Genomic DNA, 57,671 nt, shown 5'->3' on the forward strand with positions numbered 1-57,671 from the left:
AAATCTGCCGGCACTGCCTTCGATGGTTCGAATCCGTCTCCCTCCACCATATTCTCCTTAATTGGAAAATCGAAAAGCCAACTCATCGAGTTGGCTTTTTTCGTTTCTGGCTTATCACTTTCTTTGACCCGTCAGTACTTAACTGTCTGAAATCCATAACTGATTCAATTCACACCAACCAAAACCATTTACTTGCACGCCTTGTATCCGATCTGATACTTCTAATCCAAACGCTTCATGCTTAAGCTCAGTAACAATACCAACCTCAGACAACCACTGACGACATTCATCTAATATGGCTAGCGAACGACTGAAATCAGGCTCCTGACGAATCAACGAAAGGTACGTTCGAATCGTCTCCAAGATCTGCGAATCTAAATTGAGAGTAGAAAACGGAAAGCGAGATAAGAAACTAAGCCAAGCGCTCAACGGATCACCTTCGTCAATAATACTGCACAACACCACTCCTTCGATCTTGGTGTAGTTTCCGTATTCAATTAACACCAACCTATCATCAGGTGAAGCAAGGCTTGCAAAGAGTCTTTGGCATTCCGATGTATCTTCGACCGTCATTATTGGGGTTATTTCGTTAGTCTGACTTGAGGCTTGGATCTTCAAAAATGTAGAATAGTTTTCACTCGGTACGGCACTGGTTTTTTCAGGCATTTCAAGGCACAGCTTGTTTTCAGCGCATACCTTGCTCGTCGCCCATTCTGGGTATACCCACAGCTCGATACTATTCAAAATAGACACATGATGTAAATAGAGCTTATTACGACTGAGGCGGAGCATGTTCTCTGAGAAAACATCGAGAGAAAAAGCACCTGAACCATTGAGCTTCCCAGATGTCGACATTTGAAATATTGACGCTTCAGCGCGAGACAAAAGCCTTGGTAAATGCCAGTCCGTTTCACTCAAACGCACTTCCACTGTATTCTCCGAATAGAGATCCACGGCGGCTATATGTTGATAGCCAAGACGCCAATGCTCACTCTGAGTCAAAGATTGAAGGCAGCGAACAATATCCTTGCTCAATAAAAGGCTGCCATCGTGAAAATGCACGTCATTGCGAATTTGAAAGCGCCACACTGTCGCATCTTCATTTGATTGCCAGTGATAAGCCAGATCACCTCGAACTTGGCGATTCTTAGCCTGGTCATTCCCAGCTTGGTTATTCTCAACATAAGTAAGGCGCTGGCACACTTGGCTCACTAAGAAGCGCTCAGTTCGTCGGAGCACCTTATGAGGATGAAGTTGCTCTAGCTTTCGATGAAATGGGATATAGGCGCGACGCGCGGCTTGATTAGCATGGCTTAAAAACGATTGCAGCTCTAGCCCTGCATCCCTTCCGCCAAAACTCAATATTGGAAGCATTTGCTCCACACTACCCGCGTCTGACAACTCATGAACCAACGTATAACACGCATCGATAGGTTCAACGAGGCATGTTAATAACGCTTTTTTGTTGCGACCTGAACTCGCCTGCCACTCAACCCAACCTTCCCTTACCATCGTTTTGATAATGGTTTGAACATGACGCTCACTAACGAACAACAGCGCCGCCAATTGACTGATCTGGCATCGCGAGGTTCCAGGGCCAAACGCCTGAAATATCTGTTCATAAAGTTCGAGTTGTCGCTTTTGGTTTGCCATTTATTTTTCTGAAGTCTTTATTTTAGTTAGGTGTCCAAAGCCTGCGTTCATCAATGCTCGTTCCATGGTTTCGATAACCTGTAAAGATACATCAGAGAGTAGAACATCAGAGTCAGTCTTGTTATCACGTATCAACTGAGACATATGATCAATCTCGAACTCGAAGCCATTGCCCACAACTTTATGCTGAATGGTGTGTTTGGTGCCCTGATATTCAATGTCTATTGTCTCTGGGTTCCACCACTTGTCTCTGATCGTGATCGTTAGTTCAGGCCCACGCAATGTAGCAGATCGAGGTAAATTAGAAACGATAGACGCCGATATTTTCCCTTCAATACCTTGAAAGAACGTAAACAGAGAGTCAGTATCCACATTCGATTGCTTGTACAGACTCGACATCTCAACCTTAGGCTCTGAAGGCGTTACGCCTAAGCTTCGACATAAATCATAGTAAAACCAAAGCCCATAAACCCCAACATCAAGTGTCGCACCACCCGAGAGTTCTGGGTTGAATATAAACAAGTTGGGGTCATAGTCATGTTCGTTGCCAAACCCAGCTTCAATCGAGGTAACTTGTATATTGTTTTCAGATAGATAAGATTTAAGCTCACGGTACGCTGGAAACGCCACTGTTTTCATCGCTTCCAACAACAGCACCCCATGTTTGTCGGCTAGGGCTTTCATTGCCAACCAATCTGCGAGATTAGTAAACGCGGGTTTCTCTACCAAGACATGTTTATTGTGACTCAGAAACAACTCCGCCAACGGTTTGTGATACGGATGAACAGTGGCAATGTAAACCGCGTCGACATCCGGATTGTTGGCCATCTCTTCATAGGATCCATAGCTCAACTCGCAACCAAAGTTCTGACCAAACGCGTTTGCTCGTTCAGAGTCCCTAGAAGCGACGGCGTAAAGCTCACCATGTGCAGAATGCTGAGTGAGTGCAGTTGCGAACCTTTTTGCTATATTGCCTAAACCAGCAATACCCCATTTCACCAATGTTGTGTTTTCGCTCATCGTATTACCTAATCAATTGTTTGGTATCAGTTTACTCAGAACTCATTCAATGAAATAGAGAACAAATAACCCAAGCTGTTCATGATTTATCTCGCTAACAGGCAAGAAGAGTCAAATTGCCGTTTTCTTTACCATAAAAAAACGCCTACTGATTACTCAGTAGGCGTTTGATTTAAAGACTAAATTGAATGGTACTTAGTATAGATTAACCTTGAATACCAACAATTAACCAAGGCGCATTGTCAGTAGTTAGATCACGCTCTAAGTGCCAGATATCGGTGATATCTTCTTCAATACCATCCGCAGTATCACGGTAACGACCGCTAAACTGTAGGCTTAATTGAGCCTTGCTACCGTCATGGTCAGCACGAACGATTTCAGCATCAACGTACATTACGTCTGTGTGCTGATCGCCGTCTAGCTTATTACGCTCAGCTTTCAGGTCTTCAAATAGGCTTGGAGATACGTATTCTTCAATCGTGTTTAGCTCGTTGTGGTTCCATGCACCTTGCAGTGTACGGTAATGCTCACGAGAACCATTGATGAAAGCCGCTTGATCAAAACCCGGTGGGTAGTTGTGTGGAACATCGCTTTGCGCACCAAAACCAAAGCCGCCAGCAGCGCCTTGAGATTGAGGTTGTGCTTGCTCAAAGTTATGAACATTTGGCTTTTGCTGCGGTTGTTCAAACTTGTTCTGACCCATGCCGCCGAATGCTGGCTGTTGGCCACGTGCATTCTGCTGATTCATGGAGCCCTGCTTAGCCCCCAACATTCCGCGTAGGAATTTGAACGCTAGGAAAGCAATAAGACCCATAATCAGAATATCCATGAACTGGATACCTTCAAATGCGCCACCAAAGAATGCAGCTAAAAGACCACCAGCAAGTAAACCACCTAGCAGACCGCCCATAAGGCCTTTCTTGCTAGAGTTAGCTGCTGTGTTCTTACCCGTTTGATCTTGACGGATCGAATTCGTATTTTGTTGTTTTGGTGCTGGAGCCGTTTTAAAGCTTTTGCCAAATGACTTACCACCACCAAACTTTTTCGCTTCCGCGATTGGCGTCACCGCGACTGTTACCAACAGGATCGCGACTAGTGAGAAAAATCGTTTCATTATTATCCTTTATAGGTTTCTTTATCTTTCGACACCTTAATCATACTCGTTAACAAAGAACAATGAAATATTCACGGTGTTTACACATGTATCATAATATTGCGGCTATTAATTGTTTACTTATTTGGCGAAAGGATTGACGGCACTCTGGGGCAGCATTAAAATATTGAACGATGTTCATTTACTAGATACTACTCATGGCACGAAGAAACGACCACACTCGAGAACAACTGGTTCAGCTCACACTAAAGATAGTGACTGACTTCCTAGAAGAGCACTCTTATCACGAGTTAAGTTTACGTAAAATCGCCAATATGATTGGGTATGTACCGAGTACTCTAGTGAATGTGTTTGGCAACTATAACCTGTTGCTTTTACACGTTGTCGCTCAAACACTAGACGAACTAGCCTCTGAATCCGCATCAGCCGTAGAGAAATCAAGCAACCCACAGCAAGCGTTATTCAACCTCGCTTATTGCTACCACGACTACGCACAGAAAAACCCTCATCGCTGGCAACTTATCTTCGAACACAACATGAACGGCGAAAACCTTCCTGAGTGGCAATCCAATCGAATCGATAAAATGACCGGTATGCTAGAGCAACTACTTATGGCCATTGCTCCTGAGCACACAGAAAGTGAAGTTGTGAAGGCAAGCCGTGTGTTATGGTCTGGTGTTCACGGAATAACCCTGTTAAGTGTTGATGATAAGTTTTTCGCTTCTGAACCCATTGATGGTAAAGAATTGATTAATAACCTAATCTCAAACTACCTCACCAACTGGTAATCATCGAAGGACAGATAATGAACAATGACAGCCAATCCTCGCTGTTAACCCAAAAAAGGTTCCTACCCTATTTTATTACCCAATTTTTGGGAGCCTTTAATGACAACATCTTCAAAAATGTCCTGCTGCTCTTTGTTGCCTTCGCAAGCGTAGATACCTTGCCTATTTCCAGCAATTTGTTCATTAACTTGGCCGCTGGTCTTTTTATTCTGCCCTTCTTTCTCTTTTCTGCTTTAGCCGGCGTCTTGGCGGATAAGTACGAAAAATCGTGGTTCATTCGCAAAGTTAAGCTTATTGAAGTCGTGATCATGTCACTGGGTGCCATTGGTTTTATCTACGAAAGCTACGCGATTCTGCTTCTATTACTGTTTTTAATGGGAACCCAAAGTGCCTTCTTTGGCCCTGTAAAATACGCCCTACTTCCTCAGCAGTTAGAATCGAAAGAGCTGGTTTCTGGTAACGCTTTGGTCGAGACAGGCACTTTCTTAGCTATTTTAATCGGCACCTTAGGCGCCGGAATTATTGCCTCAGAAGAGAATTCAAAGCTGATCGCTGCAGTCTGTATTGTGACGTTTGCGGTACTCGGCTATTTAGCCAGTTACTTTATTCCTGAAGCACCAAGCAATGCGCCTGACCTAAAAGTGAAGTGGCAACCTATTACTTTGACACGCCAAACGCTCGCGATTGCTAAAAAAGATCGACCTACATTCCAAGCACTGATGGCAATAAGCTGGTTTTGGTTCTTAGGGGCGACTTATCTCACTCAGTTTCCCAACTTCACCAAGGTTTACCTAAACGGGACCGAAAGCGCTGTCGCGTTTTTACTAGCACTGTTTTCGGTTGGTATTGCCATTGGTTCATTGGCTTGCGACAAATTATCCAACCACAGAATTGAGATCGGCATTGTCCCAATGGGCAGCTTAGGCATCTCTATTTTTGGATTTTTAATGGCCGTGTCGATCCCAGAGGCACTCCCTGACTTCGATTCATTCAAAAGCTTCGTGTCTTACTCCGAATTATGGCCTCTATTCGCCTATCTACTGCTGCTTGGCATGTCGGGTGGCATATTCATCGTACCTTTATACTCTTTGATGCAGTTTAGAGCTAAACCCAATGAGCGAGCGCAAGTTATCGCAGGTTTGAACATCTATAACTCACTGTTCATGGTGGGAAGCGCTGTTCTTGGTATCGTCTTCCTGAGTGTTCTACAGCTTTCAATCCCACAATTGTTTGCCTTACTCGCGGTGTTCAATACTTTAGTCATGTTTGCCCTGTTTTATCAGGTGCCGATCTATGCTTTCCGTTTCTTCACTTGGGTTGTGACTCACACCATGTACCGTGTGAAGCATAAGAACCTTCACAACCTGCCAGAAAAAGGTGGCGCGCTAATCGTCTGTAACCATGTGAGTTATATGGATGCATTATTGCTGAGCGCCGTTTGTCCTCGTTTGATCCGCTTTGTGATGGAAGAGGATTACGCCAAGCTCCCGCCATTACGACGTTTCTTGAAACGAGCTGGGGTTATTCCAATCTCCGCAACGAATCGCAGTTCGATTCGAAATGCTTTCAAAGAAGTAGAACGTGCGCTGCATGAAGGCCACATCGTCTGTATTTTCCCAGAAGGAAAGTTGACCTCTGATGGCGAAGTTGCTGAATTCATGCGTGGAATGGAACTGATCATCCGACGTTCACCGGTACCCGTCATCCCAATGGCCCTCAAAGGGTTATGGGGAAGCTACTTTAGCCGTTTCAAAGGCAGTGCATGTAAAGGTTTACCCAATCGATTCTGGACAAAAATCGAGATCGAAGCCGGGAGACCAATTTTGCCTAAAGATACTTCTTGTGAAACATTGCGCCAGTCAGTTGCCGAGCTTCGTGGGCCATTGCGCTAAGCAGAGCCAAACAACTCTGTAGCTAAACATTTGAGCATAAGAACAACCGTTCAGTTTTACTTAACGTTTGTTCAATTCATTTAGACTTACTTACCATTGCGTTAAGCGTATAGTCTTCCACTACGCTGCCAATACTAGACGCGACGAATTAAATATAATGAATCTAAAAAAGTCTGTTCCATTTTATCTTGCTGCTCTGTTTTGCTTAACCCCATGGGTGAGTTCACCGACGGCACTCGTGATCGGCTTCCTTCTTGCGAGCTTAGGTTTAGTCCCTGAGCATCTAGAAGTGGGCAAACTCACCAAAAAGCTACTGGCCTACTCGATTGTCGGCTTAGGCTTTGGCATTCAGTTTGAGAAAGCATTGGCAGTAACAGGCGATGGTATTGGCCTCATTGTGACGACGATTATTGGTACCTTGGTCATTGGTTGGTTCTTGGCAAAACGCATGGGATTAGATCGCACCACGGGTTACCTTATCTCTTCTGGCACCGCAATTTGCGGTGGTAGCGCCATTGCCGCCGTAGCACCGGCCATCAAAGCCGATGATGAACAGATTGGCTTGGCGTTAGCCACTGTATTTGTGTTGAACTCCGTTGCCCTTTTCTTGTTCCCAATGATTGGCCATGCACTAGAGTTAAGCCAACAAACTTTCGGAACATGGGCTGCAATCGCGATTCATGATACATCTTCTGTAGTCGGCGCAGCATCAGCATATGGCGAAGAAGCACTGACCACAGCAACCACATTGAAGCTCGCTCGCGCACTTTGGATTATCCCAATCGCGTTAGTCAGTGCGATGATCTTCAAGAACGATCAAAAGAAGATTACGATTCCTTACTTCATTTTCTTCTATTGCGCTGCTATTGCTGTTAGTGACTTATTGCCACAATTTGAGATGGTCTATCAAGGTATCTTTGATGTGTCTAAGCGTGCATTGGTGGTGTGTCTATTCTTGATTGGTTGCGGTATTTCAGTTGAGAAGCTTAAAGCTGCTGGGCCGAAGCCATTGATGTTTGGTATTACAATGTGGACGATGATTTCGACAGGCTCATTAGCGTGGTTAACGCTTGCCTGATGCACCTAATACGTAAAGAAGCGCTGTAGATTGGTTAACTTGTTAAGCAGACAAACAAGTTAGCGAATGACAAAACAAAAAGGCAAAGCTCAAATTGGCTTTGCCTTTATCGTTTGCGGTAAAGATATTCTTTATTGCAACAATCACAAATCAAACAGGGGCTTATCACTCTTCTTGCTCTCTCTTTTCATTAAAACAAGTACCACAACCAACACAAATGCGGTGAGTTCGGCCAACGAGCGAGTCAACCCTGACGAAGTCACTGCTTGGCCTATCTGCAGTAAAACCGCGATGATGAGGGCAATTTTCATAATAAGACCTTATTCTATAATCCGTTATTCATAGGGCTTATTATGATGGATGGTTATAAAGATAATAAATTCTGTTTTGAACTATCTAATTGCTAAATTAACTAACCTAGCCCAATTGCCCCTCTAGCCACTTAATAAAGGTTCTTACCTTAGGCCGCTTTTCAGTGCCTAACGGACAGATCAAGTCGTACCCTTTATCAGTATCCATACTTGGATAAGGCGTTATGAGCTCACCAGTCTCAATGTACGGCTTAACAAAATGATAGCGCCCCATTGCCACACCGATATTATGCAAAGCACTCTGCACGCCCATATCGCGATGACTCACACAATAAAACTGCTCAAACAGATTTACATCGAGTTGATTGTGCTTGATCCAACGCTGCCACACATCAGAGCCTAGCGCATGAATGAAATTAATCCGGTGTAACGACTCTAAACCATCATCAAAGATATCGTGTTCAGCGGCATAGCTCGGCGTACATACCGGAATATACTTTTCACCGAACAGACGCTGTCGATGCATATCTTTTAGATCTTCAGCACCATAGTAAATGGCGACATCGAGATGATTTTGATGAAAGTCTTGCTCTTCTTGAGAGAAAATATTGAGGTTGAACTTTGGGTATCGCTGTTTGAAATCAGCCAGCCTTGGTAGCAACCAACTGTTTGCAAAGGCAGGACTGGTACCGATATTGATCTGTCCATACAAGTCTGTGTTGGTAATGTCTTCGATCTCGCCAAAAATAGAGCTCAACGACTTCGATAACGTGCGTTGAAAGCGTTGCCCTTCTTCGGTCAGCTCCAGTTTGCGAGTGCCTCGTACAAACAAATTAAACCCGAGTTCACCTTCCAACACTTTGATTCGATGGCTAACGGCTCCCTGAGTCAAATGCAACTTTTTCGCGGCTAACGTAAAGCTCATTTTCTCGGCAGCAACATTAAAAGTATGAAGGTTTCTCAGTAAAGATTGATGATTAGCCATACGAATTCATGCATTAAAAATTTTAATTCATAGTACTACCCGTTTCGTTTGTTTGCATTAAGAAATAAGTTTCTAATAGCCGCAGTTACTTAAAACCCTGCCTCGATCAATATTTAACTCCATGCGTTGACGAGCAGAAACATTAAAAAAATTAATTACAAACTTAGGGGCACGTATGAATATACTCGGGTATATGCAAAAAGTAGGTAAGGCATTGATGGTTCCCGTAGCCACACTGCCAGCTGCAGCAATCCTTATGGGGATCGGCTACTGGTTGGATCCTGTTGGTTGGGGATCTGAAAGTATTCTGGCCGCATTCTTGATCAAATCAGGTGGTGCGATCATCGACAACATGGCAGTTCTGTTCGCGGTGGGTGTCGCCTTTGGTTTAAGCCGTGATAAAAATGGTTCTGCCGCACTGTCTGGTTTTGTGATGTTCCTAGTCGTCACCACGCTACTTGCTCCGGGCTCAGTTGCTCAATTGATGGATGTTGAGTTAAGTGAAGTACCAGCGGCATTCGGAAAAATCAGCAACCAATTCGTGGGTATCATTGTCGGTATCATCTCTGCTGAGATCTACAACCGCTACTCAACGGTTGAGCTTCCTCAAGCTTTAGCATTCTTCAGCGGTAAGCGTTTGGTTCCTATCCTTACCTCAATCGCAGGTATGGCGCTCTCTTTTGCTCTGCTATACATCTGGCCAGCTGTGTACGATGCTCTGATCGTATTGGGTATTAAGCTAGAAAGCATGGGCGCTGTGGGTGCTGGTCTGTTTGGCTTCTTCAACCGTTTGTTCCTATCAATAGGCATGCACCACGCACTCTACCCAGTGTTCTGGTTCGATGTTGTGGGTATCAACGACATTCCAAACTTCCTAGGCGGCGCACAATCTATCGCTAACGGTACGGGTATTCCGGGTAAAACAGGTATGTACCAAGCGGGCTTCTTCCCTATTATGATGTTTGGTCTACCAGCAGCAGCATTGGCGATGTACCACTGCGCTGATGCGAAAAATAAAAACCAAGTCTTCGCAATCATGCTTGCGGCTGCAATGGCTTCATTCTTCACTGGCATTACTGAGCCTCTAGAGTTCAGTTTCATGTTCCTAGCACCTGTATTGTTCCTATTGCACGCAGTGTTAACAGGTTTGTCGCTTTACATTGCAGCAAGCATGGAATGGATGGCAGGTTTCGGCTTCTCTGCAGGCTTTGTTGACTTAGTGCTATCAAGCCAAAACCCGTTAGCGACTAACTGGTACATGTTATTAGTTCAAGGTGTGGTGTTCTTCGCGCTTTACTACGGTATTTTCCGTTTCGCTATCATCAAGTTCAATCTACGTACTCCGGGTCGTGGTGAAGAGATGGAAGCAGAAGGCGAGACAGAATCTCCAGAAGCGTTAGTTAGCCTAACCAACAACTACATCGAGGCTATTGGTGGTGCAGACAACATTCTAGAAGTGGACAACTGTATTACTCGCTTACGCTTAACAGTAAAAGACTCGTCAGCAGCAGACAGTGACAAACTGAAAAAACTGGGTGCTGCAGGCGTCGTTCCTATCGGAAAAGGTGGCCTACAGGTCATTATCGGTTTAGGTAAGGTAGATAAGGTTGCTGAACAAATGAAGAAGGCACTCGCTTAAGCTAAACAGCCAGATGCAAAGATAAAAGCCTTAATGAGCAGATAGAATATTAAGAATTTGTGATGGTTTCACCACCATCACAACCCCCTGAAGCGCAATTACGACTAGTCACCGTGTATTGCGCTTCATTTTATTGTTCTCAGTTCTATTTAGAACGTATCTGCTGTAACCACTGTGCCAACCCTGCGCGTGAAACCTTAATACCTAGCTGTTCTTGATGAGGCATTCGATAGTACTCGACAGGAAATTTGAACCGTTCCAGACGGCCATTTAATTGCTCGGTAAACCATTCTTTGGTTGGTAAATCCGTACAATCCACAATAGCGACAGGTCGAAACCCGAACTCATCATCTTCAATTGGAACGATAAACGCCTGATTGATTAAAGATAACTGATTCAGTACTCGTTCAATTTCTTCACAGTGGATATTCTCACCGCCAGAAATAAACTGATTATCAGCACGACCAATGATCGACACTTGTTCGCCATCCCATTCGCCGAGGTCTTTACTGTCGAACCAACCGTTCTCATCCACCAATGGTGTTAACTCGCCCTGATAGTAATAACCAGAAGCAAGCGTATTGCCGCCAATAAAGATACGTTGATCTTCAATTTTCAACTGGCGTTGGTCGAGAACAAAACCTGCAGTATTACTAGAATCGACTGGCTTCGAGGTCACTGTTGAAGCTGCTTCTGTCATACCGTATCCAAGCCATGTTTCGATGCCCATTTGTTGAGCTTCAAGCCCTAGCGCTTCTGGGATATGGCTACCGCCTAAAAGCACATGAGTTAAAGTAAGTGCTTGCTTACTCTGCAATAACCTATGTAGTTGAGTCGCCACTAAAGAGGCATGACTGCAACCTTCGATGTCTGACTCAAGCTTACCTGACCCTATTTTGATGCAGCCACCAGCCACCAACCAACGATGGACAATCGCCAATCCCGACACATGGTACATCGGTAAGCTAAGCAACCAAGTGTCAGCTTGTTCAAAGTTGAAAACGTCTAGTAAACCCTGAGCAGAACATAAGTGTTGCTGCAACGTGTGAGCCACCGCTTTCGGGTTTCCGGTAGAGCCAGAAGTGAATACAATGGTCGCTAAAGATTGAGGATTAAAGCTAGGATTTTGCGGTGTTGTTGGTTTGTCATTACCATCGACCTTAACTTCGCTCAAGCAAGGTAACGTCACCAATACAGTCTTGAGGTCAACAGCATCAGAATGATCTAACCCACAGCTATCTAATAGCCAAAGGTAACGTCTGTCTAGCTGACCATAGAGGGATTCAAGCTTCTGCGTTAAACGAGCTTTCGGCTGAGGCATGGTAAACGCGCAAACCACACCCAAATTGAGTGCGGCAAGATAAACCGGAATCACTTCAGCTTGGTTCTTACCGACAATCGTCAGTACATCACCTTCAGATAGGCCTTGATGAGATAGCTGTTGTTGGTACTCACTCACCAGCACAAACACTTGCTGCCAAGTGTAAGCGCGGTTAGGAGTCACTAACGCTGTTTGATGTGGGTTCTGCTGCGCCCACTGTACCCAGAGCGGGTGATGACTAGATTGTGGGCGCATCATAAGATAACCAAGTTATAGATTGAGAACGGTCTAAGCCAATCGAACGCCAGCCTAAGAAGACCAAATTAATTGTTGCTGTTCAAGCGTTGAAACTGGAAGCTGACAACCCGGCCAAGAGACTTCTAGCTGTTGCTGATACAAGCCAATAGTATCAAGCCCTGGAACTTCATTAGGCAAGTACTGTTGTGCCAATCGAGCAATCTGAGTTAAGCCAAGGCTAGACTCTATGCTTGAGCTTAGTACAGGTTTAATACCAAGTTGTTGCGCGCGTTCAATGATAGCAACACAACGCTCTACTGAACCAATCAAGGTTGGTTTAATCACTACCGCTTTAACACCCGTAAGATCGCTGAGATTAAACTCAGAACTTCGCACCGCTTCTTGTAGTGTCTCATCCCACGCAATCGCCACACCGTGGTCAATAGCAAAAGCTAAGCTGTCTTCTGGCTTCTGACAAGGCTCTTCAATAAAGCTAATACGTTGACGCAGTGAAGGCGAAATGTACTTGATGAACTGCTTGGCTTTTTCTGGCTTCCACGCACGGTTAGCATCAAGCCTTAGGCTCAAATCAGGGATCGACTCAAGGAATAAGCTGACCAGCATGCCATCACGAATCGCTTCGTAGAGGCCGACTTTTACTTTGGCGACCTTCTCGCCTTTCATCTCATTCAGCACAGGGATCAATTCATCTGGATCTCCTGTACACAACGGTGCCGCTTGGTAGTTACCTTCAGCGTTGAGCTCGCCTCGTAATTCCATCATCGCCATCGAAAAACCGAAGGCAACAGAAGGATATAACTCATCAAAAGGCGTTTGAGGGTTATTGTGGCTCCAAAGCTCTAATTCGTGTTGCAGCTGAATGCCAGCTTGTTCGGTATCTTCTTGACTAAAACCTGGCAGAGGCGCAACTTCGCCAAAACCAGTTTTACCATCACACTCAAGTTGGATGATATAGCCAACGCGTTCGTTCAACTTATTGTCACGAAGAATCACACCACTATCCATAGGCAATTGATAACGGTAGAGTTTAGCGTGACGCTGAGAATTCACTGAGTTCATAAAGTTTCCTAAAAAACGGGGAACATCAAAACAAAACGAGCCGCTATTAGCGACTCATTTTAAAGAAGATAAAGACTATGGGTTACGCGGGAATTTGTCGAAATCAGGTCGACGCTTCTCGTTAAATGCGTTTCGGCCTTCTTGGCCTTCTTCTGTCATGTAGAACATCATAGTTGCGTTACCCGCCAACTCTTGAAGACCAGCTTGGCCGTCACAGTCAGCGTTTAGTGCGGCTTTCAAGCAACGCAGCGCCATTGGGCTGTGTTGAAGAACCTCACGACACCAACGAACCGTTTCTTTTTCTAGATCAGCAACTGGTACAACTGTGTTTACTAGACCCATGTCCAATGCTTCTTGAGCATCGTAGAAACGACACAAGAACCAGATTTCACGCGCTTTCTTTTGACCAACGATACGAGCCATGTAAGAAGCACCCCAACCGCCATCGAATGAACCTACTTTAGGGCCGGTCTGACCGAACTGAGCGTTTTCAGCTGCAATAGTAAGGTCTGCCATCATGTGAAGAACATGACCGCCACCGACTGCCCAACCCGATACCGCTGCGATAACCGGTTTTGGACAAGTTCGAATTTGACGTTGGAAATCAAGCACGTTCAGGTGATGTGTACCTGAATCATCCTGATAGCCGCCGTAGTCACCACGGATACTTTGGTCACCACCAGAACAGAACGCCTTCTCACCAAGACCCGTCAAAATGATTACGCCAACCTTCTCGTCATAACGAGCATCAGCCAGTGCATTGATCATCTCTTTTACGGTTTGTGGACGGAACGCATTGTGGACTTGAGGACGAGCAATCGTGATTTTCGCAATACCGTCGTCAGACTTGTGGTACTGAATATCTTCAAATTGACTGCTTTCATCGCGCCAGTTAACTGCTGCGTAAAGTTCTTCTTCTGTGATGCCTACTGTTTTAGCCATGGTGATTCCCATTGTTCTATTAGAGACCACGACTAACGAATAGTCGTGACGGTGTTGCTCTGCTTTTGATAGTGCTTGATACGAGAGAACCGCTCAGTCAGTTTAACGACGACTGGCGATACATTGGATGATCAGATTGGAAAACAACTCTGGTTGCTCAAAATGAACATTATGACCAGCGTAATCAACCTGACTATATTCAAAGCCACTATTCTCAGCTAGCTCCATGAATTTACGATCTTTTTCACCACACACATAATGCAATTGATGCTCATGAGATTTCAATGTGGCACGTAAATCCGGTTGCTTAGCTAACGAAGTAGATAACAACATATTTGCTACGGATACTCCAAGGTTACCACTACGCTTTATGACCAAAGTTTGTCTTTGCTCATGATTTAGTGAAGAAAAGACGCTTTGTTGATACCAATCGTCTAAAACATCTTCAATCGACTGCTGCGCAAAGCGGACAGCCCATTGCGTATCATGTACTAACCTTTGTGCTCGTTCTTCATCACGCTCCAAACCAAAGTTGCCACCTTCAATAATGACTTTCTCAAGATTGAGCGTTTCGAAGCAAGGGCTTGTCACCCCATACATGGCAAGCCTGCCCCCCATAGAGTAGCCAATCACCACGATAGGGTAATCCGCAGGAAGATCGTTGAGAGCAAGTTGAGAAGTGATGCACTGAACGATTTTCTTGCAGCAATGATCAAAGCCTACCGGATCGATAAAGCGACTTTGTCCGTGCCCGGGCAAATCTATGCAAAGACGAGGAAAATCCTCTAGATATGGATGACATGCGCTCCAATCATCCCCGCTTCCGAGTAAACCATGTAGAAAAACAAGCAAAGGTTTGTCAGAAGATTCTTGTACAGCTGGGTAATAATTGGAGTAAAGCATGTAAAGTCCTTAGGCTAATGCCTCGGTGAGCATTGAGCTGAATTGTTTCAGCAAAGTAGACGCTTGTTCGGGAGGCGTCTTAACTTCAACGAGCAAGGTACCCTGACCTTGTTCGAAATGTTGTTCGATAATCGTTTGATAGCAATTCAAAGTTTCTGGCGCCGCATAACCAAGCTGGAATTGCGCAGCGGCATGTTCAAAACCGAAACCATGGGGCATTTGATATAGAGATTGTTTTTGTTGCTCAGGAACAGGCAACAAGTCAAAGATCGCACCGCCATCATTGTTGGTCACAACAATCACCATCGGCGTTACATTGTGAGTCAGCAGAGCCAGTGAGTTGAGGTCGTAAAGCAAAGAGGTATCGCCAATCAACATTATCAAGGGGTTTTGGTTGGCTTTCACCACACCCGCAGCCGTTGCTACCAAGCCATCAATGCCCGATGCGCCACGATTACTGTAAACTTGATTTGCAGATATTGATGACAGCATATCCACCAGCCTTACCATCAAGCTGTTTCCCACAAACAACTCTCTGCCTTTAAGTCTAGTCGACAAGTCAACTGCAACGCTCAACTCGGTCAGTTGGTCATTATTGGATATTTGCGCCAATGCCAATTGTTGAACCGTATTCGCGATTTCGACCAAAGGTGCTGCCCAACCTGCATGTTGACCTAACAAGGTGGGTAAATGCTGTTCTGACACCCATGACTCGATATCAGCAACGATATGGGTTTGAGGCAGATGATCTTGGTTTATACGATGTGCATCCGGTGAAACCACTACGTATTGCGTGCAATCAAACGATGCTGCTTGTGACTTTATCCAATGATTAAGGCGCTTAGAAACAATGCGCTCACCGAACTGAAGGATGAAATCACATTGGTTGAGTTGCGCTTTAGCTACGTCACTCTGCATCCACAGATCATAATGCTTCCAATCGCTTGTGACACCTGATTGAGGATCGCAAAAAACTGGCCAGCCTAATGCCGTTGCAAACTGCTGAGCTTTTGTCGCTTGTTCAATATAGAGCGAACCGAGAATAACCACACCCTTACGTCCAAGATACTCACCTAGAGCAATCGGTTGTGTATTCACTTGATTAGGTAAAAACGTTTGGCTGTAACAACCTGTTCCCGACTTCCATCCAGAGATACTGGATGTGTATTCCGCATACATTTCCGCGCTATTCGCAGAATATAGAGGCTCTGGGAACGGACAGTTGATATGAATCGCACCACCAACATTGCGTTGTTTCGCCAGTGCGTTATCAACCGATGTCAGAAGCCAATTCAATGAAATCTGTGTGGTTGGGCTGGGTAGATTTAAAGCACTTTCAACATGGGAAGAAAAGATGCCTTGCTGTTGAATCGCTTGATTAGCGCCACAGTCGACTAAATCGATAGGTCGATCAGAGGTCAGCAAAATCAGCTTCTCTCGTGTCAGTCCAGATTCAGCCGTCGCAGGAAGAAGGTTTGCAACAGCAGTACCAGAGGTGACAATCACAGCAACTGGCTTATCGCTGGCTTTTGCTAAACCTAACGCAAGAAAACCAAGCCCGCGCTCATCAAAGTGCATGTGCAGCGTCAGTTTTGGATTGGCTTCGGCTTCGAGTGTTAACGGCGTTGAGCGCGAGCCTGGCGCGACACAAACATGTTCAACACCACTCCGGGCTAGCTCTTCAAGTAACGTGTGACACCAAACTCTGTTTAATACGGCTTGGTCGTGATTCATGACGCCACACCCAGAGGTGGGTGATCTGAAATTAAGCTGAGCAGAGTCGACATTTTCTTATTCAACTCTTGCCACTCATGTTCAGCAACCGATCCCGGCACGATCCCGGCACCCGCAAACAGTTGTACTTGATCGTTTACAATCAAGGCACTTCGAATCGCGACACAGAATTCAGCGCGTTGATGGCTAATATAGCCAACAGAGCCTGCGTACCAACCTCTCGCAAACGGTTCATGTTCAAGTATGAAATCCATCGCTTCTTTACGAGGCAGTCCCGCAACGGCAGCTGTTGGCTGTAATGAAGCCAGTAGCTGGACACCATTAACACCAGTATTGAGTTGAGCATGAATATTACGCTTAAGATGCTGCACCTTACGCAAACGCACAAGTCGCGCCTCTTTTTCAACGTGTACCGTTTGAGAATGAGGAGTGAGACGCTCAATGATATCGTCAACCACATATTGGTTTTCATTGAGATTTTTACTGTCTTGAGAAAGCCAGTTGGCTAACTCCATATCTTCTGTCGCGTTTTCTCCGCGACCAATGGTTCCCGCTAGCGCTTCAGTATTAAGCTCAGTGCCATATCGACTGTACAAACGTTCTGGCGTTGAGCCAATAAAGCTGTGTTTGGAATCCAATACCAACATAAAGTGAAAGCTGTGATGGTTTTGCAGGTAGCTGGCCTTGAGCAACTGAGCCGCGCAGATTGGCGCATCCAATTGCAATGTGGTTCTACGAGCTAACACGACTTTCTTATATTCTTCATCGCTGATGCCCTGAAGCACTTTATCGACCAGATTGCCCCACTGCTCTCGTTCTGGAACGTGGTTAATTTGTTCAATGTGCGCCGACAAGGGTGCCAATATCGCCGCTTCTACAGAAAGCTTATTCAAAGCATTAATGGAAGCAACGCGATCAGGGGACAAATTAACCGCCAGCGACCAAGTGTCGTCAAAGCGAATTAATTCAACCTGAGGAAGAAAGAAAAATGATTCCATGCAACGACGGTTCTTTGCGGTATGTCCGTCAAATGAACGTCCACCCCAAATTCGTTGGTCTTCACCAAGAATGGCATACGCGGGAGCAGGATCGGAGAAAGTATGCAGTTGACCGAGCGCGACCACTTCTTCACGAGTGTCGCGTGACTGCCAATAGAACTTTGGAAAGAGCGGTTGAGCATGAAGCCATTCTATAAATGCAAACGATGGTTTTTGCGTTAGAACTTCAACACAACGAACTTCACTTGCTTGGGCATTTTGTACTCGCTCAATCAAAGCGGAGATAGTTTGCTGGAAATGTGACAAATCGACCTCGTTCACATCTAAATTATTATTATATTAGTTTGATACTTTATGGGCAGTACCCACTTAGATCAAGAATGTACTATATCTTTTGAACATTCCTGTGATTCTAAGCGATCCAACCTCTTTATTCATCTTAGCCAATAACAAAGAAAGCGATTAATTAAAATTTAGAAAAGAGTGACAACAAAAAGACCAAACGTGACACTGAAATGCGACATTCATCAGATTTTTATTCTATCAAACCCCGTTTTGCGGTACTTTAATAAAGTATTTAAATTAATTTCAGGAAATCGGCAATGCAAAATATCGGGATGTCGTCAAAACTCAACAGCGTATGCTACGAAATCAGGGGACCTGTACTCAAACATGCTAAGCGCATGGAAGAAGAAGGGCATAAAATACTGAAGCTTAATATCGGTAACCCCGCCCCATTTGGTTTTGACGCCCCTGATGAAATCCTTGTTGATGTAATCCGTAACCTACCGACATCTCAAGGTTACTGTGACTCAAAAGGCATCTATTCAGCCCGCAAAGCGGTTGTTCAGCACTACCAGAAAAAAGGCCTACGTAACCTTGATGTAGAAGACGTTTACATTGGTAACGGCGCATCAGAGCTTATCGTTATGTCTATGCAGGCGCTACTGGATAATGGTGATGAAATCTTAGTTCCCGCTCCGGACTACCCACTATGGACAGCGTCTGTTGCGCTTTCTGGTGGCACACCGGTTCACTACATGTGCGATGAAGATGCTGATTGGTATCCAGATCTAGACGACATGCGTGCGAAGATCTCACCAAAAACGCGCGGCATCGTTCTTATCAACCCGAACAACCCAACGGGTGCGGTATACAGTCGTGATTTCCTATTACAGGTTGTTGAGATTGCTCGTGAACACGGTTTGATCATCTTCGCTGATGAAATCTACGACAAAGTACTTTACGACGGTGCAGTACATACTTCAGTTGCAACGCTTGCTGAAGATGTATTAATGGTCACGTTCAATGGTCTGTCTAAGGCTTACCGTGTATGTGGTTTCCGTGGTGGCTGGATGTTCTTAACGGGTCCGAAACACATTGCGAAAGGCTATGTCGAAGGGCTAGAAATGCTCGCCTCGATGCGTTTGTGTGCCAACGTACCAATGCAGCACGCCATCCAAACGGCACTGGGTGGTTATCAGAGTATAAACGAACTGATTCTTCCTGGTGGTCGACTGCTTGAGCAACGTGACCGTGCATGGGAACTGATCAACAAGATCCCTGGCGTTTCTTGTGTGAAACCAAAAGGTGCGATGTACCTGTTCCCTAAGATCGACACCAACATGTACAACATCAAAGACGATCAGAAATTCGTACTCGACTTCCTTAAGCAAGAGAAAGTGTTATTGGTTCAAGGTACTGGCTTCAACTGGCCGAAACCGGATCACTTCCGCATCGTGACTCTGCCGCACATCGAAGATCTAGAAATCGCGATTGGTCGCCTAGAGCGCTTCTTACAGACTTACAGCCAAGATGAGCTCACAGTCGATTAATTAACGCAAAAAGTTATGACTACAATTTACTGTTTTAAAAGACTTTAACTTGTAATCAATCACTTCTATGCTTAAAAGGCTCCTGTTTGGGAGCCTTTTTTGTATCCGCTGTCTCGTATCCCTGTGCAAACACAAGATACGAGTGGAGAATTGTTTATACCAATCACAGTAAGTAAGTGATCAGAAATAGCGCAGGAAAAAAGCTTGAGAACAAGGCAGCTCTTTTCGACAAGCAGCTTCGATAAGTAGTTATTCTACAATCAAAAATTCTAACAAAGTTATCGAGTTTTTTAACAAGCTAGGATGACCAGTTATTTACTACGATTGGTACTATAAGGACTCTTATGAAACAAAGCCATTTCTTTGCCCATCTTGCCCGTATGAAGCTGATTCAACGCTGGCCCCTGATGCGTTCAATCTCAAGCGAGAATATTTCAGAACATAGCCTGCAGGTGGCTTTCGTCGCACATGCCTTGGCATTAATTAAAAATAAGAAGTTTGATGGTCAGCTCAACCCCGAACACATTGCGCTACTTGGTATGTATCACGATACTAGTGAAGTGCTAACAGGTGATTTGCCAACTCCGGTTAAATACTACAACCCAGACATCGCCCAAGAGTACAAGAAGATAGAAGCCGCAGCAGAACAAAGACTGCTTTCAATGCTACCGGAAGAATTCCAAGACGATTTCGCGCCCTTCTTAATATCCGGAACAGCAAACAAAGAAGAACAAAGCATCGTCAAGCAAGCCGACACTATCTGTGCTTACCTCAAATGCTTGGAAGAACTCAGCGCGGGAAACCATGAATACGAACAGGCCAAACGCAGGCTTGAAGAGACACTATCACAACGCAAAAGCCCGGAGATGGATTACTTTCTGACGACATTTGCACCCAGTTTCGAATTATCACTAGACGAAATCAGCTAGCTAGGTATAAGTTGAGTGTAATTATCTAAATAAAATCAATTTGATAGGTGCTATTTTGACTTCTCCAATCGAACCACCATTTGTACTCGAGCAAGAATGGCAAGATCGAAACAACGATGAGCATAAGATCAGAAGAGACGATCACCGTAGCCCATATCAACGCGATCGTGCTCGCGTGCTTCACTCAGCTGCATTCCGTCGTTTACAGGCCAAGACACAAGTGCATGGCACCACGGTGAATGATTTTCACCGTACCCGCTTAACCCACTCACTAGAAGCTGCTCAGCTTGGTACGGGGATTGTCGCTCAGCTAAAGAAAAAACAGCCTGAGTTTCGTGATTTGTTGCCTTCAGACAGTTTGATCGATTCATTGTGTCTTGCTCACGACATTGGCCACCCACCTTATGGGCACGGTGGTGAAGTCGCACTCAACTACATGATGCGCGACCACGGCGGCTTTGAGGGCAATGCTCAAACGTTTCGCATTGTCACACAGCTAGAACCCTACACTGAACATCACGGGATGAACCTGTCTCGACGAACTCTGTTAGGTCTGATTAAGTACCCTTCTCTGCTTAGTGAAGTTCAAGCTAAATTGCAGTCTGAACCCGTTAAGCATCAACGACAACTCCGAGCTAAAGATTGGATGCCAGCAAAAGGCATCTACGATCATGATGAAGAACTGTTTAACTGGGTACTGGAGCCGCTTTCAAGTAGCGACCAACAGCTTCTAAAACAGAAAAGAAAATCACACACCGAACCACTTGAGCACAACAGAACCAAATACAAATCTCTCGACTGTTCGATCATGGAACTGGCCGATGATATCGCTTATGGGGTACATGATTTGGAAGATGCGATTGTGCTTGGCTCGGTAACCAAAGCACAATGGGTTGAATCGGCTTATCCTCAATTGAAAGAGGTGGCTGATCCTTGGATCTGTGAGCATTTAGATTCGATTACTGAAATGCTTTTTTCGGGAGAGCAATATCGTAGAAAAGATGCGATAGGTGGGATAGTTAACGCACTACTCACCAGTATTTCTATCAAGCCCGTTGATACAGAATTTGAGAACGTGCTGCTGGCTTATAACGCTTTTCTTGAGCCGAGTATGGATGCGACGTTGGATAGGCTTAAGCGCTTTGTCAGTGAATTTGTAATCCAAGTCCCACAGGTTCAAGTGATTGAATATAAGGGTCAGCAGATCATCATGGACATGTTTGAAGCATTCAGTGCCGATCCCGAACGTTTGTTGCCACTGCCAATCAAGAAACAATGGCTGCAGCATGAAGATGAATCAAGAAAGATGCGCGTGATAGCGGATTACATTTCATCGATGACCGATGATCTTGCGCAGAAAATGCATCAGCAACTGTTCTCGGCGCATACCGAGTTTTAATTCCTGACTCACTTTACTAAAACGGCTTAATCTAAGTAGTTTTTCTCAAACACGCCGGGCGGCATTTGATTGATTTGAAACTGAATCATTTGGTCAAATGCCGTTAGCAAAGGGCTAAAGTCGACGTCATTTTCTAACAAGCTAAGCAAATGATAGCCAGCTTCAACGGTTGAAAGACTGTTTTCACTTGGCGCTTTGCGGATCCGGTAATTACCTTTAAGGTCTTTGGGTAAATGAACGGTTTGTAGCGCGTGCAAGTTACTCGATACCTGCCACATTTTGAACGCTTTCTTCCATGTGCCGTCTAATAAAATCACACGCAGTTTTTTACGTGGGCAGGTTGCAGACTCAACAGAAACAGAATGTTCGCTAGGGTACAAAATCACGTGTTGATACTGCTCATCAGCCAGCAACTCGTTAAGTTGTGTATTCTCTGAAAAGTCTTCACCCACAAGCGTCACACTGTTTTTTAGAGACAACGAGAGAATACGCGCTGTTCCCATTGGGCGATGCTCTTCTGATGGATGCTGAAGAATGATAAGCTCAACGTTCGATTCTAGTGGCGTAACCCACTGACATATACAAGCTTTTAAAGCCTTGCTGCATTGGCGGCAATAACGAGACATGGATTTAATGTGTACCCTGTTTTAATTTTCACTTCACTTTTATGCGTCTTATTCCAACTAGAGCCTGTGCAGGCTTGGGTAGTTTGGGATAAAAATGCGATCGCCGATGGGCAATGGTGGCGGATCCTAACAGGAAACTTTTCACATACCAACTACTCGCACCTACTGATGAATCTAGCCGGCTTATGGATCATCAGTTATCTGTTTCAACCCAATAAAAAACAACTGCTCAGCGCATTGCTTTTCATTAGTTTAGTCACTGGATTCGCTCTGTTGCTGTCGAGTATTCAAATCTATGTTGGCTTATCGGGAACTTTGCATGGACTGTTTGGTTTATTCGCGCTCAGAGAGGCGCTAAACGGCAGGAATTCTAGTTGGCTGTTGGTGTTCGGATTAATCGCTAAGATAGCGTGGGAGCAGTTTGTTGGCCCTTCTAGCACGACTGGCGAACTGATTAATGCTCGTGTCGCCATTGAAGCCCACCTAGCAGGAGCATTGACTGGAGGCTTCATGGCTGTCGTTTTATTTACAACGAATAGAAAAACGAATCAAAGCTGAATTCTTTCACGGTTCTTTTCGACCGTGGCTTCACCTATCCCTTTCACGTTAACCAAACTGTCAGCGGTGGCAAACTCACCGTTCTTCTCTCTGTAATCAACAATCTCTTTTGCTTTCTTATCGCCCACACCGACTAATAAGGCTGATAGCTCTTCTGCTGTCGCTGTGTTGATGTTTACCGTGATTTCAATTCCATCGTATAGCTCAGCTTTAGTTGGGCTATCAGCAAGCACTGCAGAGCTCAGGGTAATAAGAAATGAAAGAAGTAGTGTTGAATATATCGCGCGCATAAACCGTTCCTTTGTACAAAAAAGGTAACTTATGTATTTGCCGCTGCAGATAACACAAACGCCAGATAAAAATAAAGCGGGTCACCGAAGTGACCCGCTTTGTTATACATCTTGTTTTCATCAGCTTGTTCGTTGGCTCACAAATCTGAATTGGAGCTTAACAACCATATGTTGATTCTCAGTAGTAAACTCTAACTTGAGCTTGCTACTGAGCTAATCAAACGCTTACTGACCTTGACCCACTACGTAGTATTCAACGTCTGCATTTTTGCGCAGTACGTTTAATACGTTAGTTAGATCTTGTTGGTTACCAACTCGCTCTAACTGAGCACCGATTTGAGAACTGTAAGCTGGGTTGATTTCAGCCGTCACTTTAGAAAGCTCAACAACGACGATGTTACCGTCTTGGTCTTTAGATTGACCAAATACCGCTTGGCCTTCTTCTGGTTTCGCTAGTGCGAATACAGAAGCGGCAAGTGGAGAGTTACGGTCAATCGTTTCAAGTTCAGTGAACTCAAGGTTATTGTCTGAAAGTACCGCTTCGTTACCTTGCTTAAGTTCGTTAACAAGAGATACACCAAGCTCAACCGCTTGTTGCTCTGCTTGTACCGCAGACAGTGCAGCGACAACTTGATCTTTCACTTCAGCTAGAGGAAGAACTGTTTCGTCACGAGTCTCTTCTACACGAACAACAATCACGTGCTCAGGTGCAACTTCGATAACTTCAGAGTTCAGGCCGTCTTCTTTCACTTCAGGGCTCAAGATAGCTTGCATTACTGCAGGCGTCATCAGAACTTCTGGAGCGTCAGCTTGAGAGATGAAATCAGTCGTCGTGATTTTCGCGTTGATAGCTTCAGCAGAGTCGTCTAGAGAATCTGGGAATTCAAACGCTACTTTTTCAAGTTCAGTTTGTTGCTCGTAGAACTGATCAACTGCGTGTTGGTCTAGAAGCTCTGTCTTAATCTCTGCCGCTACTTCAGTGTAAGGCTGAGCTTGAGATGCTTTTAGTTCGTCTAGCTTGATAATGTGGTAGCCGAAATCAGATTTAACTAGGCCAGTCGTATCGCCAATATTCTCAAGAGCGAAAGCCGCGTCTTCGAATGCTGGGTCCATAACATCACGTTCAATCCAACCTAGGTCACCGCCAACATCTGCACTACCGAAGTCATCAGATTTCTCTTCTGCTAACGTAGCAAAATCAGCGCCTGCATTTAGCTCGTCTAGGATAGACTGAGCTTTCGCTTCGTCATCGCCTTGAACTAGGATGTGGCTAACTTTACGTTGCTCTTCAGTTGAGTACTTGTCTAAGTGCTCTTGGTAGTATTTCTGAGCTTCTTCATCGCTAACTTCAAGCTGAGACTTAAGTGCTTCAGCAGAAAGTTCAATGTAAGACACCTTAGCTTGCTCTGGACGAGTGTAAGCTGCTGGGTTCTCTTGGTAGTACTGTTCGATCTGTTCGTCAGTTAACTCGATGTCTTTCGCTAAGTCAGCAACAGAAAGAGTCACAGTACGAATGTCACGAGTTTGAGCAATAAGCTTGCTTTGCGTATCGATCTCACCTTGAAGAACGAATTCGCTGCCTTGTAGGGCAGTAACAAGCTGGTTGCGCATTAGATCACGACGCATGTATTCAGCGAAGCTTTCTGCGCTGAAACCTGCACGACGTAATGCCGATTGGTAAACTTCTTGGTCGAATTGACCAGCCGTTTGGAATTGAGGCATTTCTAGAATCATTGTACGGATTTGAGTATCACTGATTCGTAGACCTAAAGACTCAGCTTGCTGTTCAAGTAGAACGTCATTGATCATGCGATCAAGAACTGATTTACGGAAAGACTCTACGTATGCAGGGTCTGCAAGCATTTGGGCAAAGTAATCGCCTAGTTGAGACTGCATGCGATTACGTTCGTTTTGGTAAGCCTGTTCGAACTCACCACGAGCGATTTCTGTATTGCCAACTTTAGCTGCTGCGTTGTTACCGCCACCGGTGATGTAGCTGCCTACACCTGCGAATACGAATGACAGGATAATCAACCCAAGGATAATTTTTACCGCGATGCTATTCACGCCTTCGCGTAATCGATCCATCATAATTTAAGTGCTCTCCGGATATGAAGCATTGGCTTCAAAATAAAAATCTATTCACGCGATATTATCAGAAAAAGAAATGCGCATCAGTAGGATGCGCATAATTTAAATAAGTTCAATGTGCTTTGCACACATACTGTCTAAGAATGAAACATCATTTTTCAAACAGTAAACGCATTTTACTGCCTTCCCCTCTTAAAACTCGAGGTTTCAGCAGTGAAAATTAGTTACATGCGTCTTTAAGTGCTTTACCCGCTTTGAAGCCAGGTACTTTAGCTTCTGCGATTTGGATCTCTTCACCAGTTTTTGGGTTACGACCTGTACGAGCAGCACGAGTACGAACACTGAAAGTACCAAAGCCAACAAGTGCAACTTGGTCACCAGATTGTAGCGTTGTGCCAACTGCTTCGATGAATGCGTCTAGAGCGCGGCCAGCTGAAGCTTTAGAGATGTCTGCGTTTTCTGCGATTGATTCTACTAGTTGTGTTTTATTCACTGTTTTTCCCCTATGTGTCATCTGTGACTACTTCTCGATGACTGTACGTTCCATTTTGGTTTTAATTTAGCCGCAAGCCTTATTACAAAAGGGATTGCCGCTTTAGTGGAATAACTTAGCGTCCAAAAAAAACGCTGACAAGCCTTTTCGGGCCTATCAGCGTAATTCTTTACTAGTTTTTGCTACGCATCACTATTTTTTCACGTCAAACTCGACCCCTGACGGATCTCGTTCTAGCGCGACTTTAAGTACTTCATCAATCCACTGGACTGGGATCACTTGTAAGTCAGCAATAACATTGTCTGGAATCTCTTCCAAATCACGCTCATTGTCTTTTGGAATCAAGACAGTTTTGATGCCACCACGGTGTGCAGCAAGCAGTTTTTCTTTCAATCCACCGATAGGTAAAACTTCACCACGTAGGGTAATTTCACCTGTCATACCCACTTCCGCTTTCACAGGGTTACCCGTTAAGCTAGAAACAAGTGCAGTACACATTGCGATACCCGCACTTGGGCCATCTTTTGGTGTCGCACCTTCAGGTACGTGAACGTGAATATCACGCTTCTCATAGAAATCTGAATTAATGCCCAGATTTTCCGCACGAGAACGAACCACAGTCATTGCCGCTTGAATCGATTCTTTCATCACATCGCCAAGAGAACCGGTTTGCGTTAGCTTACCTTTGCCTGGCATTGATTCAGTTTCGATAGTCAGCAGATCGCCGCCAACTTGAGTCCACGCTAAACCGGTCACTTGACCGATACGGTTGCTCTCATCCGCTTTGCCGAAGTCATGACGTTGAACACCCAAGTACTCTTTCAGGTTATCAATGTTAACCGTTACAGACTTAAGGCTGCTGTCTAGCAGGATATTCTTAACTGCTTTACGGCAGATCTTAGAGATTTCACGTTCTAGGTTACGTACACCCGCTTCACGCGTGTAATAACGAATAATGCCGACAATTGCAGAATCTTCGATATTAATCTCGTGAGGCTTAAGACCGTTACGTTGAACTTGTTTGTCCAGTAAGTGGCTCTTAGCAATGTTCAGCTTTTCATCTTCTGTGTAACCCGACAGGCGAATCACTTCCATACGGTCCAGTAGCGGGCCAGGAATGTCCATTGAGTTAGACGTTGCAACAAACATCACATCTGATAGATCGTAATCGACTTCTAAGTAGTGATCGTTGAATGCAACGTTTTGCTCTGGATCTAGCACTTCAAGAAGCGCTGAAGATGGGTCACCACGCATATCAGAAGACATCTTATCGATCTCATCTAATAGGAACAGTGGGTTCTTAACACCAACTTTAGACATCTTCTGGATCAGTTTACCCGGAAGTGAACCGATGTAAGTACGACGGTGACCGCGGATTTCCGCTTCGTCACGTACGCCACCTAGAGCCATACGAGTGTACTTACGGCCCGTTGCAGCGGCAATCGAGCGACCTAGTGAGGTTTTACCTACACCAGGAGGACCAACAAGACAAAGGATTGGACCTTTTAGCTTGTTAATTCGGTTTTGTACTGCCAAGTATTCAAGGATTCGTTCTTTAACACGCTCTAAGCCGTAGTGGTCTTCATTCAAGACCTCTTCCGCTTTCGCTAAATTCTTCTTAACTTTTGAACGCTTAGCCCAAGGAACACCAACCATCCAATCAATGTAGCTACGTACTACTGTTGCTTCAGCAGACATTGGCGACATCATTTTCAGTTTTTGCAGTTCTTGCTCGGTTTTTTCACGAGCTTCTTGAGGCATTTTTGAATCTTCGATCTTCTTCTTCAAAGTCTCGAATTCATCAGGTGCGTCATCCATCTCGCCCAGTTCTTTCTGAATCGCTTTCATTTGCTCATTCAGGTAGTACTCGCGCTGAGATTTCTCCATCTGCTTCTTAACGCGGCCACGAATGCGTTTTTCAACTTGCAGGATGTCAATTTCTGACTCCATTTGGCCCATTAAGAATTCCAGACGTTCAGTCACATCTGCAATTTCTAGAACGTGCTGCTTATCTACCAACTTAAGTGGCATGTGCGCTGCAATCGTATCGGCTAGGCGTGCTGCCTCATCAATACCGTTCAGAGACGTTAGAACTTCTGGTGGGATTTTTTTGTTTAGCTTAATAAAGCCTTCGAATTGATTGATCGCGCTGCGAACAACCACTTCTTGTTCTTTTTCGTCAAGTTCTGAGGTTACAACGTATTCGGCATCCGCTAGGAAAAATTCACTTTCTTTAAATTGGTGAATTTTTGCACGCTGCTGACCTTCAACAAGTACTTTTACAGTACCGTCAGGGAGCTTAAGTAACTGAAGAATGGTAGCAACGGTACCTACATTAAATAGGTCTTCGATTGAAGGCTCATCAGTGTCCGCTTCTTTCTGCGCTACAAGTAGTACTTGTTTGTTAGCTTCCATTGCCGATTCAAGGCAAGTAATCGATTTTTCACGACCGACAAACAATGGAATAACCATGTGTGGGTAAACCACTACATCACGTAGAGGTAGCACGGGGATTTCGATACGCTCGGAACGTTCCAAGTTCATATATTTCTCTCTTCCGCTTTAACTTATAAAGCAGTATATGGGGCTTAAACGACTGGATTCAATGGAAGAATAAAAAAAAGGAGGTAATTGCTTACCTCCTTTTTCAATTTGAGTGACTTGTCTAAAAAAGACCTACTCTGCAACCGCGGCTTGGTTATCTGAGTTGCTGTAAATCAATAGTGGTTCTGACTCACCATTAATTACCGACTCATCAATCACAACCTTGCTTACATCTGTCGAAGATGGCAGTTCGTACATAGTTTCTAGTAGAACACCCTCCAAGATAGAACGCAGACCACGAGCACCCGTTTTACGTTCCATTGCTTTCTTAGCAATCGCACGTAGAGCATCTTCGCGGAATTCTAATTCAGTATCTTCGATTTCAAACAATGCTGCGTACTGCTTAGTAAGCGCATTCTTCGGTTCACAAAGAATTTGAACTAGAGCTTCTTCGTCAAGTTCTGTCAATGTCGTTGTCACGGGTAGACGACCAATGAATTCCGGAATTAGACCGTACTTCACCAGATCTTCAGGTTCAACTTGAGTGAACAATTCACCCACAGTTTTTGCTTCATCTTTTGAACGCACTTCTGCGCCAAAACCAATGCTCGAACCTTTTTCTACACGTTGTTCAATCACTTTATCTAGGCCAGAGAATGCTCCGCCACAAATAAATAGGATCTTAGACGTGTCCACTTGCAAGAACTCTTGCTGTGGATGCTTACGACCACCTTGAGGTGGAACTGAAGCAACTGTACCTTCAACAAGTTTTAGTAGAGCTTGCTGTACACCTTCACCAGACACGTCACGCGTGATTGATGGGTTTTCAGCTTTACGAGAAATCTTGTCGATTTCATCGATGTAAACAATGCCACGTTCCGCTTTCGCTACGTCATAATCACATTTCTGAAGCAACTTCTGGATGATGTTTTCAACATCTTCGCCCACGTAACCAGCTTCGGTTAGTGTTGTTGCATCTGCCATTGTGAATGGAACATCTAGGAAACGAGCCAGTGTTTCAGCCAGTAGCGTTTTACCACTACCAGTAGGACCGATAAGAAGAATGTTACTCTTACCTAGCTCTACGCCTTCAGCTGTCGTGTCACCATTACGTAAACGTTTGTAGTGGTTGTATACCGCAACTGCTAGCACTTTTTTCGCGTATTCTTGACCGATTACATAGTCGTCAAGATGCTCACGAATCTCACGCGGCGTTGGCAGCGATTCCGATTCTTTCTTAGGAAGAACATCTTTAATTTCTTCACGAATAATGTCGTTACAAAGATCGACACATTCATCACAAATGTAAACAGAAGGACCTGCGATTAACTTGCGAACTTCGTGTTGGCTTTTGCCACAGAAAGAGCAGTAAAGCAGTTTACCGCTACCACCCTCTTTGCTTTTATCTGTCATTCGCTAACCTCTTAGCCTTTACTCTCTATGCTTGAGTGTATATCAATTTGAATCACTTTGCGTTAAACAATTGCCGTGCAATTATTGACCGCGGTGATTAAGAACTGAATCCACTAAGCCGTATTCTACTGCTTGATCAGCAGACATGAAATTGTCACGATCTGTATCACGCTCAACAACTTCTAGAGGCTGACCTGTATGCTCTGCCAATAGTTTGTTTAGCTTTTGCTTGATCGTTAGGATCTCTTGCGCGTGAATTTGAATATCAGACGCTTGGCCTTGGAAGCCGCCAAGTGGCTGGTGAATCATTACACGTGAGTTTGGAAGCACGTGACGCTTACCTGGAGTACCACCCGCTAGTAAGAATGCACCCATAGAGCAAGCTTGACCCATACATACTGTGCTCACGTTTGGCTTGATGAACTGCATTGTGTCGTAGATAGACATGCCCGCTGTTACGCTACCGCCAGGTGAGTTGATGTAAAGATAGATATCTTTGTCTGGGTTTTCTGATTCCAAGAAAAGCAGTTGAGCCACGACAAGATTTGCCATGTGGTCTTCCACTTGACCTGTTAAGAAAATGATACGTTCTTTTAATAGACGAGAATAAATATCGTAAGAACGTTCACCACGGGAAGTCTGTTCAACCACCATAGGAACTAGTGCGTCCATAATCGATGGCATTGTGTTTTTTTCTTGGTAGCTCATATTCTTATGTCCCTAAAATAAATGGCCCGAATGATTAAATCATACGGACCATTGTTAGCAGAATTGTTGACCGTACGTCAACCTTCTACGTCAGATATTACTATATTAAGCAGGTTGCTGATTCATTAGCTCGTTGAAGCTAACTTCTTTATCAGAAACTTGAGCTTTAGCGATGATTGCATCAATAGCTTGCTCTTCTAGAGCAACATTGCGCATGTTGTTCATCATTTGCTCGTTTTGCTCGTAGTAAGCAATAACTTCAGTTGGATCTTCGTATGCTGTAGCCATCTCTTGGATGATAGCTTTAACTTTTTCGTCGTCAGCTTTTAGTTCTTCAGTCTTGATTACTTCACCAAGAAGAAGACCTACAACTACGCGACGTTTAGCTTGCTCTTCGAACAGCTCACGTGGAAGTTGGTCAGCAGCTTCAGTGTTGCCACCAAAACGTTGAGCAGCTTGTTGACGAAGAACACCGATCTCTTGATCGATAAGAGCAGAAGGTACGTCGATGTTGTTTTCGTTAACTAGACCGTCGATTGCTTGCTCTTTGATGCGGTTCTTAACAGCTTGCTTAAGCTCACGCTCCATGTTCTTACGAACTTCAGCTTTAAGACCTTCAACACCGTCAGCAGCGCCAAACTTAGAAACGAATTCTTCGTTTAGTTCTGGAAGTTCACGAGCTTCAACTTTGTTGATCTTGATTGCGAACTTAGCAGCTTTACCTTTTAGGTTTTCTGCGTGGTAATCTTCTGGGAAGTTTACTTCGATTTCAAATTCCATACCTGTTGTTTTACCAACGATACCGTCTTCAAAACCAGGGATCATGCGACCAGCACCCATCTCTAGTGGGAAGTTCTCAGCTTTGCCGCCTTCAAACTCTTCACCGTCGATAGAACCAACGAAGTCGATAGTTGCACGAGAACCAGCGTCAGCTGCAGTTTCAACTTCAGTCCAAGTTGCTTGTTGCTTACGTAGAGTTTCGATCATCTCTTCAACGTCAGCTTCTTTAACTTCTACTGCTGGTTTCTCAACAGTGATGTTTTCTAGACCTTTCAGCTCAACTTCTGGGTAAACTTCAAAAGTTGCGTTGAATACTAGGTCAGCGCCTGCGTTGTTTTCAACTGGTGCGAAAGTAGGTGCGCCAGCTGGGTTGATTTTCTCTTTAACGATCGCTTCGATGAAGTGACGTTGCATTACTTCGCCCATCACGTCTTGACGTACTGCTTGGCCGTACATTTTAGCAACCATCTTCATTGGCACTTTGCCTTTACGGAAACCATCGAAACGACGGTTTTTCGCGATGTTGCGTAGTTCAGCTGTAACTGCATCTTCGATGTTAGCAGCAGGAACAGTAATATTAAGACGGCGCTCTAGGCCTTCTAGCGTTTCAACAGTAACTTGCATTATATAAACCTCAAAACTGGCTCAGTAATCTGAGCATATGAGCCGTAACTTAGCTTTTATTCAAAGCCGACGTTGTTAGCTTCATTCTTGTGTAGTGCTCTATCCGAACACCTAATTTAAAATCGAGCATTGATGTCTGAATTGATTATTCAACCAAACACCAGACTAATCAGCGATATCTTCGTTCTTCACGCGTCGATTAAAACGCAATAAAGCTTGTTTTCAGAAACAAGAAAGGTATCTCCGATTAGCCTCAGGACAGAAATTTTAGACGCGACATTCTAGCGATCTGTTTAATCTCTGTCGAGCCGTTCGCCTCTGCTTGATGATGAATGCTCTAAATTCGTCCAACTAAATGATACAAAAACGATCAAATCATCACTTAGCACATCAGAAATGGGGACAATAGCGACTTTTTCAAGGGAATGGAGGGCTTTTTTTGCTAAAAACCTTAAAAAGAGATCTTGCTCTTGTTTTACCCCTCAGAGTCGATAACTTTTTCAACAATCTCCATTACAAGGCCTTAACCTATTCTGAGCTGCTAACTCTTAAATTTCCGTAAAAATAGCTATTGTTTACGGTCATAAACCCGAGAATGCAGGCTTGTTGATTTTGCCCAGATTTAGCGGAGATCCACCATGTTTCAAGCTTTAAGAGTGCCTGTTTTATTGTTGATCACTTATAGCTTGTTGATGATTATCGGTGGCCACTGGGTATGGAACACCAGCCATCAAAGTTTGTTAAATGATCATCAATCCAAACTCGACCGCTTTTCGGTCCATATTTCAAGCCAACTCGACAAATTCGCGCACATTCCAGAGCTATTATCAAAAGACAAAGAGTTGATTGATGCCCTGCATTCACCCAGTAACTCTGCGCAAATTGAACTCACGAATCGCTACCTACGCCATGTAAACACTGTCATTCAAGCATCAGACACGTATTTACTCGACAGCATCGGCACCACGATTGCGGCCAGTAATTGGAATCAACAGCGCTCTTTTGTTGGACGTAACTTTGCTTTTCGCCCCTATTTCCAACAAGCCATTCTTGGTCATGAAAACCAATACTTTGCGTTAGGTTCGACCTCAGGAAAACGCGGCTATTACTATTCCTACCCTGTATCCTATGCCGCTGAAATTATTGGCGTTATTGTCGTAAAGATGGATTTATCGTTGATTGAAGCCAGTTGGAAAGGCAAGCAGAGCTTTTTTGTTGCTGACGATAAAGACCAAATTGTTTTTATGTCGAGTAATCCTGAATGGCTGTTCAAAAGCCTCCAACCTTTGGGCAAAGAGCAGCGATCTCGTATTAGAGAAAGCCAACAATATCTAGATACCAATATCGAGAGCCTCCATTTCTCCGGCGATTTAGAAAGCGCCACCAGCAGCATTAAGTCGTCTCACCCATTGGTAAAGGAACAGTTCTTTACCTCTTCACGCTTCCTGTCCGACCCTAGATTAACCGTCAGAGTGTTCTCTCCAACTCACCTAGTCTGGTGGGATTTGATCGCCTACCTCGTGGTGTTGAGCTTAGTATTCGCCATTATTTATCTGGCGATACAACTCAACACACATCGTCAACAAAGGCGTGCGCAGATCGACAGATTGCAGTCTGAAGCGAACCAGAAACTTGAATTTCAAGTGCTCGAAAGAACCTCTGAGCTTCATATAGAGATCAAGCAACGTATCGAAACCGAGCGCGTACTCAGACAAACCCAAGATGAACTCATACAAGCCGCAAAATTGGCCGTTCTGGGGCAGATGTCAGCGAGCATCAGCCATGAGCTGAATAATCCATTGGCAGCGATTCGCAGTTATGCAGACAATGGCCGACTTTTTCTCGCCAAAGAAAAGACAGACCGTGTTGATGACAACTTATCGCGGATCTCAGCGCTCACCGATCGAATGGCTAAAATCAGTCACCAACTTCGCTCTTTTGCCAAGAAATCGACCGCAGAAGAGTTACACACGTTGCAAATTTTACCGGTTCTTCATTCCTCAAAAGAACTGATGAAGCCTCAACTCAAGAGCGAGAGGGTCAAAATTAATGAGTTACCCGATGCTTTTGATGTTCGTGTGGTCGCCAATGCTATCCAACTGGAACAAGTCGTTATTAACTTGCTGACCAATGCCATTCAAGCAATGGATCAACAAGACGACAAGCAATTGTCCATCTTGTTGGAGATACGACCACCAAGCACAGACACAACGAGTACACTGCTTATTCATATCGATGACAATGGCCCGGGATTTTCCTCACCTTCGAACGGTGATTTTTTCGAACCTTTCCATACCACGAAGAAAAATGGGCTTGGGTTAGGCCTGTCGATTTCTCAACAAATAATCAGCGGAATTAACGGAAAGTTGATTACAGGTACCAGCCCTCAAGGTGGCGCTCGATTTAGTATCGAGTTACCTATCGTTCCAACAAAAGAATCAGATTAGTCGCTGAGCAAACCAGTACACCTTCACCAATAATAAAAATAAAAGATTAAAGGAATAACTATGTGTCACGTCTATTTCATTGATGATGAATCCGATTTAAGAATGGCCATCGAGCAGAGCTTTGAGCTTGCTGATATCGATGCTGAATTCTTTCCCGATGCAGAATCCGCCTTGCTCGCTATCCAAGCGGATGGTCTTCCCCATGTCATCATCACTGACATTTGCTTGCCGGGTATATCAGGGCATGATCTTCTCAATACCTTGATGCACAAAGATAAAGAACTTCCCGTCATTATGATCACAGGCCACGGTGACATCTCCATGGCAGTGCAAGCCATCCAAGACGGTGCCTATGATTTCATTGAAAAGCCATTCGCAAATGAACGCTTAATCGAAACAACTAAGCGTGCGATAGATAAACGTCAACTCACCCTTGAGAACCTTGAATTAAAGCGCTCGCTCAAGGCCAGTAAAGCACTTGGACCAAGAATCATTGGTGACACACAATCCATGACTGAGCTGCGTTCTATCATCACTCATGTGGCAGACACTAACGCTGACATTTTACTCTTTGGTGAAACTGGCACAGGCAAAGAGTTGGTCGCACGTTCCCTGCATGAACAAAGCAGCCGACGAGAACAAAACTTTGTCGCCGTCAATTGCGGTGCGGTTCCAGAGAACCTGATTGAAAGCGAACTGTATGGACATGAGAAAGGCGCGTTTACTGGAGCAGAAAGCAAACGTGTCGGTAAATTTGAATTTGCTCAAGGCGGAACCCTATTCTTAGATGAAATTGAATCCATGCCAATGCAGGCACAAATACGCCTACTGCGTGTATTGCAGGAACGCGTGATTGAGAGAGTTGGATCCAATAGCTTGGTGCCTCTCGATATTCGTGTGATTGCCGCCACCAAAATCGATCTAAAGAAAGCCGCTGAAGAAGGGACGTTTCGACAAGACCTCTATTACCGACTCAATGTCGTTACCTTAGATTTACCGCCGTTAAGAAGCCGCCAAGAAGACATCCCTGCACTATTTCACCACTTCTTACTTGTTGCTGCAGCTCGCTATGGGAAAACAGCCCCTGCGCTTCCACAAAAGCAGCTCCATGAGCTTCTAGCCCATGATTGGCCGGGAAATGTACGTGAATTACGTAATACTGCAGAACGTTTTGTGTTGTTAGGTAAGCTTTCTCACATGTCAGAGAACAGCACAGACACCGCACATGAAATGTCACTCACCGAGCTGGTCTCTGATTTTGAAAAAAACACGTTAAAGCAAGCGCTTATTGAGTGTAACGGTAGCATAAAAGAGACAATGGAAAGGCTACAGCTTCCCCGAAAAACACTCTACGATAAGATGCAAAAACACCAGCTCACGAAAGAGTCTTATAAGGTAGAACAAAACTAGATTAGATTTGCGAGCAAGATCACCTATACTTATTTTGATAACAGGATGTTATGCAATAAATAGGATAAGGAAATAGGTATGGGTGAGAAAACGAAAGTACCATCGATTACTGATACGTTTGAGATAGACGGTATCTACTACACCGATCAGCATGTCGACTTAAACACACCAGAATTAGAAGCGAAGCGAGCACTGTATGAGCAGATTAACCCTCATTCGAGTCGCGGTAGAAATATAAATGAGGAGGTCTAGTGACCTCCTCATTTTTTATTCCAATAAGACTTTTTCAATTCTAATCACATAGAACGAACCGCTATTTGGTTATGATCTCCGGCCCCATCAATGTGGTTGGTAACCATGTTGATACCCAAGGCACATACGTTACGATAATCAAGAATAAGAACATCACGCCAACCCATGGCAGTGCGGCTTTTACTACGTTCATCATCGACATCTTCGCGACCCCTGCGGTCACAAACAAGTTGAGCCCCACAGGCGGTGTTATCATCCCTATCTCCATGTTCACCACCATCATGATACCAAGGTGAATTGGATCGATACCCAGTGCAATTGCAATTGGGAAAACCAACGGAGCAACGATGATCAGCAAGCCTGATGGCTCCATGAACTGCCCACCAATCAAGAGTAGAACGTTCACCACAATCAAGAAGGTGATTGGACCTAAACCTGCAGACAACATCGATTCCGTGATCATCTGAGGAATACGTTCTTCTGTCAGTACATGCTTAAGAATCAGAGCATTGGCAATAATAAACAGCAACATGATGGTCAGCTTACCCGCATCATAGAGCGTGTCTTTGGTGTCTTTATGGAAAAACGTTTGGAACACTTTCACCAAAGCAGGCTTTGTATTCTTCTTGTCCGCAAACGGGCCCATATCTTTGTAGATAAAGTTGGCAATAAAAAACGCGTAAACCGCTGCAACAGCCGCCGCTTCTGTCGGAGTAAAGATACCGCCGTAGATACCACCTAAAATGATAACAATCAGCAACAAGCCCCAGCTCGCATCCTTCGCGGCTGCGAACATCTCACCCCAGCCCACAAATGGCTGTGCAGGAATTTTCTTAATACGTGCTGCAATGTAGATAGCTATCATCAACATCACACCCGCCAACAGGCCAGGAATAACGCCGCCTAAGAACATACGACCCACAGATACATCCGTCGCCGCAGCGTAAACTACCATAACGATAGATGGTGGAATCAAGATACCCAACGTACCCGCGTTACAGATAACCCCTGCCGCGAACTCTTTTGTGTAGCCGTTTTTGATCATGCCCGCGATAACAATACTACCGATTGCCACTACCGTTGCTGGAGACGACCCAGATAACGCTGCGAACATCATACACGCCACAACCGATGCCATTGCTAAACCGCCGCGGAACCAACCCACCATTGCAATAGCAAAACGGATAATACGTTTCGCCACGCCGCCAGTAGACATAAAGCTAGAGGCCAAGATAAAGAAAGGAATCGCTAAGAGTGTGTAGTGGCCTGCAAATGCATTAAACAGCGTTTGTGCAACGGATGCCAAAGAAGCATCTGAATGCATCAATAAGAATATGACGCTTGATAAACCGAGGGAAATCGCAATTGGCACACCGACCAACATGAAAGCAATTACCATTAAAAATAGAAATAACATTGCCATGATTAGTCTTCCTTACCGTTAGATTTTGTACCCGACTCATTCGCCTTGTTTGGCTTAGTCGAATCCAATACCGCTGTCGCGTCTTCATCAGAACCCGCTAAAACATCAGCTTTCAATGCATCCAGCTCTTCTTCAGCTTCATGGCCTGCAATCATGCGGTCAAGTTTGCCCGTCGCCACTTGATAAGCGATTTGGATGAATCGGAACGTCAGCATTGCCATACCAATCGGCAGTGCCATGTAAGGAATAAAACGTGGCAATTTCTCGTATCGCTCGCCTTCATTCAGCCAGTCGGCAAGAAACTGAAGCATCTCTGGCATTGGAATATCATCGGTTTCATACCAAGCGCGCTCAGTCGCGAACGGGTACCAGTAATTCCAAGAACCGATAAGAAGTAGGATTGAGAATGCTAGGCAACTTGCAACGGCGATTAACGCATACACTTTACGTAGCTTTTCTGGGGCAAGGTTAATGATCACATCAACGCCAATGTGGAAGTGCTTTTTGACGCCATAAGATGCGCCTACTAACACCATCCAAGCGAACATGAACACGGTCAGTTCCAGTGCCCATAAGATGTTGTCGTTGAATGCGTATCGAAACACCACATTGGCAAAAGTAAGTAGCGTCATTGCGCCAAGGAAAAATGCGATTAATGACTCTTCAATCACATCCGTAACTCTTCCGACTTTGGAAAAAAGAGAGGTTTCCAGTGCTGATTCGCTAGAATTTGGTTGTTCCATTTGAGGATTATCCATAATTGACTCCGCTTATAGTTATTTTAATAAGGAGTGGCGAAATGCACGCCACTCCTTTAGCGGTGTTATTGGTTTGAAGCTAACGCTGCATCGATAAGATCTGAACCGATGTCTTTTTCAAACTTCTTCCATACTGGTTGAAGCGCAGTTACCCATGCTTCACGCTGTTCAGGCGTAAGCGTACGAACCTCACCACCCGCTTCGATGATGTTGTTTTTGTTCGCTAGGTTAACTTTTGAAGATTCTGCGTTACGCGTCTCAGACACTTCTTGAACGATTGTGCCAAGTTGCGTACGTACATCTTCAGGTAGGTCTTTCCAGAAGTCGTTCGACGTTACTACCAGGTAATCAAGGATACCGTGGTTAGTTTCTGTCACGCCGTCTTGTACTTCAAAGAACTTCTTACCGTAGATGTTTGACCATGTGTTCTCTTGGCCATCGATAACCTTAGTTTGTAGGCCACCGTATACTTCTTTGAAAGACATCTTCTGTGGGTTAGCACCCAGTTGTTCAAACTGAGCAACCAATACGTCTGATGCTTGAACACGGAATTTCAAACCTTCCGCGTCTTCAGGATTGATAAGAGGTTTGTTTGCTGACATCTGTTTCATGCCATTGTGCCAAAACGCTAGTCCTTGAAGGCCACGACGCTTCATCGCGTTCTTCAACTTTTCGCCAGACTCTGAGTTTTGGAAACGGTCAACAGCTTCTACGTCTTCAAATAGGAAAGGAAGGTCAAAAATGCGGTATTTCTTAGTGAACTTCTCAAATTTAGACAGCGATGGTGCCGCCATTTGAACATCACCATTTAACAGGGCTTCCAGTACTTTATTATCATCGTAGAGTGTTGAGTTTGGGAAAACTTGCATACAAGCTTTGCCATTCATTTCCGTGTTTACTCGCTCTTCCAGTAAAGAAGCGGCAATGCCTTTCGGGTGCTTGTCGGTATTGGTTACATGACTGAATTTAATCACGATTTCACCTGGGTCACAGTTTGCAGCAGCATTAAAACTTGTGAGCGCCAGAGCAGATACAGACAGCAGGGTAAGAGGCTTAAACATTATTATTCTCCTTAGTAAACAAAGCAGCCCTTCAATGGGAACTGCGTGCTTTCACTAAGGCAATTAGCGCGCCACATTGACACAAGCCATTAACAACCCTTTAACCATAAGGCTTCATGATATCGGCCTGCAGTAGTCATCAACTCGCCGCAAAAATTAATGGGTGGAAAATGACACATAGAATATTTGTAAATGGGTGGGAGTTGACCAACACATCACTAATGAATGAGGTCTGACCAAAAGCTCGATAGTCGATGATGCCTTGAAGTAATTTCTACCTATCCTGTAGAGTGCTGCACAACTTAGTCAGATTTACTACAACGCTACTTAATAAGAGTTGATATCAATGAGCCAGATCTACCATCACCCAGTACAAATTTACTACGAAGATACCGATCACTCAGGTGTGGTTTATCACCCTAACTTTCTAAAGTACTTTGAGCGTGCACGCGAACATGTATTGGGTAGCGATAAACTGGCAACATTGTGGAATGAACATGGATTAGGTTTTGCGGTGTATAAAGCCAACATGACTTTCCAAGATGGGGTTGAATTCGCTGAGATCTGCGACATCCGAACCTCTTTTGAACTTGATGGCAAATACAAAACGCTATGGCGACAAGAAGTGTGGCGTAAAGATGCAACCAAACCTGCTGTGATTGGTGATATCGAAATGGTTTGCCTAGACAAAGACAAGCAACTGCAGCCCGTGCCTGCTGAAGTATTAAAAGCGATGCTTGGCGAAACGAACTAACTTCATCTCACCAAACTCGCTTAAAAGAGATGAGACGATGAAAAAGTTCTCATCTCTAATTGCATTAGAAGACTCACCCCACCAAGCGTAACCGCAAATCGATACTGCTCATCCAACTGCCCTAAGCAACATTGCCAATCTGTAGAACTCTCGGTTTGCTCAGTAACATCCAACCCAACTCCACTGTATATGCTGATTTCACCATGCAATCTAATTTCATCCGGCAAGTTTGGCTGAAAATCCGAAGCGTGAAGTGACAGTGTTTGCTCCGTCAGATTGGAGAAATCAAACGAAAAGCTTCGCAACGATGTGGCTAGCCCTTTGCCCGTCGCTTTGATATACGACTCCTTCAGCGCCCACAGATCGAAAAAGCGCTCTCTTTGTTCTTCTTTGTTGAGCTTAAGTAAATCCGTCAATTCCGTATCTGAAAAATAGTGCTTCATGATCGAGTCGATATTGGTCGAGCTTCTGGCATGTTCGATATCGACGCCTAATTGAAGTGACTTCCCTTCTCTCTGGCAAACTGCGATTAACAAATGTTCTTTGCTATGACTGATATTGAAATTCAGGCCGGTTTCTATTTGTTGTTTCTCAATTAATCTTGGCTTCCCTTTCTCACCATATTCAAAGCGCCACGCTTCAGGCATCAAATCAGAATAGCTAGACAGCACCTTTCTTAGGTAGTTTCGAACATACAAAGCTTGAGTCTGAGATGAGGGCATTCGATAGCGTTCAACTTTGGCTATCTCGTCGGTTGTCAGTCTCTTTTTGAGCTGAGATACAATGTCTGGCTGGTCATTCAAGTTACTCAGAGAACATAGCCACAAATCAACAACGGGAGTTTTCATTCAACTCGAACTCACTTCTATAAATCACTCTTCAAAACACGATTGGAACAACCCAATCGAACAAATTTAACTCACCTATGAATTAAGTGGAACCTAGAGAATACGGGAGGGAAACCCCCTTCATATGAGGACTTAAAACTAATTTTTCAAATAATAACAAATTAAAACACAGATCACACTTAGCCTTACACAATAGGCATCCATTAAATGTTACTTACAAAAATATGACATAGATCTCACCAAGTCAAAATATAGAGTAAAAACACTAAAAAACAAGTCATACCCATTAATTATCAATAAGTTAATTAAATTAAAAATACAAAAATCAAAACCATGCCAAATTCATCTGGTCTGAACAGATCGTAGTGGCCTCTGGGAGCATTGTATCGACCACTCACCTCGGGTAGCCTGCTCAACCATTAAACAAATTCACACGTTTTCTTTGCGGATACCGACTTGTCGTTTAGTCAGACTTTGAACAGGATTTTAATGGACATCGCCTCAACATTTGAATGCCACCGTCGCGCATGAAACACCTCCCCTACTCTCGTAAGTCAACGCACTTCGAAAAACTAATTTCTATCTGGTTGCCGCCACTCAGCAACCTGAATTTTCAGCTGCGCTTCCCTAAGTCTGTTTCAGATTTTCTTTCTATAGCTTTAAAAGCGCAGCCTCAAAACACGACATCACTTTCTGTGATTTCTAGTGGAGACTCATAATGAGCCAACCCGAGACAAATACACCGGAATCAGTCGACGATACTCGACTGAATAAACGCCTTAAAGATATGCCTGTCGCTATCGTTGGTATGGCGAGCATGTTTGCAAACTCTCGCTACCTGAATAAATTTTGGGATCTTATCAGCGAAAAGATCGATGCGATTACTGAAGTACCAGATACGCACTGGCGTCCAGAAGATTACTACGATTCAGATCGTACTACGCCAGACAAGTCTTACTGTAAGCGCGGTGGTTTCATCCCAGAAGTAGACTTCAACCCTATGGAGTTCGGTCTTCCGCCAAATATCCTAGAACTGACGGATACGTCACAGCTGCTTTCTTTGATCGTTGCAAAAGAAGTACTTGAAGATGCCAAGCTGCCTGAAGGCTACGATCGCGATAAGATCGGTATCACGCTCGGTGTTGGTGGTGGTCAAAAGATCGCTCAAAGCCTAAATGCTCGTCTTCAATACCCTGTTTTGAAAAAAGTCTTCAAGAGCAGTGGTATCAGCGACGACGACAGCGAAATGCTGATCAAAAAATTCCAAGACCAATACATCCACTGGGAAGAGAACTCATTCCCTGGTTCATTGGGTAACGTAATTTCAGGTCGTATTGCTAACCGCTTTGACCTTGGTGGCATCAACTGTGTAGTAGATGCAGCGTGTGCAGGCTCTCTAGCCGCTATGCGCATGGCTCTAAGTGAGCTGGTTGAAGGCCGCAGTGAAATGATGATCACAGGTGGTGTGTGTACTGATAACTCGCCAACCATGTACATGAGCTTCTCGAAAACACCTGCATTCACCACCAATGAAACCATTCAACCTTTCGACATCGACTCAAAAGGCATGATGATTGGTGAAGGTATCGGTATGGTTGCTCTGAAGCGCCTTGAAGATGCAGAGCGCGACGGCGACAGAATTTACTCAGTGATTAAAGGTGTGGGTTCTTCTTCGGATGGTAAGTTCAAGAGTATTTACGCACCTCGCCCTGAAGGACAAGCAAAAGCACTAAAACGTGCTTACGATGATGCTGGTTTCGCACCGCACACACTTGGCCTGCTAGAGGCGCACGGCACAGGTACTGCAGCAGGTGATGTTGCTGAATTTGGTGGCTTAAACTCGGTATTCAGTGAGAACAATGAAGAGAAGCAACACATTGCGTTAGGCTCTGTGAAATCTCAAATTGGTCACACTAAATCAACTGCGGGTACTGCAGGTTTAATCAAAGCTGCATTAGCACTGCACCACAAAGTACTGCCGCCAACGATTAACGTATCAGCTCCGAATCCTAAGCTGGATATTGAGAACTCACCGTTCTACCTAAACACACAAACGCGTCCTTGGATGAAACGTGTCGACGGCACACCACGCCGTGCAGGTATCAGCTCATTCGGTTTTGGTGGCACTAACTTCCACGTGGTATTGGAAGAGTACACACCAGAACACGCTCGCGGTGACAAATACCGTCAGCGCCAAGTACCGCAAACTCTGTTATTCAGCGCGGAATCTCGTCAAGCACTGATCAATGAGCTCAAGCAGGTTTCAACTCAAGCTGCAGATGCGGCATTCAAACTAGAAGCGCTTGCTGAGCAGCACGCTCTAGGCGAAGTAGACGCTAAGCACGCTCGTCTTGGTTTAGTTGTCACTGACCAATCAGACCTTCAAGCGCAACTGACTCAAGCGGTTTCTATGCTTGAGAGCCAAACCAAAGCACATTGGCAGATGCCAAACGGTACTAGCTACCGTGAGTCGGCACTGATTGCTGAAAATGGTGCAGGTAAAGTGGCAGCGCTATTTGCAGGTCAAGGTTCGCAATACCTAAACATGGGTCGCGAGCTTGCATGTCACTACCCTGAGATGCGTCAACAGCTTGCTCAAGCGGATCAAGTATTTGGTCAGCACAAGAAAACGGCTCTGTCGCAAATTCTGTTCCCAATTCCAACCTTCACACCAGAAGCAACCAAAGCTCAAGAAGCTGTGCTAACCAACACGGCCAATGCGCAAAGTGCGATTGGTACTGTGTCTATGGGTCAGTTCGACATCATGACTCAAGCTGGCTTCAAAGCAGACATGGTCGCAGGCCACAGCTTTGGTGAGCTAAGCGCACTATGTGCATCGGGTGTTATCTCGCAAGACGATTACTACCAGCTAGCTTTCGCTCGTGGCGACGCGATGGCGGCGACACCAGAACAAGGAGACAGCGGTACTATGTTTGCGGTCATCCTAGACGCAGACAAGCTTCCAGCCGTTGAAAGCTGCATCAGCCAATTCGAAGGCGTAAGCATTGCCAACTACAACGCTCCGACTCAATTGGTTATTGCAGGTCCAACTGCGACGGTCCAACAAGCAGCACAAGCGATAACTGAACAAGGCTTCAAAGCGATTGCTCTGCCAGTGTCTGGTGCTTTCCACACACCACTTGTTGCTCACGCTCAAAAACCATTTGCTGCTGCAATTGATAAAGCTTCATTCAGTGCTCCAACGCTGCCGCTTTACTCAAACGCAACGGGCAAACTGCACAGCAAAGACGCTAAAGCGATCAAGAAGGCGTTCAAACAACACATGCTGCAATCGGTTCGTTTCAGTGAGCAAATTGAAGCTATGTATGAAGCAGGCGCGCGTGTATTCGTTGAGTTCGGTCCGAAGAACATTCTTCAAAAGCTGGTTGAGAAAACATTGGCTGATAAGAACGAAGAGCTTTACGCAATCAGCATCAACCCAAGCCCTAAAGGCGACAGTGACCAACAGCTTCGTTTAGCTGCAGTTCAACTGTGCGTAGCAGGTGTTTCATTAGACAACATTGACCCTTACCAAGCTGACATTGCTGAACCTGCAAAGGCATCACCAATGAACATCAAGCTGAATGCAACCAACTACATCAGCCCTGCTACTCGTAAGAAAATGGATCAATCATTGGCTTCGGGCAACGTCACCGAAAAGACTGAGATTGTTGAAGTGAAAGTTGAAGTCGAGAAAATCGTGGAAAAAGAAGTGATTAAAACAGAAATCGTTGAAGTACCTGTAGCTGCTCCTCAAGCTTCAAATGTACAACAGACAGTTGCTCCAGCACCAAGTGCACAAGTAGTAACAGCAGCTCAGAAGCCTCAAGTGGCGCAACCTGCACCAGCGACTATTCAGCCAGCAGCTCAAGTAACAGTTGATGAATCTTCACTGCAATCGTTCTTCAATGCTCAACAACAAGCAGCAGAAGTACATCAGCAATTCTTGGCGATTCCTCAGCAATACGGTGACACATTCAACACCTTAATGTCTGAGCAAGCGAAAATGGCAACGGCAGGCGTAGCAATTCCTGAGAACCTACAGCGTTCTATGGAAATGTTCCACCAACACCAAGCTGAAACGCTAAAAGCTCACGCTCATTACCTAGAAATGCAAGCGCACAGCAACAACTCAGCACTTAATATGCTGACGCAAGGTTCAGTACAAACGGCACAACCAACCTTCGTTGCGCCAGTAAATGCTCAACCAGCGATTCAAGCTCCAACTACTCAAACTACTCCAGCAGCTATCGTCCAACAGCCGGTAGCTCAAATACAGACTGCTCCTGTACAAGCTCAGCCTGTTCAAGCTGCGCCGGTTCAAAATACAACAACTCAGAAAGCTCCAGTACAGAAAACCGCTCCTGCTCCACAAGTAGCGGCTCAAGCGGCAGCGCCTGTTGCAGCTCAACCTGTGCCAGTTAAAGCGCAACCGGCTCCTGTGGCTGCACCAGTAGCAGTACAATCAGCAGATGCTGAAAAAGTGATGCTAGAAGTGGTCGCTGAGAAAACGGGTTACCCAACGGAAATGCTTGATCTAGAAATGGACATGGAAGCAGACCTTGGTATCGACTCAATCAAGCGCGTAGAGATCCTTGGTACCGTTCAAGACGAAATGCCGAACCTACCAGAGCTAAACCCTGAAGATTTAGCTGAGTGTCGTACTCTTGGTGAAATCGTTACCTACATGAACAGCAAGATGCCAGCATCAGCGCCTGTGGCAGCACAGCCAAGCGCAGCCGCTCCTGTTCAAGCCGCTAACGGTCTTGATGCGAAAGTCGTTCAACAAACCATGCTAGAAGTGGTTGCTGAGAAGACAGGTTACCCAACGGAAATGCTTGATCTAGAAATGGATATGGAAGCAGACCTTGGTATCGATTCAATCAAGCGTGTTGAGATTCTTGGTACGGTTCAAGATGAACTGCCTACTCTTCCAGAGCTAAACCCTGAAGACTTAGCTGAGTGTCGCACTCTTGGCGAAATCGTTGCCTACATGAACAGCAAGCTTCCAGCTTCAGCTCCTGTAGTCGCTCAAACTGCAGCAACTTCAGTTCAAGCAGTTAGCGGACTAGATGCGGCTGTCGTTCAAAAAACCATGTTAGAAGTAGTCGCAGAGAAAACGGGCTACCCGACTGAAATGCTAGACCTAGCAATGGACATGGAAGCTGACCTTGGTATCGATTCAATCAAGCGTGTTGAAATCCTAGGTACGGTTCAAGACGAGCTACCGACTCTTCCAGAGCTAAACCCTGAAGACTTAGCTGAATGTCGCACTCTAGGCGAAATTGTTGACTACATGAACAGTAAGCTTCCAGCTTCTGCTCCAGTAACAGCTCAAGCATCTGCACCAGCGCAAGCAGTATCAAACGGTTTAAACGCAGAACAAGTTCAAAGCACAATGCTGAGCGTAGTGGCTGATAAAACGGGCTACCCAACAGAAATGCTCGACCTAGCAATGGACATGGAAGCAGACCTTGGCATCGACTCAATCAAACGTGTTGAGATCCTTGGAACAGTTCAAGACCAACTACCAACATTGCCAGAGCTGAACCCTGAAGATCTAGCTGAGTGTCGTACTCTGGGGGAAATCGTTGACTACATGAACAGCAAGCTAGGCGCTACTGCTACTACGAGTACAGAAGTCGCTGCAGCAACTGTAGAAAGCGCGAGCAACGACCTAAATCCTGCTCATGTTCAATCAACAATGATGGAAGTGGTTGCCGATAAAACTGGCTACCCAGCAGAAATGCTCGACCTAGCGATGGACATGGAAGCAGACCTTGGTATCGACTCTATCAAACGCGTTGAGATCCTAGGTACAGTTCAAGACCAGCTACCAACGCTACCAGAACTAAACCCTGAAGACCTAGCTGAGTGTCGTACGCTTGGTGAAATCGTTACTTACATGCAAAGCAAGCTATCCGCTGCTGCACCCGTAGCGACTCCAAAAGCTGAATCAGTAACGCCTATCTCAGAAACAGCGAAAGCTGAACTTCCTCCACACAATGAGGTAGCGCTAAAAAAGCTACCAGCGGCAGATAAACTCGTCGATTGTTTCTCAAAAGACGCTTGCGTCGTGATCACAGATGATGGTCACAACGCTGGTGTTCTAGCAGAAAAGTTGACCGCTAACGGCATTCAAGTTGCCGTAGTGCGTAGTGCCCTTTCTGCCGCGTCACCTTTAAACAGTGAAATCGCAAGCTACACACTCAACAGCGTCGATGATGGGGGTGTGACTGCAGTTATTAACGACATCGAAGCAGACCTTAAAACGTCGAACAAAGTGATTGCTGGCTTCATTCACCTACAAGCTATCGTTGATACTAAGCAAAGCAACGAGCAAGCGGTTAACTTGAATGCAGACTCAAGAGCTTCACTAACCACAGCGTTCTTATTCGCGAAGCACCTAAATGGTCAGCTGAATACCGTTTCTGGTCGCAGCGTGTTCTTCACACTAAGCCGTATCGATGGTGGCTTTGGTTACCTAGATACTAAGCAATTAGCGAACGCAGAACTTAACCAAGCCGCGCTGTCTGGTCTCACTAAGACACTGAGCCATGAATGGTCAAACGTGTTCTGCCGTGCATTGGATGCTGATGCTTCTATTGATGCTCGTCACCTAGCTGAAGCTATCACAGGCGAACTGTTCGATATCGATACCAACACGGTTGAAATCGGTCTTAGCCATGCGGAAAACGGTGAATCTGGTCGTGCAACATTGATTGCGGCAACACCGGGTGCTGCACAAACGAAGAACACAGGCGCTCAACTCACCAAGAGCGACAAAGTTCTCGTAACTGGTGGCGCTAAAGGCGTGACGTTTGAATGTGCACTGACGCTTGCTAAGCAATGCAAATCTCACTTCATTCTTGCAGGTCGTAGTAAGCATATTACTTCAGCTGGGCTACCTCAGTGGGCACAAGGCAAACAAGAGAAAGAGCTAAAACCAGCGGCTATTGCTCACCTACAAGCAACCGGTGACAAACCAACGCCAAAGAAAGTTGATGCCTTACTAAAACCAGTATTGAGCAGCCTTGAAATCAACTCAGCACTTGCCGCTTTCAACGAGATTGGCGCGAGCGCTGAGTACCTAAGCCTAGATGTGTCGAACCATGAGTCTGTAGCGAAAACACTGGCGAACTTCGACGGCATCACGGGTCTTATCCACGGTGCAGGTGTACTGGCTGACAAACACATTCAAGACAAAACACTTGATGAGCTGAACATGGTTTACGGCACGAAAGTGGGCGGGCTAGAAGCGGTTCTTGGTGGTCTTGATAGCAGCAAGCTAAAACTGATTGCGATGTTCTCTTCGGCGGCGGGTTTCTACGGAAACACTGGCCAAAGTGATTACTCGATGTCTAACGAGATCCTAAACAAAGCGGCTCTACAACTATCTGCGCGTAACCCTCAAGCGAAAGTGATGAGCTTCAACTGGGGACCGTGGGACGGTGGCATGGTCAACGCAGCACTGAAACGTATGTTCACAGAGCGCGGCGTGTACGTAATTCCTCTTCAGGCAGGTGCAGAGCTGTTTAGTTCTCAACTACTGAACGAAACTGGCATTCAACTGCTGGTTGGTACGAGCATGCAAGGTTCTGACAACAAGGAAGCTGCTGTAAAAAAGCTTAATGCGGAGTCTGTGCATCTTGCAAAGAGTCCGCTGAATACAAGCATCACTGTGACACGTCGTCTTGATCCTAAGGCTTTGCCTTTCATTCAAGATCACTGCATTGCCGGTAACCCAGTGTTACCGACAGTGTGTGCTATCCAATGGATGCGTGAAGTGGCAGAGCAACTGTTAGGGGTGAACGTTAGCGTTCACAACTACAAACTGCTTAAGGGTGTGATTTTTGATACTGATGAAGTGCAAGAGCTAAAACTGGTTCTTTCTTCTGATGCTAAATCAAAAGAGCAGCTAAAAGCAGTGATCAGTTGCCAAGGGCGACCACAGTATCAAGCTCAGTTGCAAGTTGCCTCTGTGCAAGTGTCTGAAGATGTTCAACAAGCGTCAGTAAAGCGCTTTGAGGCCAACACTTCAGCACCTGTAACAACGGCACAAGCTCTATACAGTGATGGCACTCTGTTTCACGGACCAAGACTGCAAGGTATTACCTCAGTCGAACGCTTTGACGACTTAGGTTTATTGGCTCAATGCCAGTTGCCTCAGATTGAAAACAGCGACTGTGGAGCATTTATTCCTAAGCAAGGCTTTGGCGATAGCCAGCCATTTGCCGAAGATTATCTGTTGCAAGCCATGTTGGTATGGGCTCGATTGAAATACGGCGCGGCAAGTTTACCGTCTGCAATCGGTGAGTTTGTTTGCTACGCACCGATGCGCAATGGTGACCAAGGTTTGCTAGAGCTGAGCGTGATAAAAAGCACGGCTCGTTCGCTGCAAGCTGATATCTCGCTTTACCACCAAGATGGTCGTTTAAGTGCGGTAATGAAAGGTGCAAAAGTCACCATCAGCAAGAGCTTAAACGACGCATTTTTGCCGAAGTCTAGCTCAGCAGTATCGAAGAAAGAGGCGACTAAGAACGCAGAAAAGGAGCAATTGTCATAGTGACTGTTCCTACTAATAAAGCGATGCCATTGCGCATCGCTCTTTTAGCTCAGCCAGCAAACGCGGCTGAGCTTTCTGCCGACTTATCACCTTCGCTTCCAGAGATTGTTAATGTTGTGGTTGATGGCAATTTTAATCAAGCACTTGCTCACGCCATCGAGACAGTCAATCAAGGTAATGTTGTTAAGCTTTGTTTGGATTCTCATTCTCCATCATTGTTGATGTTGAACGCGCTGACCGCTGCTCAAAACAAGATTCATCCACACGCTTATCTAGCGGGTTTTGTAGATACAGCTACCGGAGATAGCATTCAGCTAGCTCTGGATATTGCGCGCCGCCCTGCGACAGATTTAAGCCATCAACAACAATATTCTGCACTCTCTGCTTCACAGCAGTTTGATGAATTGTTGAATATGGTTAATGCGATATCGAGCCGTTCATTGCCGAGCTATTCATTACCGAGCCACTATTGGTTCACTGAGCCGAACAAAGCACGTGTTGCTGCGTTAACTTTCAGTGACGATAGCCAAAAAGCCACCAGCCTGATATTGACTCAAGCGACCGGTTTGCAAGAACCAAAACCCTTGCTATCAAGCGAGCGTTTGATGTTTGTGGTTTCAGGCAACGAACAAGCCGAGTTGGTTTCTCAGTTAATCTCGTTAAAAGAAGAGCTTAAATGCGTTAACGAAGCGGCAGACAGCAAACCTGCTATCGCCACCTTGATGCATTCAAACCTAAGCCACTTCCAAAACGCTCAACACAATGCTGATCTTGGCGCGAACATCGTGATTCAAGCGGCTTCAATTGATGCTGCACTACAAGAGATCACAGCGCTAGAAAATGCGTTGCCAAAAGTAATGGCAGACAATAGCCACTACAAAACGCCTGCGGGCAGTTGTTTCTCTCCGATGCCTCAAAGCAAAGGTGGTGTTGCATTTGTTTACCCTGGTGTTGGCACGGTTTATCCCGGTATGTTGCGCGAATTTCACCACCATTTCCCACAGTTATTTGCCCGCTTAGAGCGCGAAGGTAACTTGAAAGAGATGCTGCAGGCTGACAAAACCTACGCTGAAGACTCGCAAGAAATGTCGCTCAGTGAATTGGCCATTGCAGGTGTGGGCAGTAGTTATCTATTAACACAACTGCTGTGTGATGAATTCAAAGTGCAGCCAGATTTCGCCTTGGGCTATTCCAAGGGTGAAGCCTCCATGTGGGCCAGCTTAAATGTTTGGAAAAAACCACATGCGCTGATTGAGATGACTCAAACCAGTCCTATCTTCACCACGGCTATTTCTGGTGAACTCACAGTAGTGCGTCAAGATTGGCAGTTGAACGACGACGAAAGCATCCAATGGAACAGCTTTGTGGTTCGCAGTGATGCACAAGCGATTGAAGCTCTGTTACCAGAGTTCCCACGCGCTTATCTCGCTATCATCCAAGGTGATACTTGCGTTCTAGCAGGTTGTGAAAGCACCTGTCGTGCTCTGCTCAAGAAACTGGGTAAACGTGGCATTGCCGCGAACCGTGTTACCGCAATGCACACCACACCAGCGCTAAGTCAGCATAGCCAAGTGCAGGAGTTTTACACTCAACCCCTGTTCGACGAGTTGCCAAAGCATATCCGCTTTATCAGCGCAGCAGGTCTACCGACTGGCGAACCAATCAATATAGACAGCGACAGCATCGCCCTTTCGATTGCCGACACCTTCTGTTCAACGCTGGATTTCACCGCGTTGATCCAGAGTGCGCGTCAACAAGGTGCTCGTCTGTTTGTCGAAGTAGGTGCCGATCGTCAAACCAGCACATTGATCGACAAGATCAATCGTAGCGACAACGTAGCTGACCAATACTGCACAATCGCTTCCAATGCCAAAGGCGGTGACGATGTTGTCACGCTCATCAAATGCATTGGTCAGCTCATTACTCATCAAATTCCACTGTCTGTCGAGCCACTAATTCAAGGGCTAGAACAACAGATCACCACCGCTAAGCAATTACGTGGGGTGTCTCAAGGCAGCGCAGTGAATCATCAAGGAGAGCTAGTATGAGTTCTCAATCGAATCAGGCTCTGAATAAGCAGCAAGTGAAGTGCAATAAGATCGCGATTGTTGGTATTGCTAACCAATACCCAGAAGCGGATACGCCAAAAGACTTTTGGCAAAACTTGCTGGATAAAAAAGATTCTCGAACCACATTAAACGCTGAAAAGTTAGGTGCTAAACCTGAAAGCTATCAGGGTGTGCAAGGTGAGTCAGACCGCTTTTACTGTGATAAAGGTGGCTACATCGAAAACTTCAATTTCGATGGCAATGGCTACCGCTTAACAGCCGAGTCGTTCAACGGTGTTGACCAAAGTTTCCTATGGGCTTTGGATACCAGTCGTAAGGCGTTAGTCGACGCTGGCATTGATCTGAATGCCGATATTTTAGAGCGCACAGGCGTGATCATGGGGGCCCTTTCGTTCCCAACGACACGCTCAAACGACCTGTTTCTGCCGATGTATCACTCGGTGGTCGAGAAAGCACTGCAAGCTAAATTGGCTAATGACCAATTTTCACTGCTACCAACCAATGAAACCGCGCAAAACCTCAATCCTATCAATGGTGCTGCAGCACATAACGCCTCTAAGTTAGTGGCTGATGCATTGGGTTTAGGCAACGTGCAACTTAGCCTAGACGCGGCATGTGCAAGCTCAGTGTATTCATTGAAGTTAGCGTGTGATTACTTGAACACAGGCAAAGCCGACATGATGTTGGCAGGTGCGGTATCCGGTGCTGACCCATTCTTTATCAACATGGGTTTTTCCATCTTCCACGCCTACCCTGACCACGGTGTGTCGGTTCCGTTTGATAGCAACAGTAAAGGTCTGTTTGCTGGCGAAGGTGCGGGGGTTTTAGTCCTAAAACGCTTAGCTGATGCAGAGCGTGATGGCGATAATATTTACGCAGTTGTCAGCGGTATTGGCTTGTCGAACGATGGCCGTGGCCAGTTCGTATTAAGCCCAAATAGCAAAGGACAAGTCCAAGCCTTTGAACGCGCTTACGAGGCTTCGAACTTATCACCAGACAGCATCGAAGTGATTGAGTGTCACGCAACCGGCACACCATTAGGTGACAAGGTTGAGTTAACCTCAATGGAGCGTTTCTTTGCTGACAAATTGAATGGTTCTAACCCGCCATTAATTGGCTCTGCGAAGTCCAACCTCGGTCACTTGCTGACTGCGGCAGGTATGCCAGGGATCATGAAGATGATCTTCGCGATGAAAGAAGGTGTGCTTCCGCCAAGTATTAACTTGGATAAGCCACTATCGTCGCCGGAAGGTTTATTTGGCTCACAGACTCTGCCAACACAGGTTCAACCTTGGCCAAGTAAAGCGGGCAACCCAGAGCGCTGCGCAGGTGTTTCTGTATTTGGTTTCGGTGGTTGTAACGCTCACTTACTGCTTGAAGCATATTCAGACAAAAGTCATGCAAATCAGACTCTAGAGTTCGCTTCTCCAAGTCTACAATCGCCTAATTTGAGCATTACTGGCCTAGCGTCTCACTTCGGTTCTCTGCAAAGTATCAACGCGCTAAGCACTGTGATTGAAACCAACAACGATGCTTTTATTGCTTTGCCTAATAAGCGCTGGAAAGGTTTAGACCAACATCCAGAACTACTGAATCAGTTTGGTTTACACGGCATTCCAAACGGGGCTTACATCGATCAATTCGATCTCGATTTCCTACGCTTCAAAGTGCCGCCTAATGAAGATGACCGTTTGATCTCTCAGCAGTTACTACTGATGAAAGTTGCAGACGAAGCCATTAAAGATGCCAAGCTTGTGGCAGGCCAAAAGGTCGCAGTACTGGTCGCTATGGAAACAGAGCTTGAGATGCATCAATTCCGTGGACGTGTAAACCTGCATAGCCAACTGGCTGACAGCTTTGCCAACATGGGTATTGAGCTAACACAAGACGAATACCAATCGCTAGAAACCATCGCAATGGACAGTGTGATGGACGCAGCTAAGCTGAACCAATACACCAGTTTCATCGGCAATATCATGGCTTCGCGTATCTCTTCATTGTGGGACTTTAACGGCCCTGCCTTTACGATTTCAGCCGCTGAACAGTCAGTTGCTCGTTGTATCGATGTAGCACAAAACCTCATGTCGCAAGAGTCGATGGACGCAGTCGTGATTGCAGCCGTTGACCTTAGTGGCAGTGCAGAACATGTGATTCTGAAGAACAGCGTGAGCCCAGTGTCACTTGCTCCAAAATTCGGACAACCGCAAGACGGCTGTTGGAATGTGGGCGAAGGCGCAGGTGCAATTGTTCTTGTTGAAGAGAGTCGAGTGGTGAGCAACCAAGATACGGCTTACGGCAGCATCAACGCATTGGCTTTTGGTTCAAGCGAGAATAACAACGCCGTTGTTGATGAGTTACTGACTCAAGTTGGTATCAGCTCGAACGATGTTTCTCTGCTTGAGCTTAACCATGCACCAGAGTCTTCATCATATCAGTCTTCATCTCTAAGTTTAGGGAACACAAAGACGACTCAAGCGAGTCAACGTGTTGGTCATTGCTCTGCAGCTTCTGGTATGGCAAGCCTGCTACACGGTCTGCTCAACCTGAACCTTGCACCTCTTAATCCAAATATCAATTCTAAGAGTGCGATTGTCGCCAACATCAGCGAAGGACAATGTTCACAGCTGCTACTAAGCCAATCGAGTGTTGAATCTCAATCACTTTCTGTTCGTTTAAGCAATGAACTGGCGAGCAATGCTAAACGTCAATTGGTTAAACAAGTGACTCTTGGTGGTCGCGATATCTATCAACATATTGCCCAAACCCCAGTAACCAACTTGGCAACGATTCAACAGAAAGCTTCTGGTAAACAAGCAGCAAGAGTGGCGTCGATTCCAACGACAGCAAGCATTCAAGCAGCCCTTGCGCAAAAAGAGTTAGAGAAGAATGCATTAGCGCAGAACGCGGTAGAGCCAGTCATCGAAACTCCTACATCAGTATCCCCTACTCTGGCGCCAACTCGCCACAGTCAGCTAACAGGTAACCACAGCAATATGACTCATGTCCTATCCGCTAAAAATGGCGAATCGAATATCGACGCTAATACGGATGCAGCATTACAGCCGTCTGTAACACCACACAACCAAGCTTTTGCTCAAAACCAGCAAGCGGCGCAGCAAGTACACAAAGCATTCCTGCACACTCGTGCCCAAGGCATGCAAATGGCTGATGCGCTATTAAAAGCACAGCTAAACGCAATTACGTCTGGTTTAGATAGCTCAACCGAAACACCAGCTCAGCCTGTTCAAGCTCAACCAGCTCAGGTTCAGTCAACGCCAGTCAACGTACTTGCGACACCAGCACCAGTGAAACCGATCCGTAAACCATGTATCTGGGATTACGATGATCTGGTTGAATACGCGGAAGGTGATATTGCGAATGTATTTGGCCCTGATTACGCGATCATCGATAGCTACTCGCGCCGCGTTCGCTTACCAACCACTGACTACCTATTGGTATCTCGTGTCACTAAGCTCAACGCGACCGTTAACGAGTACAAGCCAAGCACAATGACTACCGAATACGACATCCCAGTTGATGCACCGTATCTTGTTGATGGTCAGATCCCTTGGGCAGTGGCAGTTGAATCTGGTCAGTGTGACCTAATGCTGATCAGCTACTTAGGTATCGATTTTGAAAACAAAGGTGAGCGTGTTTATCGCCTGCTTGATTGTACGCTGACCTTCCTTGGCGACTTGCCTCGTGGTGGCGATACGCTGCGTTACGATATCTCAATCAACAACTTTGCTCGCAATGGCGACACGTTGCTGTTCTTCTTCTCGTACGAATGTTTCGTTGGCGACAAGATGATCCTGAAAATGGATAACGGCTGTGCGGGCTTCTTCACTGATGAAGAGCTAGCAGATGGCAAAGGTGTGATACACACTGAAGATGAAATCAAGGCTCGTAAGCTTGCAACTAAACAACGCTTCGACCCTATGTTGCACTGCCCTAAAACGCAGTTTAACCACCAAGAATTGCGTCATCTACTGACTGCCAACATTGCAGAATGTTTTGGTCCAACTCACCAATCCAACAGCCACCAGCCTTCTTTATGCTTCAGCTCAGAGAAGTTCATGATGATCGAAAAGGTTAGCCGTGTTGAACCACAAGGTGGCACATGGGGACTTGGTCTCATTGAAGGTCACAAACAGTTAGAGCCTGAACACTGGTACTTCCCTTGTCACTTCAAAGATGACTCAGTAATGGCTGGTTCTTTGATGGCAGAGGGTTGTGGTCAACTGCTGCAATTCTTCATGATGCACCTTGGCATGCATACGCTTGTTCAAAATGGTCGTTTCCAACCGCTTGAAAATGCCCCTCAACAAGTACGTTGCCGTGGTCAAGTTCTACCACAATCGGCAGAACTGACTTACCGCATGGAAGTGACTGAGATTGGTCTAAGCCCTCGCCCATACGCGAAAGCTAACATCGATATTTTGCTGAACGGTAAAGTGATTGTTGATTTCCAAAACTTAGGTGTGATGATCAAAGAAGACGACGAATGTACTCGTTACCTACCTTCTTTAGAAACATCTGTCGCGACCCCTGTTATCGAAAACTTGGGCCATACGCCAGCAGTGAACCAACAAGCTTCAGCCAATGCGCCATTGATGGCTCAAATTGAAGACCTAGAAACTGCACCAAACAAAGGTGTGGTTCCTCTTCAACACGTTGAAGCGCCGGTGACGCCTGATTACCCGAACCGCACACCCGATACGGTACCATTCACGCCTTATCACATGTTCGAATTCGCGACTGGCGATATCGAGAAATGTTTCGGTCCTGATTTCTCTATCTACCGTGGGATGATTCCACCACGTACTCCGTGTGGCGACCTACAGCTAACCACTCGTGTCGTTGAAATCGACGGCAAGCGTGGCGACTTCAAGAAGCCTTCATCATGTATCGCTGAATACGAAGTGCCAGAAAATGCATGGTACTTTGATGAAAACAGCCACCACACCTTAATGCCTTACTCGGTGTTGATGGAGATTTCACTGCAGCCAAACGGCTTCATCTCAGGCTACATGGGCACAACACTTGGCTTCCCAGGTGAAGAACTGTTTTTCCGTAACCTAGACGGCAGCGGAAAAATGTTGCGTAACGTCGACTTACGCGGCAAAACGATCACCAACGATTCTCGTCTGCTTTCAACAGTAATGATGGGCACCAACATCGTTCAGAGCTTCAGCTTCGAACTGAGCACTGACGGCGTGCCGTTCTACCAAGGTACCGCGGTATTTGGTTACTTCAAAGGCGCAGCACTGAAAGATCAACTTGGTTTGGACAACGGTAAAGTAACTCACCCTTGGCATGTTGATAACAACCGCACGCCGGATGTAAACATCAACCTACTAGACAAATCGACGCGTTACTTCAATGCACCCGTTTCAGCTACTGGTGAAGTGCAAGAGCATTACCAACTGGCTGGCGGTCGTTTGAACTTTATCGATACGGTGCAGATCACCAGTGATGGTGGTAAAGACGGTCTGGGTTACCTATACGCTGAGCGTACGATTGACCCAAGCGATTGGTTCTTCCAGTTCCACTTCCATCAAGATCCGGTAATGCCAGGCTCTCTAGGTGTCGAAGCGATCATCGAGCTAATGCAAACCTATGCACTAAACAAAGATCTTGGTGCTGGCTTCCGCAATCCGAAGTTTGGTCAAATCCAATCTGAAGTGAAGTGGAAATACCGTGGTCAGATTAACCCTCTAAACAAACAGATGTCTCTGGATGTACATATCACTGCGATTAAAGACGAAGACGGTAAACGTATCATCGTTGGCGACGCAAACCTGAGTAAAGATGGTCTGCGTATTTACGAAGTGAAAGACATCGCAATTTGTATCGAAGAAGCATAAGCCTGACACGGGACTAGGAAAGAAATAATTATGACAACTCAAACTACAATCAATAACGAAAAGCTATCTCCGTGGCCTTGGCAGATCGAAGAGAGCACAACTCGCTTTGATAACGCGGCAATGTCGACAATATTAAAAGACTTAAGCCTTGCTTGTTACGTCGTGAACCACCCAGAAAAAGGTTTAGGCGTTAGCCAACAAGCAGAGATTGCATCGGGTGATTCAGCAAGC

40 protein-coding genes and 1 pseudogene (1 of these 41 running past the window's edge) are annotated in these 57,671 nt (G+C 45.4%); 17 read left to right on the forward strand and 24 right to left on the reverse strand.

Going from position 1 to position 57,671, the window contains the following annotated elements:
- Window positions 1–138: 138 nt before the first annotated feature.
- The 3 genes from OW495_RS21525 to OW495_RS21535 all read right to left on the reverse strand — a co-directional run bounded on the left by OW495_RS21525 (window position 139) and on the right by OW495_RS21535 (window position 3,787).
- A complete protein-coding gene (locus OW495_RS21525; RefSeq protein ID WP_289888276.1) occupies window positions 139–1,653 on the reverse strand; it encodes an SgrR family transcriptional regulator in 1,515 nt (504 codons plus the stop codon).
- Complete coding sequence (locus OW495_RS21530) at window positions 1,654–2,673, reverse strand: Gfo/Idh/MocA family oxidoreductase (protein WP_289888279.1); 1,020 nt, start codon at window positions 2,671–2,673, stop codon at window positions 1,654–1,656.
- A gap of 205 nt (window positions 2,674–2,878) precedes the next feature.
- Window positions 2,879–3,787, reverse strand: coding sequence for a TIM44-like domain-containing protein (locus OW495_RS21535; protein ID WP_017105248.1), 909 nt, complete (start codon window positions 3,785–3,787; stop codon window positions 2,879–2,881).
- Window positions 3,788–3,984: 197 nt separating this feature from the next.
- Between OW495_RS21535 and OW495_RS21540 the strand changes: the two genes are divergently transcribed.
- The 3 genes from OW495_RS21540 (at window position 3,985) to OW495_RS21550 (ending at window position 7,545) form a co-directional block, all read left to right on the forward strand.
- Entirely contained in the window at window positions 3,985–4,575 is a 591-nt protein-coding gene (locus OW495_RS21540) for a TetR-like C-terminal domain-containing protein (RefSeq protein ID WP_289888284.1), read from the forward strand.
- Window positions 4,576–4,592: 17 nt separating this feature from the next.
- Complete coding sequence (locus OW495_RS21545; protein WP_289888287.1) at window positions 4,593–6,467, forward strand: MFS transporter; 1,875 nt, start codon at window positions 4,593–4,595, stop codon at window positions 6,465–6,467.
- Between the two features lie 157 nt (window positions 6,468–6,624).
- Entirely contained in the window at window positions 6,625–7,545 is a 921-nt protein-coding gene (locus tag OW495_RS21550) for a putative sulfate exporter family transporter (RefSeq protein WP_029223440.1), read from the forward strand.
- A gap of 143 nt (window positions 7,546–7,688) precedes the next feature.
- Here OW495_RS21550 and OW495_RS21555 read toward each other — a convergent pair whose 3' ends face one another.
- Window positions 7,689–7,856 (reverse strand): hypothetical protein, encoded by a 168-nt coding sequence (locus OW495_RS21555; RefSeq protein WP_004736103.1) that lies wholly within the window; start codon window positions 7,854–7,856, stop codon window positions 7,689–7,691.
- Window positions 7,857–7,962: 106 nt separating this feature from the next.
- Window positions 7,963–8,841, reverse strand: coding sequence for a LysR substrate-binding domain-containing protein (locus tag OW495_RS21560; RefSeq protein ID WP_017105244.1), 879 nt, complete (start codon window positions 8,839–8,841; stop codon window positions 7,963–7,965).
- Window positions 8,842–9,034: 193 nt separating this feature from the next.
- On the opposite strand from OW495_RS21560, the gene nagE reads away from it, so the two are divergent.
- Entirely contained in the window at window positions 9,035–10,480 is a 1,446-nt protein-coding gene (nagE, locus tag OW495_RS21565; protein WP_198593881.1) for an N-acetylglucosamine-specific PTS transporter subunit IIBC, read from the forward strand.
- A 145-nt stretch (window positions 10,481–10,625) separates the two neighbouring features.
- Here nagE and menE read toward each other — a convergent pair whose 3' ends face one another.
- The 6 genes from menE to OW495_RS21595 form a co-directional block, all read right to left on the reverse strand.
- Window positions 10,626–12,059: an o-succinylbenzoate--CoA ligase gene (gene menE, locus OW495_RS21570; RefSeq protein ID WP_289888290.1), complete on the reverse strand. Its 1,434-nt coding sequence runs from the start codon at window positions 12,057–12,059 to the stop codon at window positions 10,626–10,628.
- Between the two features lie 51 nt (window positions 12,060–12,110).
- Window positions 12,111–13,118, reverse strand: coding sequence for an o-succinylbenzoate synthase (gene menC / locus OW495_RS21575; RefSeq protein ID WP_289888291.1), 1,008 nt, complete (start codon window positions 13,116–13,118; stop codon window positions 12,111–12,113).
- Window positions 13,119–13,193: 75 nt separating this feature from the next.
- Entirely contained in the window at window positions 13,194–14,060 is an 867-nt protein-coding gene (gene menB / locus OW495_RS21580; protein WP_010439547.1) for a 1,4-dihydroxy-2-naphthoyl-CoA synthase, read from the reverse strand.
- Window positions 14,061–14,162: 102 nt separating this feature from the next.
- Window positions 14,163–14,963, reverse strand: a complete 801-nt coding sequence (gene menH / locus OW495_RS21585; protein WP_017110064.1) for a 2-succinyl-6-hydroxy-2,4-cyclohexadiene-1-carboxylate synthase — start codon at window positions 14,961–14,963, stop codon at window positions 14,163–14,165.
- 9 nt (window positions 14,964–14,972) lie between these two features.
- The gene (gene menD / locus OW495_RS21590) at window positions 14,973–16,697 is read right to left on the reverse strand and encodes a 2-succinyl-5-enolpyruvyl-6-hydroxy-3-cyclohexene-1-carboxylic-acid synthase (RefSeq protein ID WP_289888300.1); all 1,725 of its coding nucleotides are present in this window, start codon (window positions 16,695–16,697) and stop codon (window positions 14,973–14,975) included.
- Window positions 16,694–18,001, reverse strand: a complete 1,308-nt coding sequence (locus OW495_RS21595) for an isochorismate synthase MenF (RefSeq protein ID WP_102249859.1) — start codon at window positions 17,999–18,001, stop codon at window positions 16,694–16,696. The genes menD and OW495_RS21595 overlap by 4 nt, the downstream gene beginning before the upstream one ends.
- Window positions 18,002–18,297: 296 nt before the next feature.
- Here OW495_RS21595 and OW495_RS21600 point away from each other — a divergent pair, with 296 nt between their 5' ends.
- The 3 genes from OW495_RS21600 to OW495_RS21610 all read left to right on the forward strand — a co-directional run bounded on the left by OW495_RS21600 (window position 18,298) and on the right by OW495_RS21610 (window position 21,858).
- Window positions 18,298–19,530 carry a pyridoxal phosphate-dependent aminotransferase gene (locus tag OW495_RS21600; protein WP_017110067.1) on the forward strand — a complete coding sequence of 411 codons (1,233 nt, stop codon included), beginning with the start codon at window positions 18,298–18,300 and terminating at the stop codon, window positions 19,528–19,530.
- A gap of 344 nt (window positions 19,531–19,874) precedes the next feature.
- Window positions 19,875–20,459, forward strand: a complete 585-nt coding sequence (gene yfbR, locus OW495_RS21605; RefSeq protein WP_065104861.1) for a 5'-deoxynucleotidase — start codon at window positions 19,875–19,877, stop codon at window positions 20,457–20,459.
- A 55-nt stretch (window positions 20,460–20,514) separates the two neighbouring features.
- On the forward strand, window positions 20,515–21,858 hold the full coding sequence (locus tag OW495_RS21610; protein ID WP_289888305.1) for an anti-phage deoxyguanosine triphosphatase: 1,344 nt from the start codon (window positions 20,515–20,517) through the stop codon (window positions 21,856–21,858).
- A 26-nt stretch (window positions 21,859–21,884) separates the two neighbouring features.
- Here OW495_RS21610 and OW495_RS21615 read toward each other — a convergent pair whose 3' ends face one another.
- Window positions 21,885–22,484: a DTW domain-containing protein gene (locus OW495_RS21615; RefSeq protein ID WP_289888306.1), complete on the reverse strand. Its 600-nt coding sequence runs from the start codon at window positions 22,482–22,484 to the stop codon at window positions 21,885–21,887.
- Between the two features lie 9 nt (window positions 22,485–22,493).
- Here OW495_RS21615 and rrtA point away from each other — a divergent pair, with 9 nt between their 5' ends.
- A complete protein-coding gene (rrtA, locus tag OW495_RS21620) occupies window positions 22,494–23,042 on the forward strand; it encodes a rhombosortase (RefSeq protein ID WP_289888308.1) in 549 nt (182 codons plus the stop codon).
- Here the strand turns inward: rrtA and OW495_RS21625 are convergent.
- From OW495_RS21625 to OW495_RS23900, 8 genes and pseudogenes are all read right to left on the reverse strand, one after another.
- Window positions 23,033–23,332: a ComEA family DNA-binding protein gene (locus tag OW495_RS21625; RefSeq protein WP_102249863.1), complete on the reverse strand. Its 300-nt coding sequence runs from the start codon at window positions 23,330–23,332 to the stop codon at window positions 23,033–23,035. The two genes, rrtA and OW495_RS21625, sit on opposite strands and share 10 nt — an antisense overlap.
- 225 nt (window positions 23,333–23,557) lie before the next feature.
- Window positions 23,558–25,423 carry a peptidylprolyl isomerase gene (gene ppiD / locus OW495_RS21630; protein ID WP_289888309.1) on the reverse strand — a complete coding sequence of 622 codons (1,866 nt, stop codon included), beginning with the start codon at window positions 25,421–25,423 and terminating at the stop codon, window positions 23,558–23,560.
- A 220-nt stretch (window positions 25,424–25,643) separates the two neighbouring features.
- On the reverse strand, window positions 25,644–25,937 hold the full coding sequence (locus OW495_RS21635; protein WP_012604504.1) for an HU family DNA-binding protein: 294 nt from the start codon (window positions 25,935–25,937) through the stop codon (window positions 25,644–25,646).
- Between the two features lie 171 nt (window positions 25,938–26,108).
- Window positions 26,109–28,460 carry an endopeptidase La gene (gene lon / locus OW495_RS21640; protein WP_017110085.1) on the reverse strand — a complete coding sequence of 784 codons (2,352 nt, stop codon included), beginning with the start codon at window positions 28,458–28,460 and terminating at the stop codon, window positions 26,109–26,111.
- A 132-nt stretch (window positions 28,461–28,592) separates the two neighbouring features.
- A complete protein-coding gene (gene clpX, locus OW495_RS21645) occupies window positions 28,593–29,873 on the reverse strand; it encodes an ATP-dependent protease ATP-binding subunit ClpX (RefSeq protein WP_017110086.1) in 1,281 nt (426 codons plus the stop codon).
- A gap of 81 nt (window positions 29,874–29,954) precedes the next feature.
- The gene (gene clpP / locus OW495_RS21650) at window positions 29,955–30,581 is read right to left on the reverse strand and encodes an ATP-dependent Clp endopeptidase proteolytic subunit ClpP (RefSeq protein WP_004736080.1); all 627 of its coding nucleotides are present in this window, start codon (window positions 30,579–30,581) and stop codon (window positions 29,955–29,957) included.
- 105 nt (window positions 30,582–30,686) lie between these two features.
- Window positions 30,687–31,985 (reverse strand): trigger factor, encoded by a 1,299-nt coding sequence (tig, locus tag OW495_RS21655; protein ID WP_017110087.1) that lies wholly within the window; start codon window positions 31,983–31,985, stop codon window positions 30,687–30,689.
- Window positions 31,986–32,278: 293 nt separating this feature from the next.
- A pseudogene (locus OW495_RS23900) lies at window positions 32,279–32,461 on the reverse strand (hypothetical protein); the annotation flags it as partial.
- Between the two features lie 162 nt (window positions 32,462–32,623).
- Here OW495_RS23900 and OW495_RS21660 point away from each other — a divergent pair.
- The 3 genes from OW495_RS21660 to OW495_RS21670 all read left to right on the forward strand — a co-directional run bounded on the left by OW495_RS21660 (window position 32,624) and on the right by OW495_RS21670 (window position 36,094).
- A complete protein-coding gene (locus tag OW495_RS21660) occupies window positions 32,624–34,432 on the forward strand; it encodes an ATP-binding protein (protein WP_102513113.1) in 1,809 nt (602 codons plus the stop codon).
- Between the two features lie 60 nt (window positions 34,433–34,492).
- Complete coding sequence (locus tag OW495_RS21665; protein WP_065104868.1) at window positions 34,493–35,842, forward strand: sigma-54 dependent transcriptional regulator; 1,350 nt, start codon at window positions 34,493–34,495, stop codon at window positions 35,840–35,842.
- 78 nt (window positions 35,843–35,920) lie between these two features.
- Window positions 35,921–36,094 carry a hypothetical protein gene (locus OW495_RS21670; RefSeq protein WP_289888313.1) on the forward strand — a complete coding sequence of 58 codons (174 nt, stop codon included), beginning with the start codon at window positions 35,921–35,923 and terminating at the stop codon, window positions 36,092–36,094.
- Between the two features lie 61 nt (window positions 36,095–36,155).
- On the opposite strand, the gene OW495_RS21675 is transcribed toward OW495_RS21670, so the two are convergent.
- The 3 genes from OW495_RS21675 to OW495_RS21685 all read right to left on the reverse strand — a co-directional run bounded on the left by OW495_RS21675 (window position 36,156) and on the right by OW495_RS21685 (window position 39,336).
- On the reverse strand, window positions 36,156–37,517 hold the full coding sequence (locus OW495_RS21675; RefSeq protein ID WP_004736074.1) for a TRAP transporter large permease: 1,362 nt from the start codon (window positions 37,515–37,517) through the stop codon (window positions 36,156–36,158).
- 2 nt (window positions 37,518–37,519) lie between these two features.
- Window positions 37,520–38,275 (reverse strand): TRAP transporter small permease, encoded by a 756-nt coding sequence (locus OW495_RS21680; protein WP_016791994.1) that lies wholly within the window; start codon window positions 38,273–38,275, stop codon window positions 37,520–37,522.
- A 65-nt stretch (window positions 38,276–38,340) separates the two neighbouring features.
- A complete protein-coding gene (locus OW495_RS21685) occupies window positions 38,341–39,336 on the reverse strand; it encodes a TRAP transporter substrate-binding protein (protein ID WP_012604509.1) in 996 nt (331 codons plus the stop codon).
- 346 nt (window positions 39,337–39,682) lie between these two features.
- On the opposite strand from OW495_RS21685, the gene OW495_RS21690 reads away from it, so the two are divergent.
- The gene (locus tag OW495_RS21690; protein ID WP_016784706.1) at window positions 39,683–40,090 is read left to right on the forward strand and encodes a thioesterase family protein; all 408 of its coding nucleotides are present in this window, start codon (window positions 39,683–39,685) and stop codon (window positions 40,088–40,090) included.
- Between the two features lie 20 nt (window positions 40,091–40,110).
- Here OW495_RS21690 and OW495_RS21695 read toward each other — a convergent pair whose 3' ends face one another.
- Window positions 40,111–40,938 carry a 4'-phosphopantetheinyl transferase superfamily protein gene (locus OW495_RS21695; protein ID WP_102513114.1) on the reverse strand — a complete coding sequence of 276 codons (828 nt, stop codon included), beginning with the start codon at window positions 40,936–40,938 and terminating at the stop codon, window positions 40,111–40,113.
- Window positions 40,939–41,465: 527 nt separating this feature from the next.
- Between OW495_RS21695 and OW495_RS23905 the strand changes: the two genes are divergently transcribed.
- The 5 genes in view from OW495_RS23905 to pfaD are tightly spaced (at most 30 nt apart) and all read left to right on the forward strand, a layout consistent with a single transcriptional unit that may run on beyond the window.
- Window positions 41,466–41,657, forward strand: coding sequence for a hypothetical protein (locus tag OW495_RS23905; RefSeq protein WP_017098773.1), 192 nt, complete (start codon window positions 41,466–41,468; stop codon window positions 41,655–41,657).
- The gene (locus OW495_RS21700; RefSeq protein WP_289888320.1) at window positions 41,657–49,504 is read left to right on the forward strand and encodes a type I polyketide synthase; all 7,848 of its coding nucleotides are present in this window, start codon (window positions 41,657–41,659) and stop codon (window positions 49,502–49,504) included. Before OW495_RS23905 ends, OW495_RS21700 begins: the two co-directional genes overlap by 1 nt.
- Window positions 49,504–51,552: a PfaB family protein gene (locus OW495_RS21705; RefSeq protein WP_102513116.1), complete on the forward strand. Its 2,049-nt coding sequence runs from the start codon at window positions 49,504–49,506 to the stop codon at window positions 51,550–51,552. The genes OW495_RS21700 and OW495_RS21705 overlap by 1 nt, the downstream gene beginning before the upstream one ends.
- Window positions 51,549–57,440, forward strand: a complete 5,892-nt coding sequence (locus OW495_RS21710) for a beta-ketoacyl synthase N-terminal-like domain-containing protein (protein WP_102513117.1) — start codon at window positions 51,549–51,551, stop codon at window positions 57,438–57,440. Before OW495_RS21705 ends, OW495_RS21710 begins: the two co-directional genes overlap by 4 nt.
- Before the next feature lie 30 nt (window positions 57,441–57,470).
- Window positions 57,471–57,671: the beginning of an eicosapentaenoate synthase subunit PfaD gene (gene pfaD / locus OW495_RS21715; protein WP_102513118.1), read on the forward strand. It continues 1,437 nt past the right edge of the window; the window shows 201 of its 1,638 coding nt (coding positions 1–201); its start codon is at window positions 57,471–57,473; its stop codon lies beyond the right edge, outside the window.

This window comes from Vibrio sp. 14N.309.X.WAT.E.F5 (genome assembly GCF_030397615.1).
GTDB classification, from domain to species: Bacteria; Pseudomonadota; Gammaproteobacteria; order Enterobacterales; family Vibrionaceae; genus Vibrio; species Vibrio lentus.

Excerpts from the sequence above, each read along its gene's own strand:
- menB (WP_010439547.1), bottom strand. The coding sequence starts at position 14,060 with ATGGCTAAAACAGTAGGCATCACAGAAGAAGAACTTTACGCAGCAGTT.
- OW495_RS21540 (WP_289888284.1), top strand. The coding sequence starts at position 3,985 with ATGGCACGAAGAAACGACCACACTCGAGAACAACTGGTTCAGCTCACA.
- OW495_RS23905 (WP_017098773.1), top strand. The coding sequence starts at position 41,466 with ATGAAACACCTCCCCTACTCTCGTAAGTCAACGCACTTCGAAAAACTA.
- OW495_RS21710 (WP_102513117.1), top strand. The coding sequence starts at position 51,549 with ATGAGTTCTCAATCGAATCAGGCTCTGAATAAGCAGCAAGTGAAGTGC.
- OW495_RS21670 (WP_289888313.1), top strand. The coding sequence starts at position 35,921 with ATGGGTGAGAAAACGAAAGTACCATCGATTACTGATACGTTTGAGATA.
- OW495_RS21600 (WP_017110067.1), top strand. The coding sequence starts at position 18,298 with ATGCAAAATATCGGGATGTCGTCAAAACTCAACAGCGTATGCTACGAA.
- OW495_RS21555 (WP_004736103.1), bottom strand. The coding sequence starts at position 7,856 with ATGAAAATTGCCCTCATCATCGCGGTTTTACTGCAGATAGGCCAAGCA.
- clpP (WP_004736080.1), bottom strand. The coding sequence starts at position 30,581 with ATGAGCTACCAAGAAAAAAACACAATGCCATCGATTATGGACGCACTA.
- menH (WP_017110064.1), bottom strand. The coding sequence starts at position 14,963 with ATGCTTTACTCCAATTATTACCCAGCTGTACAAGAATCTTCTGACAAA.
- lon (WP_017110085.1), bottom strand. The coding sequence starts at position 28,460 with ATGAACTTGGAACGTTCCGAGCGTATCGAAATCCCCGTGCTACCTCTA.
- OW495_RS21535 (WP_017105248.1), bottom strand. The coding sequence starts at position 3,787 with ATGAAACGATTTTTCTCACTAGTCGCGATCCTGTTGGTAACAGTCGCG.
- tig (WP_017110087.1), bottom strand. The coding sequence starts at position 31,985 with ATGCAAGTTACTGTTGAAACGCTAGAAGGCCTAGAGCGCCGTCTTAAT.
- OW495_RS21615 (WP_289888306.1), bottom strand. The coding sequence starts at position 22,484 with ATGTCTCGTTATTGCCGCCAATGCAGCAAGGCTTTAAAAGCTTGTATA.
- OW495_RS21680 (WP_016791994.1), bottom strand. The coding sequence starts at position 38,275 with ATGGATAATCCTCAAATGGAACAACCAAATTCTAGCGAATCAGCACTG.
- OW495_RS21695 (WP_102513114.1), bottom strand. The coding sequence starts at position 40,938 with ATGAAAACTCCCGTTGTTGATTTGTGGCTATGTTCTCTGAGTAACTTG.
- OW495_RS21685 (WP_012604509.1), bottom strand. The coding sequence starts at position 39,336 with ATGTTTAAGCCTCTTACCCTGCTGTCTGTATCTGCTCTGGCGCTCACA.
- menC (WP_289888291.1), bottom strand. The coding sequence starts at position 13,118 with ATGAACTCAGTGAATTCTCAGCGTCACGCTAAACTCTACCGTTATCAA.
- OW495_RS21700 (WP_289888320.1), top strand. The coding sequence starts at position 41,657 with ATGAGCCAACCCGAGACAAATACACCGGAATCAGTCGACGATACTCGA.
- OW495_RS21675 (WP_004736074.1), bottom strand. The coding sequence starts at position 37,517 with ATGGCAATGTTATTTCTATTTTTAATGGTAATTGCTTTCATGTTGGTC.
- ppiD (WP_289888309.1), bottom strand. The coding sequence starts at position 25,423 with ATGATGGATCGATTACGCGAAGGCGTGAATAGCATCGCGGTAAAAATT.
- menD (WP_289888300.1), bottom strand. The coding sequence starts at position 16,697 with ATGAATCACGACCAAGCCGTATTAAACAGAGTTTGGTGTCACACGTTA.
- clpX (WP_017110086.1), bottom strand. The coding sequence starts at position 29,873 with ATGACAGATAAAAGCAAAGAGGGTGGTAGCGGTAAACTGCTTTACTGC.
- OW495_RS21665 (WP_065104868.1), top strand. The coding sequence starts at position 34,493 with ATGTGTCACGTCTATTTCATTGATGATGAATCCGATTTAAGAATGGCC.
- OW495_RS21660 (WP_102513113.1), top strand. The coding sequence starts at position 32,624 with ATGTTTCAAGCTTTAAGAGTGCCTGTTTTATTGTTGATCACTTATAGC.
- OW495_RS21545 (WP_289888287.1), top strand. The coding sequence starts at position 4,593 with ATGAACAATGACAGCCAATCCTCGCTGTTAACCCAAAAAAGGTTCCTA.
- OW495_RS21690 (WP_016784706.1), top strand. The coding sequence starts at position 39,683 with ATGAGCCAGATCTACCATCACCCAGTACAAATTTACTACGAAGATACC.
- menE (WP_289888290.1), bottom strand. The coding sequence starts at position 12,059 with ATGATGCGCCCACAATCTAGTCATCACCCGCTCTGGGTACAGTGGGCG.
- nagE (WP_198593881.1), top strand. The coding sequence starts at position 9,035 with ATGCAAAAAGTAGGTAAGGCATTGATGGTTCCCGTAGCCACACTGCCA.
- yfbR (WP_065104861.1), top strand. The coding sequence starts at position 19,875 with ATGAAACAAAGCCATTTCTTTGCCCATCTTGCCCGTATGAAGCTGATT.
- OW495_RS21525 (WP_289888276.1), bottom strand. The coding sequence starts at position 1,653 with ATGGCAAACCAAAAGCGACAACTCGAACTTTATGAACAGATATTTCAG.
- OW495_RS21550 (WP_029223440.1), top strand. The coding sequence starts at position 6,625 with ATGAATCTAAAAAAGTCTGTTCCATTTTATCTTGCTGCTCTGTTTTGC.
- OW495_RS21530 (WP_289888279.1), bottom strand. The coding sequence starts at position 2,673 with ATGAGCGAAAACACAACATTGGTGAAATGGGGTATTGCTGGTTTAGGC.
- OW495_RS21635 (WP_012604504.1), bottom strand. The coding sequence starts at position 25,937 with ATGACACATAGGGGAAAAACAGTGAATAAAACACAACTAGTAGAATCA.
- OW495_RS21625 (WP_102249863.1), bottom strand. The coding sequence starts at position 23,332 with ATGCGCGCGATATATTCAACACTACTTCTTTCATTTCTTATTACCCTG.
- OW495_RS21560 (WP_017105244.1), bottom strand. The coding sequence starts at position 8,841 with ATGGCTAATCATCAATCTTTACTGAGAAACCTTCATACTTTTAATGTT.